Origin of the sequence: Micromonospora palythoicola (genome assembly GCF_036689795.1) — a bacterium.
In the GTDB taxonomy this organism is placed as follows: Bacteria; Actinomycetota; Actinomycetes; order Mycobacteriales; family Micromonosporaceae; genus Micromonospora; species Micromonospora palythoicola.
Genome location: NZ_JBAGKI010000030.1, coordinates 1 through 57,671, shown reverse-complemented (window position 1 = coordinate 57,671; position 57,671 = coordinate 1). Strand labels below are relative to the sequence as shown.

The window sequence follows — 57,671 nt, the reverse complement described above, 5'->3', positions numbered from 1 at the left end:
CTGCTCGGCATCCCGAGCGAAGGCAGTCGCAAGAAGTCAAGCAACGACAGTGGCCCCAAAAATGCACAAAGGCCCGCTTATAACCCGAAAAGGCGAACAGCCGTACACATGTCGAGTGAGAGCTGCCTCGCCGAGGCAAGAGCTCGCATCGATGGCGTGGCCTCCCCTGCCGGGCGGAGACCGTCAAAGCGGGGACGTTCACGTCTGCCGCCTGCCCACCTGCGGCGACTGGCTACCGACCGGGAACCACGCTGCGGCCCTGCTGCAGCTCGGTTCCGTCTTGTCGGTCATGAAGCGGTGGGCCGCCGCTAGGTTGTGACCGTGGTGGCGGTGATCGTGGTGGAGAAGTTCGGCGCGGACGGCTTCCTGGAGCGTTCGTGGGATCTGCCGCCCGGTGTCGTAGAGCCACTGCGGGCGCTCGTCACCGTGACGCGTGACGGTGGGATCGTGGACGTGTGGCCGGTGACGTCGGAGGTCGCCGTCATCGTGCAGCCCTGGATCGGCGAGCCGATCGATGTCACCTCAGGTGTCTGGTTCGTCAGCTCCGCCTAGGCGGGCGCGTAGGACGGCCAGCGCCGACCGAGGCAGTCAGATGACGGCGGCGATGACGAGGCAGGTTCGGAAGCGGGATGCCCGTGTGGTGTTGGGGATGGCCAGGGCACGCCGTTGCGTGAGCCGGCTACAGCAACTCGCCTCCGCTGACTGCTCGTCGCTGCCTGTTGTGCCAGGGCGTGGCTCCGTTCTGCTGCCGCGGTCGGACCGTAGGCTGCCACGACGTGACGACCTTCGACGCGCCCGTGGCGGCGGACTCGACCGTGATGGCCGTTTGCGAGGTGGAGGTCAAGTACCGGGTCGTTGACCTTCCCGCTCTGGAGATGGCTCTGGCCGCGCGTGGGGTGGTGCTGTCGGCGCCGGTTGTTCAGGATGATCAGGCTTATGCGCGGGTTGGGTGGGAGTACGGGCATTCCAAGATTGGTGTGCCGTTCGCGCGTCTGCGTACGCAGCGGGGGCGGCACCTGTTGACGGTGAAGACTCCGGTGGCCAACGAGCAGTCGTGTGTGGAGCACGAGACGGAGGTGGCCGACCGGGATCAGATGCACGCGGCGATCCAGCAGTTGGGTTTCTACCCGACGGTGCGCATCCGCAAGACCCGCCGCACCGCCGCGGTCGGCCGGATGTCGTTGTGCCTGGATGAGGTGGACGGCATCGGCTCGTTCCTGGAAATCGAGCGCATCGTCGCGGCCGGTGAGGCCGGCGAGGAGGTCCAGGCGGACCTGCACCGGTTCGCGGTCGCCTTGGAGGTGCCGTTGGAGCGGACCAGCGACACCTACGACTCGTTGATCCGCGCGGCGCAGACGGCCAGGGTTTAGAACAGCGTGGCCGGCGCAACCTCCGGCGACACCGTCGCCATGCTGGTGGTGTCGGTGGGCAGGTCCAGGTCGACGGTGACCGCGGCGTGGTCGGTGAGACCCTGCTCGCGCGGCTCCTGCAGGTAGCCGCCGCCTCGAATCGTGTCGCGTAGCGCGGCGCCGATGTGCAGGTAGTCGAAGCGGTATCCGTTGCCGGCCCGCCCGAACCAGCTGTGCTGTTGAACGCCGGGGGTCAGGTGGGCGTGCGCGTCGCTGAGTCCGGCGGCGGTGAGCGCGTCGAACAGGGCGTACTCGAACGGCCGCCACACTCCGGGGTAGGGCGGCTGGTGGTCGCGGGGGATGACGTTGTAGTCCCCGCCGAGCACCAGATGGGCCCGCTCGTCGGCCGTCATCCGGTCGAGGGTGTCGGTGAGGGAGGCCAGGAACGCCCGTTTACGTTCGACCTTGGCGGGGGCGCGGTCGCTGGAGGGCACGTAGACGCCGAGGACCGTGACCGCCGGATCGGTGTCGATGGTGGCGGCGACGGCCCGTCCGGGGACGCTGAGTCCGGCGGTGAGATCCGGGCGGGCGGTGACCAGAATACGGCTGATCATCGCCGCGCCCCGGTCGCCGGGCAGGGGTGGGTGGTGCACGTGGCAGCCGGCGCGACGGAACTGGTCGAGCAGGTAGGCGCTGCCGTCGCCGGCGCTGGTTTCGGTCAGCAGCAGGATCTGCTCGGGCCGGTCGGCGAGCCACCGCAGCAGCGCGTCGGCGCGCCGGCGGGAGGTGGCCTGGATGTTCAGCGTCAGGATCGACAACACAGGGGCGAGCCTGTCAGGCCGCGCGGCGGTGGGCGAGGAGCGGGTCCAGCGTGTCGAGGATCGCGGAGGCGACCTGGTCCGGGTTCCGGCCCCGGCAGTCGATGGTGGTTTGGTGCCACGACTGGCGGCGGAGGAACTGGAACGCCTGGTCGTAGAGCTGCAGCTCCCGTTCGGGCATGGCGGTGGCCTCCAGGCGGGTCAGGTGCCGGCGGGCGGTGAGGCGGGCGCCGATGGTGTGCGGGTCGTCGACCAGGTAGAAGCAGACGGCGGGTTGCAGCACGTACCGGTTGTAGCTCCAGATCTCCCGCAGGTCGACCGCGTCGACGCGCTGCAGGACCAGGGAGGACTGCACATACCGGTCGCTGATGACGATGTGGCCGGCGTCGAGCGCGGGGATGATCTCGTCCTCGACGTGCAGGGTGCGGTCGGCCGCGATCGCGAGGGCGAGGGCCCGGCCGTGGATGACATCCTCGGCCTGGCGCAGCAGCTCACCGAGTCGGGTCCGGGTGGGCTCGGATGTCAGATGCACGAGGTGGCCGCGGTGGCGCAGCCGTTCGGTCAGCAGGCCCGCGATGGTGGTTTTCCCGACGCCGTTGGGTCCCTCGATCACGATGAACATGACCGGTCACCGCCGAACGGTAGGGGTCGGCAGCAGCGGGAACCGGACCGCGTCGGGTGGGCACTGCTCGGCGTCCGGCGCGCCGATGCGCTGCCCAGCGGCGACCACCGCCGCGGGGCAGCCCTTGCCGCAGGAGCTGGTCAACGCGCACGCGCCGCAGGTCGCATCGGCGCCGACCTGGTAGCGGTCGTGGAACCGGTACGCCTCGAGGACGTCGGCGATCTCGCCGTCGAAGATGTTGCCGACGAGGAACTCGCGGTCGCTGTGCCGTGACTGCGGTGTCCGGGCGGCGAAGACCAGATAGGGACACACGGCGGTGTCACCGTTGGCGAACACGTAGATCAGGGTGCCGGCGTCGCAGCCGGACAACGGCCGCTCGTCGTTGGGGAACCGGATCGGCACCAGCTCGACCCGATCGGCCAGCGGCGCGGTCGCTGCCGTGATCGCCCGCATCGTCTGCTCCGGTGCGGCGAGCCGGCCGTGGGACTTGATTCCTCGGCCGAAGCTCGACAGCGGGTTCATGAGCACGTACTGCGCGCCCAGGTCGGCGGCGAACGCGCACAGCTGCGTGAACTCTTCCGGGCGGGTCAGCACGTTGGGTGTCGACAGGATCCCGTGCAGCAGCCCGGCGTCGGCGAACCTGCGGGTCGTGTCGACGGTGACCGCGAAGGAGTCCCGGTTTCCCCGGAACCGGCCGTGCGAGGCAGGACGGAACCCGTCGAAGCTGACATTGACCCGCACGGTGCCCAACTCGGCGAGCGCGGCGATCTGCGCGTCGCTGGTCTGGGTCGCGTTCGTGCAGATCTTCACGGGCAGGTCCATCCGCGCCGCCGCGGCGCACATCTGCACCAGGTGCGGATGCGCGAACGGTTCCCCGCCGGTCATCGTCAGCCGGGTCACCCGGGCCCGCCGCAGCCTCGGCAGGACCACCTCGACCATGTCCTCGAGCGCGATGTCGACTCCGGTGTCGGTGGAGGAGACGAAGCAGTGCGCGCAGTGCAGGTTGCACCGCTCGGTGATCTGCACCAGCGCCTTGCGTTCACCGTCGGCGACGGAGGTGCGGAAGTAGCAGGAACTGGCGTGGGTGTCGACGACCAGACGTTTCCTCATGACCCCTCCCAGCGTCCGCGGGCCGCAGACGTGGCGCCGCCTGGCGTGCCCGTGTCGGACTTTTCGTTCAGGAGACGGGTCGTCTGCTCGTGTCGACCACCCTCGACACCGAAATCCGACACGCCGACGCCCGTCACGCCCGCGGCCCGACTCACCCCCGCACCCGCGACCCGGGTCGAAAGGCGGCCCGACCGGCGTGACAGGGATCAGCCGGACGCCGGCTGAGCGTCGTCGCGACCGCCCTCGGGGGCGGTGCGGATGTCGATTCTTTGCGTCGACAGTGGTCGACAGTGCACCGTCTGGCCATAACTGATCCCACGACATCGACCGCTGCGGCATCCGCACAACCCCGGTACGGCAGGTGACCCGACATCCCGTCGAGCCGGTCGCGGGGGTCGCAGCCAGGTGAGGCGAGCCGGACGCTCGCGTCACCCGCTCGTGGGAGGCACAGGTGCGAGTCCCGTCTGACCCGTCCGCCGACCGGACGAACCCGGCCGCGGCCGGGTTCCGGCGGGGTGGGACGCGGACTCGCCCAGTCCGGTGTCCGCGCCGGCACCCCGAGCGCCCCGGGTCTCACCCGACGGCGGCAACCGTCGGCCCACTCGTGAGACCCGGGGCAGCACCCGGCCCCCTGTCACACCGTCTCGACGACGAAGGAGCCTTCTCCGTGTCATGCGTTCGGACCCGTCACCGCCCGTCACGTCGATCGACAACCCGCACCCGGTTGGTGGCGACACGAGCCCCCACACCTGCCAGCCCTCCGGTCGAGGGCGGGTGGGGTTACGCGATCCGGCGGGTGTGGCGCAACGGCAGCCACGACCTGTTCGGGTCCACCACCGACCGGCACCAGGCCGACCGGGCCCTGGCCCGCGACCACCGCTTCTGGCGTAGCGGCCCGGTGCGGCCGGCAGCGGTGTACGTGGTGGCGACCCCGGCCTGCGCCGTGATCACCCATCCGGTCGACGGCTGCCGCAACTCGTCATGCCCCGACTCTTCGCAGCGGGGTGAGGTGCGGTGACGGCGGGCGTGCAGGTGGCGCTGGAACGCAAAACGGTGACGCCGTTCGGGTTGTGGGTCTTCGGATCGCAGGCGTCAGCGCCGCTGGTCGTGCTGATCGGCGGTATCCCGGCGATCTACGCGACCACCGGGATGAGCGCGCTGCCCCTGACCTACCTGCTGGTCGCCGCGGCAGTGGGGCTGCTGGCGGTCGGGTACACGGCGATGGCGCGTCAGGTCGGGCACCCGGCGGCCTACTACGGCATCCTCGCCCGCAGTCTCGGGCCCGGCTGGGGAGTGGCCGGCGGCATGGTCGCGCTGGTGGCCTACAACGCGATCCAGATCAGCCTCTACGGGCTGCTCGGCGCGACCCTCGCCGCCCAGGCCGGCGGGGCGTGGTGGGTGTGGGCGGGCATCGCCCTGACGGCGGTCGCGGTGTTCGGGCGGTGGCCGATCCACCGGTCGACCCGGGTCCTGACCGCCGTCCTGCTGGTGTCGCTGCTGATCGTCGCCCTGTTCGTCCTGGCCGGTGTCGGTCACGCCGCGGCCGACGGCCTGTCCTGGGAGGGCTTCGACGCCTCCGGGTTGACGGTCGGGGGCATCGGCGGGGCGGTGGCGTTCTGCGTGGCCTCACTGATGGGCATCGACGCCCCCGGCTCGTTCGTCGAAGAGGCCGTCGACCGGCGGGCGGTCAGCCGCGCCACCGTCGTCGGGGCACTCGTGCTCGGCGGCGTGTACGCCGCAGCGGCATGGGCGATGGGTGTGGCGGTCGGCCCGCACACCGTGGCCGACCGGGCCGCGACGGACGCCGATCTGCCGTTGACGATCCTGGCCTGGTTCGGAACCTGGCCGGTGGCCGTGGCCGGGGTGACGCTGCTGCTCGGCGTCGCCACCGCGACGCTCAGCTTCCACAACGTGATCGCCCGGTACGTGTTCGCCATGGCCCGCGAGGGGGTGCTGCCGGCCAGGCTCGCCGGAGCCGACAACGGCAGGCGGATCAGCGCGCCACGCGGCGGCTCACTGACCCAGACCGGCATCGCCGCGGCGGTGGTCGCCGGATTCGCCGCCGCCGGCGCCGACCCGCTCACGCAGATGTTCACCTGGCTGTCCACGCTGGGAGCGATGGGCCTGCTGAGCCTGCTGCTGGCCGCGTCACTGGCCACGCTGACCGCTCCCCGTCCTGGACGCGGTGAGCGGGCCAGCGTGTGGCAGTGGCGCCTCGCCCCCACGCTCGGTCTGATCGCCGGGACGGTGCTGCTGGGCCTGATGGTCCTCAACGCGGGCAGCCTCCTCGGCGCCGCACCCGGGTCCCTGGTCCCGCTGCTGCTGCCCCTGATCATCGCCGCCGCCGCGGTGACCGGTGGGCTGTGGGCCGAGCATCTGCGGCAGTTCCGGCCGCAGGTCTACGCCGGTATCGGCCGTGGCACGCCGGCGGCGAACGCGGTGCCCGACGCCATCACCATCTCGATCTGACGAGGACCGCGATGATGACACACGCGCAACGACCTGTCGGCCACGACGGTGGCCGCGTCGACCCGCTGCATCCCGGCTGGCACCCGCAGCACGACCAGGCGCCCGTCGACCCACAACTCCCAGACGGGTACCGCCCACCGACCGGCTACGGACCTGCGTCCGGCTACGGTCCGCCGCCCGCGCCGGGCTACGCCACGCCGTCCCACTACGGATCTGCCTCCGCTTACCCGAGCGCGTCAGAGCCTGCGCCCACGCCACCGGCGTCCCCACCCCCATCTGGTGGGCCGTCCGCACCGGCCGGGCAGCCCGGCAACGAGGCCGCGGGACGGGACGAGCGGTGGTGGGCGGATCTACGGCAGCAGGTGGTGTACCGGTGCACACGTCTCAACGCCGGGCACCTGCACGCCGCCGACGAGCGGTACGGCACCCGCGAGGCCCTCGGCCCGCACGCGGTGATGCTGTTCTTCACCTCCGACGCCCCGGCGGAGCCGCAGGGTTTCCGGCTGCACACCGCCGTCCGGCTGTTCCTGTCCGCACCCGAGTCGCAGCATCTCCCGGCGCTGCTGACCGACCTGGCCGGCATCGCCCGGACCAACATCGCCTCTGCGGCGGCCGCCGGTCAGCCGTGGCATCCCCTGGGGCCGCAACGGTCGATGGTCAACGGCGGCGACATGACCCTCCCACCCGACGCGACCTACGCCGGGGTGGGGGTGAGCACGCTGGACTCCGCCGACGGCTCCTGGCATCAGCTCGCCCACGCCCTGCGCAGCCCGTCCGGCACCGCCTACAGCAGGTCGGCCTTCGACCTCAAGGGCCAGTGCTACGTGCTGCTGACCGACGACACCGCCATCAAGGTCGACCGCGACCCCCACGCCCGCCGCACCGGCGACGGCGTGCGCTCCAGCAAACCCCTCGACCCCACCTGGAACCCGCTCTGGCACAACCCGAACGCCACCCTCACCGACCAGGGCGACTCCGCGATCCGCGAGGTGTGGCGGCGTCTCGCCGCCCTGCACGACATCCTCCGGGCGCACCTGGGCGGGGAGCCGGCAGCGTGACCCTCGATCTGGCCGCCGCCGCGGACCTCACCCGCGACGACATCGACGTCAACGCCGTACTCGACCACCTCATCCACACCGCCGATGCCGCCGCGGCGACGAGCATCGGCTACCCCGGCGCGGTCGACCTCGACCACACCCCGGTCATCACCCGCCTCGCCGCCCGGCTGTGGAACAACATCGGCGACCCCGCCACCACCGGCGGGGTGGCGCACACACGGGTGCTGGAACAAGCCGTGATCACCTGGGTCGCCGACCTGCTCGGCATGCCCGTCGACGACCGGTGGGGCTACGTCACCACCGGCGGCACCGAAGGCAACCTGTCCGCCCTGCACGCCGCCTACCGCAGGTGGCCGACCGCCCGCATCTACTACTCCACCGCCGCCCACTACTCCATCCCCAAGATCGTGAACATGCTCGGCGCCTCCACCGTCGTCGTGCGGGCGCACCCGGACGGGGACATGGACTACGACGACCTCGCCGCGCAGATCCGCAAACGCCGGCGCTGGCCCGCGATCGTGGTCGCCACGGCCGGCACCACCATGACCGAAGCCGTCGACGACACCACCCGTGTTCACGCGATCCTCACCGACTACAGCATGACCGGGCACCTGCACGTCGACGCCGCCCTGTCCGGCATCCCCCTCGCCCTCGACGGACAGCTCCGCCTCGACGACGCCAGCGGCATCAGCAGCATCGCCATCAGCGGACACAAGTTCTTCGGCGTGCCCACCCCCTGCGGGGTCGTCCTCATCCGCGACAGCGCCCGCACACCGGCCCGCCAGCAGATCGCCTACACCGCCAGCGTCGACACCACCATCACCGGCTCCCGCTGCGGCCTGGCCGCCGCCCTGCTGTGGCACGCCATCGCCGCACACGGCCGCGAAGGCCACCGCTGGCGGGCCAGCCACGCCCGCAGCATCGCCGCATACGCCGTCGAGCAGATCCGCGCGACCGGCTGGACAGCCCGCCGCTGGCCCCACGCCTTCACCGTCGTCCTACCCACCCCACCCGAGCCGGTACGCGCCAAATGGCTGCTGGCCACCGACGGGCCCCTGAGCCACCTCATCTGCATGCCCGGCATCACCCGCGGCCAGATCGACGCCCTCGCCGCCGACCTGGCCGCCGCCATCCAGGCACCGATCCCCCACCCCCGCACACCACACCCCACGTTCACCACCGCGCCCTGAACCTGGCACCCGTTCACGGAGGCGACACCCCATGCCCACCGGCTACGTCTTCCACCCGCACTACCTGTGGCACGACACCGGCACCAGCGACGGCCTCCTGCCCCCAGATCCGTCCGCGGGCATCCCACCCGGCGCCCACGTCGGTAACGCCGACACCACACGCCGCATCCACGACCTGATCCACGCCAGCGGTCTGCTCCGCGACCTCGTCGCCATCGAGCCCCGCGAGGCCACCATGACCGAACTCCTGCGCGTGCACACCAGCGACCACGTACAGCACATCAAAGACCAGAGCGACCAGCGCGGGGGAGGAGACGCCGGCGACGGCTACTCCCCGGTGGGCCGGGGCAGCTACCGCATCGCCCGACTCGCCGCCGGCGGCCTGACCGAACTCGTCACCCGCGTCGCCGAAGGCGAGGTCACCAACGGCTACGCCCTGACCCGGCCGCCGGGCCACCACGCCACCGCCGACCACGCAATGGGCTTCTGCCTGTTCAACACCATCGCCGTCGCCGCCCGCCACGCCCAGGCACAACTCGGTCTGCCCCGCATCGCGATCGTCGATGTCGACGTCCACCACGGCAACGGCACGCAAGCCATCTTCTACGCCGACCCGACCGTCCTCACCATCTCCATACACCAAGCGAATTGCTTCCCACCCAACTCCGGCCACGTCCGCGAGAACGGCGCCGGCCCGGGGGCCGGGTACGCCCTCAACGTGCCGCTACCGGCCGGCACCGGCCACGCCGGCTACCTCCACGCCATGCACCAGGTCGTCCTGCCCGCCCTCGACCGCTTCGCCCCCGACCTGATCCTGCTCGCGGCCGGATTCGACGCCAACGTCTTCGACCCCCTCGCCCGACAGATGCTCACCGCCGACACCTACCGACAGATGACCCGCCTCCTCGTCGACGCCGCGGGGCGGCTCTGCGACGGCCGCCTCGTCGCCGCACACGAAGGCGGATACAACCCCTGGTACGTGCCGCACTGCGCCCTCGCCTTCCTCGAAGAACTCGCCGGCACCACCACCCACCTGCCCGACCCGTACGCCGCCGTCGTCGCCGGCTACGCCGCCGAACCCCTCCTGCCCCACCAACGCGACGCGATCGAAGCCGCCGCGCAGCTCGTCGACCGCGTCAAATCCGCCACCTGACCCACGGCCAGGCGCGGCCGGCACCTATGCCGCCGACGTCACCCACATCCAGCCTTGAAGAGGAACCGATGACGATCACGTCGCTGTCCGCCAGTCCTGGGCCCGTGCATCTGTTGCTCGACCCGGTCATCCGCACGGACCTGGATCGGATCGACATCCGATCCCACCAGTCGGTGTTGGAGATCGGGTCCAGCCCCGGTGAGATCACCGCCCGGCTGGCGCAGCTCGTCGGCCGTTTCGGGTCGGTCACCGCCGTCGACCACGACACAAGCCGCCTCACCCCGACCAGCGTCATCGACGTCCAGCAGCGCGACCTCGACCGGGACCTCCTGCCCGGCACGACGGACAGTTATGACCACATCGTCGCCCGCTGGCCGTACGGCCCCCTCCGCGACCCGGTCGACGTGCTCGAGCAGATGATCGCCCGGCTACGGCCCGACGGCTGGCTGCTCCTGGCCGACATCACTGCCACCCCACCGCGGATCCACCGGACACCCGCAGATGAGGACACGAGCCTGATCGACCGCATGCTGCACCAGATCCACCGCGCACTCACCGGCCACGACGAAACGCCAACGTGGACCAGCGACATCGAGACCCTGCTTGTGGACCACGGGATGGTGCAGCACTGCGTGCATATCACCACCGAGACCTGGACCGGTAACGGACCCGGATGCCGCCTTCTCGCCGACATGGCCGCACACCGTCGCTCCACCCTGACCGGCGTCACCTCCGCCGACATCGACCGGTTCACCGCGCTCATGAGCGACCCCCGTGTGGTCCTGGCCTCCTACGAGCGGCGAGTCATCCACGCCCGCACGGGCAACTGAACGCGGACTCTCCGAGGCGACCCGCTCTCGCGGCCCGCCGCCTCCAGAGCACTCCTCGACCGCCGTGGATTGCTTTTCTGGCCACCAACCGTTACCGCGATGCGACCGGTCCGGCGCGGCCGGGCCCTGAGGAGCGCGGGGTGGCCGACACGACACGCCATCCCGCGTGGCGCGCAACCGGAGACACCTTCGTCGGCTAACCTGCCATAAGCAACTTGCCTTAGGCGGATCGGAATTTGCGTTCTGCAAGTCTGAGGGTGACCGCGAGGGTAGACGGAGGTTCTCGATGATGGTGACCGGTGGCGATGTGACGACGGACCCGGTGTCCGACGTCGACGTGTCGTCCATGCGGCTATCGGTGGCGGTGACGCCGCCGACGACCCCGATGGCCGGCCCGCTGCGGGCGGCACTGACGGTCCGGAGTGAAGTCATGAGCCGGGCTGTGCTGGCCGCGGTGGCGTTGTCTGCGGGAGCGGCCGTGGGTGACATGGGGATGGCAGTCCTGGCAGGTGTGCTGCTGATCGCGTTGGCCTACCCGACCGGACGTGAGTCGGTGAAGGTCGTCCTGCAGCCTGTGTACGGCCGGTGGCACCTCGACGACTTCGACGGAGGCGGGAGGGAACCGAGGGCGGTCAGGCGTGAGGCGGATGTGATCCCTGTGCCCAAGCCCCGTCATGCGCGGGGCGGTGACCAAGATGGTCAGTGATGCCGGTCGAGGATCTTCCGAGCAGTGTCGGAGTCGCCGGGAACGGCCTGTCCGTACAACGCGCGGAACGAGGCCTTGTAGCCGTCCACCATGTCGGCGTCCTCGACGAGGGCCACGTCGTCGGGCTGGTTGTCGAGGTAGACCACGTCGGGATCAAGGTCGGAGTCGAACTCGTGAAAGGAAAACGGACCGACGAAGCCGGTTTCGGCGGCGGTGTTCTGCTCGAGGATGACCAGATCGAGGTCAGGTAGCAGATCCACGATCTTTCTGATCTGATTTCGCATCACGTCTGGGCGGTGGACGGGCTTGAGCGCGCGCTCATCCAACACGACACGCACCCTGCACCGCCGACCGGCCGCAAACACCCGAGCCTGCCGAGCCATACGGAGCCGCACCCTCGCCTCGGCAGCCTGACTGTCATTGCGGTAATGCGGACCGGCGGTGACCACCAACCGTGCGTAATCCTCAGTCTGCAGAAGTCCAGGGATCAGGAAAGGATGGTACTGGCTGATCTGTGTGGCATCGTCCTCATAGCCCAGAAAGTCCATGTAGGAGGCCGACACGTACTCCCGGTACTCCGCCGCCCAGTGACGTCGGCGCGCCAACCGCGCCAAGTCGATCATCTGGGCGACCTCGTCAGGGTCGCTGACGCCGTAGAGGGACAGCAGCACCCGGAGGTCGTTGACCGAGATGCTCACCGTGCCGCTCTCGATGCGTACGACCTTGGACAGCGACCATTCCATCTGGCTGCGGACGTCCTCAAGCGAGTAATTGCGACGAAGCCTCATGCTGCGCAGCGCCATACGCAGGCGTCTGCGATTAGTCGTCGGCCCCTGCCCGCCCGTCCTCACGTCCACGCCTTTCCGCCGATAATTGCAACAGGCAAAAGGAACGCGGAAACTTGCCTGTAGCAGTTTGCTTTCGCCTGTCCGGCTATGGCTAGTGGCAATAAGCTAGCAGACCATCCCATCCAGCCCCGCGCGGGCCAATGGACCATGACATTCGTAGCCGAACCCGGCACTGCCCTGCTACTTTGCTTACAAAGAGCAATCGCCTGCAAGACGCAACGTGAGGGTGGTTGCTCGACTGGCGGGCATCCTCCACGCCGACGAGCTACGAAAACGACAGATGATTTCGTCCGATTCGCACAACCACCCATAACTACGACCCCCAGCACGAGTCAGAAAATTCAGGAGGAAGAATGGAGAAGAACGAGTACTCGGTGCCCTTGTGGACACGACGCAGCTCCAAGTGCGCCAACGACCACTGCGTCACCGTCTCGCGCCATGATCGCGGTGTCGACATCTTCGACTCCACCGACCCCGGCGCCTCACTGTCATTTCCCGACAGCACATGGAGGGCCTTCCTCCTCACTTTCGCGAACCCGCGATCTTCGCGAGATTCAGAGCCGACGTGACTCACTTGATCGGCGTTCCCAAGCCCAGTTCTGTGTCAGCCCTAGGACTGTCGGTTAGTTGACACCGCTGGCAGGGCGTCTCTCTGGGGCGCCCTGCTTCATTCGGTCTCTCCTTCACGTACCAACAGCAATACGTACGCGAGCCCACCGTTGCCCGGTCGCGATGGTCCCACCAACAGGACTTCTTGCCGCTAGACACTACGAAAGGCCGGCCCTGCGATGTGGGCACGACACGGCGGAGCAGCACCGGAACGCCGACCGTGGAACTTCCACCGACGCCGCCGAGCAGCCTTCCGGCCAGCGAGCACCTCTCACGCGATACATGTCGTCCGGCCATCGTCGACGACGCCCGACTCGGAGTAGCCAATCTGCGAAGAAGAGGAGATGGCCCGCATCAAATAGATCTCCGGAGGGCATCTGACGGGAACCCAATCCAGGCAAAATGCATTTCTCACGTACAACCCCGCCCACCCTTCGCGGAAGAGGGCGACCACGACCTTGATGCGACTGCTCCGCCGCCTGAGAGCGATGTGACTCGACAAGCGCTCCAATCGTGTCCTGTCGTATGACCGCAGCCATCGGTGCAGGTGAGGACAATGTCCGCCGTGACAGAGTTCGAGTGGAGAGCGGCTCTCGCCGAGTTCGTGTGCAGCCGGGCAGCCGGGCAGCCGGTGAGGCACCTGACGAGATCACTGCCTTGGCGATTACGGAACGAATCATCGAGTCGTTCCCCGAACCCACACCTGCGCACGCCGTGCGATGGAAGCTCGCCGCCTGGCGGCGCCAACCAGTGGACCCGGCCGTCGCCGACGCTGTCGAGCGGGTCGCGCGTGTCCTCGTTCACACCGACATAAGCGCCACCATCAGTCGTCAGCAGGTGGGCTCCCACGCCGGACGTCCGCTCGATCTCTTCGTGGCAACGATGGCATGGGGATTCGGCGAGCAGGCGTACGGATGGCACCGCACGCGCCGGATCCTGGACCGGGACGGACAACAGCGCCTACCCGCGCTCGTGGACTCGCTCCGCGGGAACGCGGACCGCCCGGCGCAGACGTGGCACATGCTGATGGGCCCGCAGGGTCTACGCGGACTGGGCCCTGCCTTCGGCACAAAGCTTGCCTACTTTGCCAGCTACAACAACGAGCGCGGCGATGGTCCGTTGATCGCGGACCGGTGGACAGCGTGGGCGTTCTGGGCCTTCGCGGGAACGTGGGACATCCGATCGTCGCCGCACACCTATGCCGAGTACGTGCACCACTGCCACGCATGGGCGGCCCGGCTACACCGCCGGCCAGACGACGTGGAGCGGGCGTTTTTCCTCGCCGGCCCATACATCCGACAGGTCTGGCGCCAAGCGATGCAGTAAGCCTCCAAGCTGACAGTGCCCCGCCGCCGGGTTGAGCATGATGCCCCTTCCGGCCCTGAGCGACCTCTCCGTCAGGACCGGACCCAGCCTGGTACCTGCTGACGCGCGCCCGGCGCCGGCATCAGTGAGGCACGCAGCGACCCGGGCGATGAGTAACCCCCAGGCCGATCCCACAGATCCCTAAATCCGCTCCGGCTCGCCGGGCGGCTACCTCGAGAGCTACGAGCTCCGCCTCATCGAATACCGCCTCCGTCCACGTCACCAACGTAGCCTTCCGGCGGGTACCGCTTCGCGGCCTCCGCGAGGGGATTTACACTGTCCAGACCGGCGAGAATCCTCTTCCCGTCGTGCTTTTACCGACAGCTGCCGCTACCTGATATCGATGTTCGATCACGGCCTGACGCACCTTGTCGATGTCATCGGCATTCCCAGCCGGCTGCTGCCACCGGCGCTTCACCTCAACGAGCAGCCGGTTGTTCTCGCTACCCCGCAGACCTCGTCGGTGGACGACAAGGTCCGGCTGCATACGCGTTTTCCTGGCCGTGTCCCGAACCTTCATGGCCCCATCGGTGCCTTGTCGGCCGTACTCGGCGTCCACGTGCCACATCGGATCCGCGTGCGACACAAGGTGATGGGCGAGGCGAGCGGTGAGCACTCGCTCGCCGACTCGGTGACGAAGCAGGGCCCAGTCGTGCACGTACAAGTCGCCGAGAGCCCGCCTCAGCCACATAAGGGTTACTTGCTCCGCGTCGAGGAGTTCGTCGGATCCCATCGGCTATGCCTCGTCGATTCCCTGGTACGAGTACACCTGGACGTCATCCCAGCGGTCGCTTTGGGCGTACAGATGCCCCACCACCGGCGCTGCGGACTCGGATGAACCGACGTACATGCCAGCGTGCGGCATCCGCACCACCGCCGGGAGGATGCCCGCTGCGGTCGTCTCCACCAGCATCAATCGTCCGTCGACCGGTCCGCCGAGGAACCAGGCTTCCACCGCCGCCACACCAAGATGATGCCCGTCGGCATCCGCGCCGGCCATCGTCCGCCCGGGCCGCCGTCGCCGAGATCAGCGGGCGGCCGGTCGGGTCGACGTAACTCGCCCGACCTCGCATCGGGCCGACGGGCTTCCAACCACCTCCCGTGCGCATCGGCTCCGAGCCGGCACCCCTCGCTGCGGCAGCGGTCACGTAGATGTCACCCCGATGATGAGCCATTCATGCGTGAAGTCGGCGTTTCTGCGGATCTTGGTGAGTGTGCGTTCAGCCGCTCGGCGAGAATGTCGAATGAGGCGGCACGCTCGTAGGCGTCGCCGTTGCGTAGCTGCTCTCCGAGGAGATCTTCCAATCGTTGGGCGGTGGCGTTCTGCTCGGCGATGAGGTCCCGTACGACGGCGGCGAGATTTTCATTGACCATCTTTGCCGCGCCGCCGGCAACAGGGTTGTCGACCATCTTCTCGAGGATTTCTAGCCATTGCCGGCTCAGGCGATCGACGTACTGCGCGCGTTTAGTGTCCACGTCGTACTCGCAGTCGAGTTTGATCAACTGCTCCCAGTAAGGCTTGACTGCCTTCTTTACCCCGTCTTCGAGTTCCACCCAGACGTACGGCTGGCAGGTCACCCGCACTCCGTTTCGCTCGTACCGCCATGCCCCGCTGTTGGCGAGGTCTCTCTGCAGTTCTACCTCAAGTTCTCTCGCTCGGTGCGCGACGATGTTGCGGGCTCGGGCGGTGGCGAGACGTGTCAGCGCGCGGATGGCGTACGGCATGAAGTATTGTGCGGATCCGCTGAGGGCCTCCCGTGGTATCCCTTCAGAGGACCAGACGAACGTTGCATGGACGTGGAAGGTGAACACGTAGCCGCGCGCGGGCACGATGATCGGTGTCTGAGCGTCTCGCCGCTCGGTCAGTCGGCCCGGTGGTGGTGGCGGTGGTGGTGTGGGGATGGGCTCCGGCCCGCGTAGCGCCGCGGCGAGGCGGTGCCAGAGCGTCAGCAGCCACGATCCGAACCGGCGCCAGGCACCGGGAGAGTCTGTCGTGTTGACGGTATCTGTCATGTCGTCACTTCCTCATCGCAGCGTCGAGCCACTCCGGTAGCCCGTTCTCGAACTGCGCCATCCGGACGAGGTGGAATGTCATCCGCCGACGCAGGGGTGGTAGGGCGGCCAGGTCGGTAACCAACGCGGCGGTCGCCTTACGCACGGTCTCGTCGGCGTCAGCCTTGGTCAGCCAATGTTCGAATGTGATCCACGCTCTTCGGGACAGGCTGGCTGTCAGCAGGGCCACCTGCCAGAGGCGTACGAGATCGCCGCTGTCGACCTCATGCGCTGCGGCTCTCACCAAGAGCTCAGGGACGCCGGTTGGGGAGTTGTCGACCGGTATCGTGGCCAGACTCAGCAGCGCGCCGCCGGCATGCAGCTGTAGCTGTGGGTCCTCCGACCACTGTGAGAGATCGAAGATGATTTGGGCCGCCCTGTGTGGGGCGTAGAGCTGGTACACGCCCTCGGCAACGGTGTACATGTGTTGCTGCATCGGGTCTTGGGCGATGCGGCGTAGGTCGGACAGGCTCCAACTGAGGTCCGGTTGTTGCAGCCCACTGGCGTACACCCGAGCGGCTGCATCTCTCTGAAAGTTCCGATGTCCGCCAGCCCACTCCCGAATCTGCCGACGGACAAGATGGCCCACCTGACCACCCATGTCTGCCGCGACCATGGCCCAGGCCGCAGCCTGCCGGAGCCGAGGTCTAGGAGAAGCTGCCCAGTCGTCTATGAGGTCGGCGCAGACGCGCGCGAAATCGTGGTGCGCTAGCAGACCGGCCGCCTCGGCGGCGGCTTGCTGCATCGGCTCCTCATCTTCCGATACCAGGCTGTTCAGCCACTTGAGCAGGGCTGGCCGGGTGCTGTCGAACTCATGCCATGCCTCATCGATGATGACGCCGCGCATAGCGCCGTCGTGCAGCCAGGCCGATCGTGACGACCCGCCCCGTAACCGCGTGGCTTCGCGGCCCTCCTGCCAGTCCACCTTGAGCGGTCCGAGCAACTCCGACACCGGGTACTGCAGTGCCAGCCGACCCCAGTCGAGCCGCTTAGCCTGCCCGTCGATTTCCTCGAGCAGGATGGCGGCCGCTTCGAAAACGTAATGTAGTGGCTGCCGGGCGAAGACGGCGTACGCGATCCGGAAGGTCCGCTCGTGCTGATCGGCTCGGCGGGGTCGCCGGCTCGCTGTGGCACCGCCGGCGTCCGAGTCCAGAATCTCCGCAGCGCGAGCCCTGCGCCGCGGCTGCGAGCTCTGGATGATCTCGGCCAGCGTGCCCTCGTCGGCCGGATGACCTTGTCCGACGGCCTCGGCGATCGGCACCACCTCGCGAGGTCCGTAGGAACTCTCGAGGGCTTGGACGAGACCGCTGTGGCGGAGATACCCGCGGATGAGCTCGGCGCTCTCCTCGGCAGTCAACGTCAGCCTGTCGCGTAGGTGATGGCCAAGATGAGCGCGGAACACAGCCAGTGACTCGGGGCGTTGGTGCTGCACCTCGGCGCTGTGCCGAACACCCGCACGCGAGTCGTCATGCCTGATCAGCAGCAGGCTAGCCGACCGTCGTCGAAAGAGATCTGCCAGCAGGCGCATCACGTGGCTGTGCCTGTTTCCAGGCAGCCGAAGCACGTACCCGTGATCCTCCTCGATGCTGTCGTCCGCTCGACTCAGCACTTCCGGCGCGACATCTCCCGGAAGCAGGATCTCGTGCACCCGATCCGGGCCGTGGCGACGAGCCAGCGCCACGCAGGCAGTGCTGAAACGCCCGGTGTGCGGCCTGCCTGCCAGACATGCCGTAGACCGGTGGTCGAGCTTGTCCCCGAGTTCTCCGTCTGCGGCCGTCTCGGCGTAGACCGCGAGCAGGTCGGGTACTCCCACCAGGTTCCTGATGACGGGTTTTGCCATCGGTTCACCGGCGTTGTTCACGACGTGAATCGTGTTGTTGTCGCCGAGAGCGTTTACTCCGTGGGCATTGATCCGCGAGTAGGCGGCTGAGAGCTGCGTGCCGTACAGCTCCTCACCTACCTGCGGGTCCATCCGCAAGGAGCCCGGGGTGATGTGCTCCTGCGGATCGATGCCCGGCTCTGGTGCGGCTTCATCCTCTTGACCGACCGGCTGTTCTACTCGCAGTTTCAACTGCGTCGCGTCGTCGAGTCCACCCTCCCCGGAGGATGTACTGGGCGGCGAGGAATCTTCATCCGGACTCGCGTCGGTCATCGAGGCGACCCCCACGCGTCGAGGTCCTCCGGGCGACCTGACACGGAGATCGAATTACCGTTGCCGAACGCACCAATTCCCCTCGATCGGATGTCCTGGAACACCTGCCCGCTCCCAGTCGGCTGGGGGCGAGGCCCGGGCCCCTTACGATCGATCCTTTCCGGATCGCTGCCGTCGTCCGGATGATCTCGGATTAAGCCCGGAGGGGCAGGAATCGCATCAGGTGCGGGAATGCTCTCGCCCGGAACATAGATCCAGGCGACAGCTTCGAAGTTCTTCTCAGGCAGCCGCGCCGTCACCTGACGGAAGTGCTCAGGCCGAAGATCCTGGTACTGACGGACGATGTCGTGGTAGAGCCGATCCGACACGATCAACACGACCGCGGCGCCCGGAAACTGCCGTAACGCGGCCTTAAGTTGGGGCGAGTCAACCAGTCGGCAGACTGTCACGACGGCCTCGCTCGGGTAACCGTTCGCCCCGTCGAGATGAACCGGACCTTCGTGCACACCCACGCGAAGACGGATACGTGCCTCACTACTGAGTCCACGGTTGTGCTCACGCAACAGCCGATCGAGGACCGGCGTCAGACGCGTGACGACCGCCCGCTCGCTGGTCCCCGGCGGGAGGATGGCCAGTTCACCGTCACCGCCTTGTTGAATCACCCAGGCGGTGCGATCAAAGCCCAACTCCTCGCATGCCGTCGTCATGACCTCCTGGAAGGCCAGCTGCGCTCGGTGCTGCAAGACGTTGTCCCGACCGCTGTAGGACTCCATGTCCACGGCGACCAGGACACGCCGGTCCGGGTCCGTTACGTAAGCCATGCTTCCGATTCCTCACTAGGGCGATGAGTCGTTCGAGGCTTATCTCTACCGGCCGGCCGTTTCGGAGACTCCATACAAATACAGGAACTGCCTCCACAGTCGAGTCAACGACAACCAGTACTTCTACCCCTCACCTCACCCCGGTCGAGAGTTGACTCAAACCATGAGACGAAGCCGGACGATGAGCAGCATCGACGACGACACGCTGCGTGATCTCCATGTCGGCCTTGCCACGGCGACCTCACTGCAAGCCTCGATCAGGCACGCAGACGCGAAGGCGTTGGGGCTGCTGACGGCCGAGGGTGCTGTGGCCGCAACCGTTGCAGAACAGGTCCTGCCTACGACGCTGCACAGCATCCCGATCGTTGTCAGCTTCGCGGTGCTCCTCACGGCCGCCATGGTGATAGCCATGACAGTGGCTACCTGTCAGCTCGCGCTGTCGCTTCGGCCCCGCTTGACAGGTGCTGGCGGTGCGAACCGATTCGGGTTTCCGGATCTCGTCGAGTTTGGCAAGCGGCCATCGATCGCCACGGCACGACGGCACAGAGACGAGGCGTGGGACCTCGTAGTGACACTCGCTCGCATCGCGATGATGAAGCATCTGCGGATCCGGCGGTGCATGCCCTGGTTCCTGATGTCGCTGGGCTTCGCCGGTGGCTTGGCGGTCCTTGAAGCTGTAGCGGGTGCAGCTACCTGATCACTACTGCGAAGTGTAGCGATCTTGAAGCCGAACGTGAAGGATGATCTCTAGATAGGGGAAGTGAGGTGCACATGGAGGAGGCGCACTGGCCACCCGCGACACTGCTTGGCCGACTCCAGCCATCGACCCGGCAGCTGCTGTTGTCGGTAGGAGTTCAGCGCTCGGTGAAAGAGGCCCAAGTGCTCCTCCGTGAGGGTGCACTGGAGTCCCACGTGATCCTGCTCGACGACGCGCTCGTCAAGGTCACAGTTTCGCTGTCGGACGGCCGAGACGCCCTACTGGCGATCCGCGTTTCCGGCGACATCGTTGGAGAGATCTCCGCACTAAATGGCACCCCCAGGACGGCGACGGTCACTGCCTGCCGTCCGTCGACCATCCGCATCGTTCACCGGAACGCATTCCGATCCTTCCTCCGCGATAACCCTGAAGCCGCTCTGGAGGTTGCTGGGATCGTGGCAGACCGCCTTCGTTGGGCAAACCGGCGCCGAATCGACTTCACCTCCTATCCAGTGCGAGTGCGTCTAGCGCGAGTGTTGTGGGAACTGGCAGTCGCTTACGGGCAACGAGACCCTCGTGGCGTGATTATCGACATTCGCCTAACCCAAAACGAGCTCGCAACCCTTTGTGGTGCTGCGGAGATCAGCCTTCAAAAGGCACTGGGAGGACTCCGCGCGGACGGTATCGTCGCCACAGGCTACCGCGAGATTATCGTAAGAGATGGCGAAGCGCTGCGCTCAGTCGCCGGTCTTGAATAGCTAACTGTACAGCTCGATCTGCGCCGCCGACGCACCGCGACCGACAAGACCGAATTCCTCACCGGTAGCGGCTTGATCAGGCTGACCGCGAACGAGATCGGCCGCCTGAACAACGCCTGCATCATCCGCCCGATCAGCCACCCCACTCATTGTTCGAGCTGGTCAGGCTGACGATGCCGACATCAAGCCCGAGCCCGACGCTCCCATCACACGCCGACTCAACCTCGAACTACTACAGTTTGCCGGCGATCCGGTCCCGGCGGCCGTGCTCGTCGGCGGCGCCGCCACCGGCACCGCAATCGCGCTGTTCCGCCGGATCGTCGGTCCGCGGTAGAACCGGCTATTACGTCCCGATGGACAGTGGTGCGGCGGCTATCGATCCGGCCCGATATCCGCCGCTGGCGCTGCGTCGGCCAGTCCGATCCGCAACGCCGGTCGCCAAATCGCCGTGCCCGCCGGCCAACCGGAACTAAAGCCCAGGCGATCCGGCCGGTACGCCGGACTGGACACGTTATCGAGGTCCAGGCTCGTCAGGCTGAATAGGAGGGAGTAGGTGTATGCGTCTGAAGGCCTCGCTGCCTAAACCCTGATCGCGGAATCAGCTTTGGGCTGGCTTCTCCTTGATGGGCCGGCCGACCCACGCCAGATGACGTTGGGCCACCAGGGCGCCTTCGCGACAGCGGCCTCTGAGAATACCTACCCGTGTTCTTCCCTCTACGACTTGTAATCCCGCCGCTGGGTGTCCCAGAAGGGACTGATCTATTAGTATCGGCCAGCGCTTCCAGGTGCCATGAGTTTCCCAGCAGAGGGAGACGCCGATGTGGACCCCATGCTGGCGGGCCCTGATCCAGTGGCCGGGGTTCTGTGCGTACTCGTCGATGCAGTCGCCATCAGAGCGTCCTGTCGGCATCTCGATGAATTTCGCCGTTGGGATGGCCTCAACGTTCCAAGTTATCCGCAATAGGTCAACATCGCCGTAGTCCTCGAGGAATGCACCATAACCTGAATGGTCGTACAGCCATTGCTCTAGCACATCGTCTGGCCACTGAAGTCGGAGAACGCGGGCGTGCTCTCGGAAGGCTCCGAACCCGGAACCCCTTTCGCGGCAACGCTCTGCTATCGGAGTGAAGTCGGCTAGGCGCATGGCTCTCTCATTATGGATGGCGGAAGCTCGTCCTTCAATCCGCCGGCCCGACGATCCGATGCGCGCTAGAACGAGGGCAACTAGGACCAGGTCGGGTCGGCGAATCTGCTGCTGATCGAGCGGTCGGCGGCTGAGCCTGCCACTACGTAGCGACTCTAGCTTCAGGGGCCATCTGCGTAAACGCAACCACATGGGCCTGTCGCGGCCGAGCCGTACGGCAAGCCGCACCGCTGTGGGAACGATGGCGCGATGTGACAAACGGCCCCGTCCTCCAGCGGAGGCGGAGCCGTTTGCACGTGTTGTCAGTCCTCTAGCGGGCCGGGCGACGCGAATGCGACGCAGGATGCCGGCTTGCCGGTGACGAGCAGGTCAACCTCAGCAATGGCCTTGCCCGAGGGCGGGATCAGCTCAGGGTAGGTGAAGGACCCTCCGATGATCTTCTTTGCGGTGTCGTAGCAGACGACGTCTACTTTGGGGCTTTTGAGCGGCTCAGTCTGGGGGTTGGTCACCTCGACCTTGGCGCTGAATCCGTCGCCGTACTCCGACTTTACGACGGTGACACGGCCAGTCTTGATCTCTGGGAAAGGTTCGGGGGAAAAGGCCCCGTTGTCCTCGATGAGCAGCGTCACCTCGACCTTGGCCGCCTTTTTGCCCTTGGGTAGCTCCGCCTGCGTCTGAACCGGAAAGTTCTGTCCGACGCGCGAGAAGTGCTCGACCTGCGATTCGCTCACGAGCAAGTCGTCGTTGGCGTCCTTGACGTTGAACTGGACCGTTACGGTCTGCCCGACCTTGTCGGAGGTGTTCTCAACGATGGCAATGAGCGACACGTAGGTGTCGCTCTGACCGAAGCCGGTCTCGAGCAGCGAGCCGCCAGGCTTCTCCTCGGTCTCGGTTGCGGTGCCGCTACCAACCTCCGTCGAGGTGGCCTGTTCAACCTTGTCACCCTCGCCGCAGGCAGCGAGAGCGAGAGCGAGTGCAGAGCATGCCACGAGAGCGCTGATGCGCGTGGTAAACAAACTTATCCCCGTTCAGAGATTTCAAGGTTCGAAGACGATAGCGCAGCCAACTGGCAAGATGGCCACCCATCCGGGTCACGGTGCCGCAGAAACAGGTTCAGCTAGGACACCATTCGTCGAGCCAGGCCCACCGATCGGAGCCGGGCGCCTGAGGAGCCCCGCGGTGATCGGCGGGCTCGCCGAAGCAGGCGACGGACGCGGCTTGGCTTCAGGTCTATGCTCCGGACCATGGGTCAGGAACGGCGACGGATTACGGTGACCGCCGAAGTGATCGTCGAGGTCACCGATGAGGCGGCCCTCGAACGGGCAGTCCTCGAGCAGGTATCCGCCGCCCAGTTCCATGTGGAGCCGGGCCAGAGCCTCGTGGACGTCCGCGCCGAAGCACGCCAAGACGTCACGGGCGATCCCGCCGGCGCGATCGCCTGGATCGCCAACCCTGAAGACACGATTCCCGACACCCCAGGGGTCATGGTTGTCGCGTCGAGTCACACCGTGAGCGAGGCAGGTGGCGAGCCGGCGGTCGACAGGCCGGACTTCGCTGAACTCTTCCGGCTATGCGTGTGCGGCGGGGACGATTGCAACGCCTGTTCAGGCTTCCAACTGACGCCGAGGACGGCGGCGGTGCTATGGACGGTCACCCAGGTGCTCGCCGACGACGCCTACGGCGACGTCACCGAACACGGCGACGCCCCGATCGTCGACGAGAACGAATGGTCGCTCTTCGCCGACTACCCCCGCATCACCTGGCGGCAGGACGCCGTCTGGCGTCGGCAGGCCGCACGGGCCTTCGACGACCTCACCGCAGACCTCGAAGCTGGCAACTGGCCCCAGCCGACCTGCCCCGGAGAAGAAATGGCCTTCCACCTGATGATGCGCGCCGCCCGTGCCGCGCAGGAGGACGGCTGGGGTTTCGAGGCCGACGAGTTGGCCCAGCTGCCGGAACATCCGAACGACTACGACTGGGACATGACAAGCGAGGTGCTGCTGCAGGACACCGACATCCTCCGCCTGTTCGACCTGCACCTCGACGGGGTGGAGGACCCCGACAGCGACTACAACCGGTTCATGGGAATGGGCGACTACCGGCCCGGAGCGTGGTTCCGGCCCTTCCAAAACGCATCGCCACGAGACGGCCGTCGGCCCTTCCGCCGCTGAGGATCGCTCGTTCTGACGTGAGACGGCAGCCCCCGTATCGTTTAGAGCGGAGTCGCCTAGTTACCGGCTGGCCCGCCGACTCTGTCGGCTTGCTGGCGCTTGCCCGCTCCGCCAAGCGAGCATCGCGGCTAGTTCGCGCAGGATCACTGGTCGGTCGGCTGGACAGGTGCCGCGCAGAGAGACCAAGGCGATCACCAAGAAGGCTCCGACGGGCGCGACGACCGCGGCAAGCAGGAGGAGCGCGGGAACGAGAGCAGGCACGACTATCCCCAATTCGGGTTAGTCCGTGGTGCTCATCTCACGGGGGCGGCGAAGCACGCTCGAGCTGATGAGCGCGACTATAGCAAGCGCTGGGCATGCCGTTCGGAAGGCCGGGTGGTAGGGGTGCGACGTGGATAGGGCGCACTCGATCAATCGTGGGCCCATGGAGGCCTGCGTGAGCGCGTAGATGTCCAGGTAATACTGGCTTCTGCAGCCGAGGCTCAACCCGCAGGAACGGCTGAGGCGAATTGTCTTTGACGGGCTCTCTTGCATTCCGGGATCATGTTCTGGTGACTGCGGTAAGCGATCCGGCGAACGAGGAAGACGTCGAAGAGTTGACCGGCTCGGCGGACGGCGGTGAGTTGAACACTGCCGACGGCGATGCTTCACCCTCAGACGCGGATGCTCCCGACAGTGAGCCAGTGCTTCGCCCGCCCACCGAGGACGATCTGGCCCACCTCGTTGATCTTGCCTTCGCCACGGCGACGGCTTGGACAAGGCTGCCGGACCGGTTTTACACGCTCGCCCGTGGAACCGGCATCGACCCTGACTCGGCCCCGACGCAACCCGTCCTTCGTGCGCTGGGATTCTTCCTTACCGAGGAAACCAAGGCCGGGCGCCGATTGGTGGAACTGCGGTGGAAGACCGGTTTCCACACGGAAGCGTTGCCACCACCCCGTCTCCGCTCTGTAGCTGACGCCGAAGCGGAGGCGTGGGAGAGGCTTGCTGGCAAGGTCACGCATCCGGCTGCTCGGGCCAGGCTTTTGGACATGTTGGTGTTGCGCGGTGGGACGGGCACACCTGACCGCGCCGCTGCGGCGGTTGCTGCGTACCTGGACCATGCGATGGCACCGTCGACCGTGATCCGACGGTCTGGCGATGACGACGTTGAGGCGAGGTGGCTCGACCGCGGGTTGACGCTCTCCTTGGGCCGCGCCCTGTCGCTTACGCGTATCGCGGCTGCTGCCGCCACCGGACCGGCGATCACCAAGCGGGCGGTGGCCGTGGCGCTGAACTTTGCAGGTGCCCGAGTACGCTCGAAGCGACCACAGGTCGGTTCAGCCCTGTCGACACTGGCACTTCTTGCAGCAAACCGTGGCCTTCTTGATCCGGCGGAGACCGCGCAACTGTTGTCCCTGATTGAGGAAGAGGCTGCCCACCACGCCGATCTTGACCATGTCGTGGATCAGCTCATGGATCTGCTCATCCTCGTTGACCCCTCCCGTCGCGAGGCTGCACACAGGCTGCGGGTGAAGACGCGGCTCGACCTTGCCGTGGGGCGGGAACCCATGGTGGCCATGGGGTTCCTAGAGGAGGCGGCGCGACTCGCGCGGACCTTCCACCTGGACGACCTGCGGGATGAAGCCGTGCGAGAGATGCAACGCGTGGCAAGGTTCGACCATGGCCTGCGAAGCATTTCTACCCAGATAACCATCCCGGGTCCGATCATTGACGCCGAAGTTCGGCGTGCCAGCGACGGTGCCGACTGGCGCGAGTCCATGTCGAACTGGCTCGCGACGCCGGCGCCATCTGGCGATCTAGCCTCCAACGAGCGAACATCCCGCCACATCGCTTCGCTTAGCGTCGTTCGCCGGTTGGCCTCCGTTGTGCTGATCGGTGCCGACAACATGCCCCGATGGCGTCCAGAAACCGAGGAGGACAGGGACGCCTACGAATTGTCGCGCACAGAGATGATGCGCATGACGCTGTCCGGCGAACTGCTCTCGGCCGCGCTAGACCGCATCGTCGGACTGCATGGCGTGCCGCCCGTCACCGAACTCGCCATGTTTCTGGCCGGGAACGGAACAGGCAACGTCGCCTTGGCGACCGCTCTGGCCCGCAGCTTTCATCGCTACTGGTCAGGGGACTACGAGGGCAGCCTGCACACAGCGTCCGTCCGGGTCGAGGCCGGGGCGCGCGCATTGGTGTTGCTGCTCGACGAGCCGGCGTACACCGTGGCCCGGACCAATGCCCAAGGCAAGTACGTCGGGCTTGACCAGCTGCTCGATATCTTGGCTCGCCGCGACTTCGACCCAGACTGGGACCGGTTCATCCGAACGCTTCTCCTCGGGCCGACGGGCCAGAACCTGCGCCATGACGTCGCCCACGGCTTCATTCTCAACGAGCCCAGCCCGTCCACGGCGGCCCTTGCGCTGCGGGCATGTTCGCTGTTCGTCCACCTGCTGTGGCAGCCGTCGACGTTGCTCGACATCCGCAGCGACCCGACGATGCCGAGACCTGCGTGGACGATCATGGACGCTGTCCGCAGCACAATCGGCACGGCGGTCCGGTCGCCGCGACTTGTCCCGGCACTATTGCGGTCCGAAGCCGCCGCCGTCCGAGCCGCACTTCAACGAGGGCGGCGATAGGCGGGCCGCGGTGCAGGAGGCGCAGCGACGCCCAAGAATGTTCGGTTAACCCGGGGAACTTGACCGCAGATGCCACACTGAACCGCGATGGATCCGTTGGCGAACTTCGGCCGCAACGACCGGTGCTGGTGCGGTGAACCGCGCAAATACAAGGCCTGCCACGGACGGCACCACCCACCGTCCACACCAGGTCAGCTGATCGGCCACCCTGACGACGAAGACCGCGTCTGGCTGTCACCGACCATCGTCATGGCCCGCAACGCCCTGCGCCAACCGAGCACTGGCGTCCCCTTCGTCCTGCCGATCGGTCGACCCCAGACCCGCCCGATCGACGTCGATCCGGCCGTCCAGGCCCTCCTCGACGTGCCCAGGCTCAGCACACAACCGTTGCCGGTCCTCGGCAAACACCGCTTCGAGGTCTTCGACCACACCGAACACGACCGCGCCGCCCTCACCGACGGTGCCGCCGGTATCGCCGTCGCCGTTGCTCGAGCCCTGACCGACCTCAACCTTCAGCCCGACCACCGGCCGACCATCCTGTGGAACGACGAGGTCGACGCCGGCCGCCTCCTCGGCCAGACGCTCCTGTTCGCCGATCATGTCTGCGTCCCCGACCGCGTCTTCGCCGCCCTCATCGCCGGCCGAGACGACGACGCGATCCACGACGCCATCGCCGAACAGCGCCGCCTTCGCCCGCTCATCGAAGCCGGCGTCATCGTCCCCGTCCCCGAAGCACTCGGCATCGCCGCGCGGGTCGACGCCGCCAACGCGATGACCCAACGCGACCTGCAACGCCGCGACCTCACCGACTGGATTCGCAGCCAACTCATCGTCGAAGGTCCGACTGCCCGCGAGACCATGTTCATCACCGCGATCGACGACCTCGGCGCACCGCAGATGTGGCTCTACTCCCGGCGTACGGTCTTCGACGAAGACCGCGACGGCAGAAGCACCTTTACATCCCGCATCCTCGGTACGTACGACCCCGCCCACGACTACGAACCGTGGAAGCAACAGAACCTCGATAAGGCCGTCGGCTGGCACCTACGGCGCGCCAACGAACGACTCATCACCGGCGAGGTCTTCACCGCCGACTACCTCACCACCTCACCGTTCCAGGCTCGGCTCCTCGCCCGGAAAGGCGCACTACCCGACCAGCCGATCCACGCCGCCGTCTGGGCCGACATCCCCATCCTGCCCACCGCCGACCCCGCCACCCTCGCACGCGCTGCCGCCGAAGAAGAAGCCGTCGAAGACCTCCGCCAGAAGGTCCGAAACGCCCTCCGCGGCGCCCGCGACCTCGGCACCGGCGCCGACGCCCTCACTGCCCTCGGTGAAGACCTCGCCCACGCCAGCCGGCAACTCCAACGCACCGTCCGCACCGAACGCCGCTGGAAAGTCATTACCCCCGCCATCACAGGACTCGGAGCCATCGCGCTCGGCGCCGCCGGCGGCCTCCCCGCCATCGCCTCCGGCGCGCTCGGCGCCGCCGGCGGCCTCGTCCCATACTTCGCCGACAGAGCGGGCCGCCGACGCAACGCCGCCTACCTGTTCTACCTGGCCAACCGAACCCGCCGCCCTAAGCGGTGATAGCCACGCACCAATCGGCGTCCGCGCCCCACGCGATACAGAGATTTTGCACATACCGGCGACAACACCGACTGAATCAAGTCGAACGTGATCTCCGGCGCTCAGGTCTGAAGAAGCTCGACGGCGCGTCCCGATCAAGCAACTCGGCTCACCAATGCTGGCGGCCAGCGAACGCGGGGCCGTCCGACCTGGCCGAAAGCACGGGAGCGTGACGAGCAATCACCGCTCTGCTCATCGTCGCCGGCGTGTTCATCCTCTTCATTCCCGCTGGTGACGAGGGTCGAGTACTCGTGCCGATCAGCAAAGGCCATGGACTATCCGCCGTAGACGGGGTCGGCGCGGCACTGCTGGCGGTGGGCGGCACCTGGCTGGAAGTGCTCGTGGTACGGCGCCTGCCGTACCTCGCCCTGCCCCCGCGGGCCTTGTTCGGACTCGGCCTGCTGGCCGGCCTCGGCATGGGGCTCCTGATCGCCTCGGTCTTTCGGGATTCTTCTGGTGGTGGGCTGTCGGCGCCACCGCACTTGGCGTTGCCGTCCTGGTCCTCGTGCCCCTCACGGCGGTCCGTTGAGATCGCTGACCGTCCGCTTCCGCTTTTAGCCGATGAGGGGGCGGCTCGGCCGAGCTAGGGCCACGACCTCAAGGAGCGGCTCGGTCCGCAGGCGAGGGTCGAGCTCGGCGGGTCACGGTTTGATCGCGTTTGTCAGGGCCGGTTGTGTACGAACCACGCGTCACCGGCGGGCAAGGCGACGGCGACCTCCCACCGGCTCAGGTCGAGGTTCGGGGCGAGCGCCTTGAGCTGACCGGCCGCGGTCCACGCCTCGTCACCCGGCGCCGGGCGACGACCCACCTGGAACTGCAGCATGGTGCCCCAGGACGCGACCAGGCGGGCGTCCCACCGGTGACGCCACTGCGCCAACACCTCGGCGAGCGTCCACTGGTCCTCCCGGGTGAGCGCACCGAAGAAGTCCACCCAGTACCCCGAGCTGCGGACGTCGCTGGTGGGCAGCAACATGAGCAGGGTGCTGTTAGGCGTGTACCAGTAGTCGGTCTGGGTCACGAAGCGCACGCTGCCAAGCACGCGGGCGTACAGGTCGGCGTCGGCGAGCAGCCGATCGTACAGCGCCCGCTCCAGCGCCGGGCGCGGAGTCGGCAGCGCCACATCCGACACCAGGGCCGTCAGGTCCACGTCGACGCCGGCCATGCCACGCGCGTAGTACTCGACCTCGCCCTCGTCGACCTCGTCGTCCTCCCTGTAGTGGCGGTAGACCTGCCAGGGTTCGGAAGACTCGGCCGCCTCGGCGAACGCGCGCAGCTCCGACTCCGACGGACCCGCCTCGGGCTCGGGCCGGATCCTCAGCCTGTCGTCGAAGTCGTCCGTGACCATGACGGGCCGGCGTCCGGTGACCGGCACCAGTGCGTCGGCAGCCTGCCAGAACTCGTGCAGGCGATTGGGGTCGATGTCGCCGACGAGGACAGTGCCCGACGGGCCGTGCCCGATCGGCAGGCCGGCCAGTGGCGTTTCGACGAACGCCGCTTTGATCTGGTCGAGGTCCTTTCGCACGGTGAAAGTGTCTCCGATCATCGACGCGACGCGACGCGACGCGGCGTGGAGGTGGGTCCGGGTGCACCTCAGGATCCGGCGAGCAACGCATGCAGCATCGCCCGGGTCTGGTCGAGAGGTTCCTCGCCGTGACCGGATAACTGTCACCGCCCTGATGCCACCCGCAGACCCACCTTGTGCGTCACCCGCGCCTTCGCGTGGTCAGGCCCGTTCGCCCGCGGGGTGCTATTAGCCAGTCAGGTTCGCGTCTACGAACTGACGGACGGGAAGGCTGTATCCCTCCCAGCCGTCGTAGCGGAATCCGACTTGCCGGGCCGTACCGTCGATCTGGCGAAGCGCCTCCGCAAGCTGCCGGTCATCGCCGGGGTACACCTGTTGGCGTAGCGCTTGGTCGGCGATCAGCCGCTCGGCGATCGGCCGCGTTCGAGAACCGTAGAACTTGGCGAAGTGGGGGTAGTAGACCCCGCCCGGCCCATCGTTGTTCGTTGCCGCCAGCGCTACGACGCATGCCAGGAAGTCGAACTGGTTCAGGCTGGTCAAGATCCGCTCATCGTCCGCTTCGAGATCCGGCCGCAACTCCGCCAAGCGCCGGATGGTGTCCCGAGCGCAACTGATCATGGAGACCTCGGTATCGACACCACCGCTCGATGGGACGATCCCGGCCCGATTCGCCATGGTCGTGGCGTGCCGAAGCCAACTCGCGTACATATGGTGCATGCCGACCGGCTTTCGGGATGCCAGATCCCGCACAGCGGCCCAGGCTTCGCGCCGGACGGCCAAGGCGCCGAGCGCCTCGACCCGTTCGATGATTTTCAGCCAGAGTGCCGCCGCTCGCTGCGGCGGCTCGTTAATGATCTCTGCTTTACCTTCGAAGGCCATGTCGTAGATGGCGACCAACGAATCCGTGGTTCGGTGCAACCACGCCTGTCGGTCCAGGTTTAGGAACGTTGCGGCCAGTCGGGTCACTTGGTCTAGCAGATCGTCCACCGCCTGCTCATCGCCGGCCCGATAGAGGGACCTGGCCTCTGGTGCAACCTTGTGGAGCAGCCGGCGCAGCGGGATGTCGTCCCCGGCCCGCAGCAGCTCGACGGTCGCCTCGACCAGCACTTCAGATTCGAGGGCCAGATTGAACTCGACCGCAGGCCCGCTGCTCACCCGCTGACCAGCCATGCCGGCCCTCAGTTCATCGGCGAGCCGCCGGTACTCGCTCGCGTGATCATCCAACCACCGCTCTCGCGCCCGCCGCACACGCTGCTCAATGACCAACTCCAAGCCCTGCTGATTGAGGCGCTTGCTCTCCGTCCCAGAGCGGAAGAACACCTCACCTTCCCGGAAGACCACCTTGGACTCAGACTTCCCTGGCGGTTGATACTGCCCGTCGGCGCGGAAGAACGCGCACCCAGCCGGGTTCGCGGCCACATGCACCAGGACCACCTTTCCGCCGGGCAGGTCATGGTCCTGACAGCAGATCTGCAAGCTGTCCGGCAGGTACTTCAGCAGCTTCGGGCGCAACCGTGCCTCGTCGAACAAGCTGGCCTGCGCGTCGGTCACCGCGCCGGTGGGCCGTCCACGCTTGTCTACCCCGATGACAAGGAAACCGCCGCGCACCGACATCGCGCCGACGTCCTTGGCCAGCTCGACAAGGTCGCGCGTCAACGAGGGGTCGCATTCGGACTTGAAGTCCAGCGTCGGATACTCCGTGCCCCACGCCAGCAGCTCGCGCAGTTTCTCGGTGTTGACCACAGGTTCGACGACAACCGGATCTTGAGATACCGATGAATCCACTCAGAGAGGCTAGCCGCGGCCGGCGGAGGCCAGCGAGCCAGTTCCCTGCTGCCGTCGTAGCGCTGGCGTGAACGGCGGACCGGCATATGGCGTCAGCTCCACCCACACCTGTATGCCGCCGTGGTGGTCGCGCACGCCCCACCCTGCCGACAGAGCCTCGATGATGGTCAGCCCGCGTCCCCCACTGCCGTCCGGGGTGTGTTGGCGGGGCACGACGGCTGAGCCGTCGGCCACGGACAGCAGGACCCGCCCGTCGTGGGCTTCGGCGGCGAGGGACGGACAGGCGCCGCCGTGGCGCACCGCGTTTGCGGCCAATCCGCTGACGATCAGCGCCGCTTGCTCCAGCCAGAGCTCGTCGCGGAATCCCAAGCCGACCAGCACAGCGATAACCGTTCAGCGCGCCGTAGCGGGCGCATGAATGCCAAGGGGGAGGTCAAGCTGGGCGGTCAACTGGCTCACGGCCGACAGGTCCTGATTCAGCGGCGCCGCGGCTGCACGGACACGCACCGGCGACCACATCGGGGCTTCGGCTGCTCACGTTGCGGACGCGGTCAGGAGTCGTCGGCTCGGGGTCACTGGGCCAGCATGGTCACGAAGGTGGCGAAGCCCCCGACCAGCACGTCCCGGTTTGCGGGTGATCTGGAACAGCTTCTCCAGGGCCCGGTACTCGTAGGCCAACAACGTCTCGGCGTTGGCTCCAGATCCCCAACCCGTTGGTTCGGGCAGCGGCCGCGGCGTGGATCAGCAGGGCCAGGTCCTCGGCGCCGGGGATGGACGGGTAGATGACGAACGGCGCGGCCCAGCCCGCGGTGCCGAGGTCGAGGTTGAACGTGGGCCGCTGCTGCTTAGGGATCTCCCGCCGTTCCATTTCCAGGCGGCAAGCGCGGGAGAGTGGGTCGGTCGCCCCAGGTCCACAGCCGAGCATGGCGGGTCACGACACGCCGAAGGAGCTGCGTCTGTCTGCAAATCGTAGTTGCAGACAAAATTCGGCTGTACGGTGCGTCGCGTGACTTCGATGGTGCTTGGCCATGATCCGGTCGCTAACTGGGATGAGGAGATCGTCCACCTTGTTGCCAGCGGCTTGGCCCGTCTGGCGGAGAGGGTACGAGCCGACGGGGCGGTACGAGTCCCGTATCCGGCTGCGCTGCAGCGTGCAGTGAATCGGCTAACGGTGCTGTGCCAGGTTCGTGGACTGGAGCCGCCGACGGGCGTGGCTGAGTTGCTGCGGCTGGCACACCAGCCGTTCTCGGAGTGGCCATTGCGACTGCCGGACGACCTGGTGGGCGAGGGCGACGTGTTGTTATCCAGCGGCGTGCCGACTCGCTTGTGCGAGGAGTGGGCGCTGGATGTCGACGATGTCGAGGCTGAGCTGGCCGAGCGTCGGGTGGTGCTGGAGGTCTTGCACTGGTGCCGTGAGATGCGGGACCAGCGGGCGTACGTCGGGTTCCGCCAGTTGTTGATCGACAAACCGGTGCTGGACGGGGATGAGTTCCTCGATGTCCGCAGCGAGCCGGACCTGGCTCCGTTGGCGCAGTTCATTCAGCAGGCATACGAGAGGCCCGGCGCGCACCTGGCGGCGGGCGGCGTCTTCCAGATGTGCGGGCGATGCCGGAACCTGAGCGTGCCGACGCCGCACGGCTGGCGGTGCGTCGAGGACGACTGCGCCCGGCTCCGCTACCGCGCCGGCCGCGAGCTGCCTGTCGGCTCGGAGGTGTGGACGGTCGGCCGCGGGTTGAAGGCGTTCGTGACCGGGCCGGGCCGGGCGGAGTCCCGGCTGCTGCACTGGCTCGCCCAGAAGGGGTACCAGCCCGAGGCATACCCCGAGTTCGACGTCTGCGACATCCGGATCCCGGTGCCCGGCAGGCCGGGACGCTGGTGGGCGGTGGACGTTAAGTCGTGGCGCAACCCGGCACTGCTGGCCAGGCGGTTGCGGCGCCGCCCTCCGCAGGTACCGGATTGGGCTGACAGATTCTTCGTCGTGGTGGACCGGGAGCGCACCCGTGGCCGTCACGGATACGTGCAGTTGGTGAGCAGCCTGGCTCCTGGGCTGGCGGAGGGCGGGGTCGTGGTGCGGACGGAGAAAACGTTCCTGCGGGAGGACCTGCCGGCGTTGCGGGGTGAGGGCAGGTGAGGGCGCGGACGAGTTGGCGCACCGATCTCGTAGCCGACCTGCGGTCGGCGCTCGGCGGCGACGACGAGGAGAGGTTGGCCGAGGCGATCACCGAGGTCGAGTTGGCACTGGTGCTCTTGAAGCGAATTGCGCCGCGTGCGACGGCCGACGCGGGGTGGAGCCTGCTCAACGGGTATCCGGTGGCCCAGGCGTGCGGCATCCAGCCCAGCGACGAGCACCTGCGGTCGGTGGCGATCGCGCGTTTCCGGCTGACGGGCGTCAAGAGTCCGTACGACTTCGCGCGGGTCCTCGCTCTGTACGCCAAGGTGCCACCGGACCTGCGAGGCTTCGCGATCGCCGCGGACGGATCGTTCCGGCCCCGCGAGGTCACCAAGGTCACCCGCCGGTGGACCGACTACGCCGCAGCCCTGGCACAGGCGCCCGAGCACGAGCGTGCTCGAGTCGCCCCCGCCGGCCACGGGGAGTACGTGCTCGTCGCCGACCGGCACCGCGGCAGCGTGCGGATTCCCCGCTGGCTGCCGCTGGCCGATCCGGCGCAGGGCCATGACCTGACGCTGCGCGAAGGTCGCGGGAGCGTTACCGTCACCCGCGCTCAACTCCTCGCCGCAGCACGGCAGATGGACGAGGCCGAAGCGCGGACGGCACCGGGCCAGCACGACGACGACTGGGAGACCCGCATCGGCAGGGTCATCTTCGAGATCCGGCAGGCCGACGACAGCTTCGCCGAACGCGACCGGTTCACCGTCGACGGCCTGCTGCACATGGCAGGCATGCTCAGCGTCGGAAAGACCACCCTCGTCGCGGTCCTGGCCTGGCACCTGACGGTTACCAAGAAGCTGCGGGTCACTGTCGTGCTGGGCGATGTGACGGCGGTGCTGCGCATGGTCGACCTGTTCAACCGGCTGACCGGAGCCGTGCACGCGGCCCCGGTGCTCGGCGAGTCGAACCGGCGCGCCCACGTCGAGCGAATCCACCGCCTTGACGCCAGGACCGGCGCCCTCCCGCTGTACCCGGAGCACTCCGGCTACCGGTGGGTCAGCACGGCATGCGCGCTGGACGGGCTGCGGACCGACAGCGCCCTGCCGTGGCCGATCGAACAAGCCCCATGCCGCAGCCTTCGCCGTCCTCCCGACGAACACGACGGCGAAGGCAAGCGCGAGGGTGTGCGCGGCTGCCCGCTGTGGGGCGGCTGCCAGCGCCACGACGCCTCCCGTGCCCTCGTCACGGCCAGGCTGTGGATAGCGACGACGGCAAGCCTCATCCAGACGCGCGTTCCCCGGGAGCTAAACCCGGAAGGCATGCGCTACCTCGAGGCGGCATGGCGGACGACAGATCTGGTCGTCGTCGACGAGGCCGACCAGGTGCAGGCGCAGCTGGACTCGATGTTCAGTCCCTCCCAGACGCTCATCGGTGCGAATGAGTCGTGGCTGACGGACCTGTGGGTGCAGGTCGACCGGGAACTCGGGCGAAGCCAGCTCGCGCAGCTGCAGGACAGCGCCGTGCTGGCGTGGATCGCCAGCCTCAACCTCGTGCGCATCGCCACGAACCTGCTGTACAACCTGCTCACCGGCAGATCAGGCCGCTACCTGCGCGCCTGGATGGGCGAGGACTACTTCACCGGCTGGACGCTGGCCAGCAAACTCGCCGAGGAATGGGGCCCGATCCTGCTCGAGCACGACGAGAACCACCAACCGTCGCTGCTCGGCTCGGCGCAGCCCGAGGCACTGCGGGAGGCATTCGACCGCTTCCTCGACGACCCGCTCGGCCGACGACCCCGCACCACGGAGACACCGGCATCCTCGGCACTGGTGGAACTCGTGAAGACGCTGCACCTGCCCGACGAATCCGCCCGGCACGCGGCGCTGCGCGACTGGGTCAGGCGGGTGCCGATGAAGCAGGCCACCGAGAACGACACGCCCAACAAGCGCAAGAGCAAGCGCAGCAACGGCATGCCCGAGGACACCGAGGCGCGAAACGCCCTGCGGCTGGAACTGCTCGTGGTCACCACCGTGCTGGCCGACCAGTTGGACGCGGTCATCGAACGCTGGCGCACCGTGGAGGGCCGGCTGGACCTGCGTGGCGTCAGCCCGCTGATGTTCCACCGGCCGCCGCAGGACTTCACACCCGTCATTCCCGACTCGCCGATGGGCAACGTGCTCGGTTTCCGGTACCGGACCGAGGACGGGTCACGTCCGCGGTCCGAGGACGGCGACGAACCGGGCGGGCAGTTGTCCTTCTTCCGGTACGCCGGGGTGGGCCGCTTCGCCCTGCTCGGACTGCACACCCTCTTCCACGCCGACGGAGTCCGCGGGCCCAACGTCCTGCTGCTGTCGGGAACCAGCTGGGCCAAGAACTCGCCCCGCTACCACATCGACCACCCCGTCAACGTGGTCCTGCGCGCACCAACCAAAGAAGTCGAAGCCATCAAGCGAAGCCGGTTCTACACCCTCCCCCTCTACCCCCCGGACAAGCCCGACCAGCCCTACATCGTCTCAGGGATCTCCGACCGGGAGGCACGCCGCCGCAGCCTGCAGGGCATGGCCCGAGCCCTGGTCGCCCCGCGGCTGGGCGCCAGCCGCCTTGAGTCGGCCTTCGAACGCATCGCCGACCCGACCCGGCGACGGGCGCTGATCCTCGTAGGCAACTACGACGAGGCGAGAACCGTGGCCGACATGATCGCCCACACCAACGAGACGTTCAGGGACCGGGTGCGCTACCTCGTCCCGGACGACCGCAACTTCGGCGCCGACTGGCTCGCCCCCGCGGGCGCCACCGCGCTGCCCCGCGGCGAGGTGGAAACCCTCTTCGCGACCGGCGCCAGCGTGCTCGTCGCACCCCTGCTGGCGATGGAACGCGGCCACAACATCCTCACTGACGACCACCGCGCCGCCATCGGCGCCGCCTTCTTCTTCGTCCGGCCGCACCCGCGCCCCGACGATCTGGACTACGTCACCCAAACCATGAACGCCTGGGCCATCAGCGAAATCCGCAGCGGCCTTCGCGCTGTTCCGGCAGCTCAGCGCACCGACCTGGCCCGCTGCGCCCGCGCTTTCCGCCACCAGGCGCAGGGACTGTGGCGCACCTGGCTGCGGCGGCCCCTGGCTTACGGCGCGCTCACCGGCGGCGACAAGGACGCGATGACCTGGAGCCAGCTGGTCGGAATCTGGCAGGTGATCGGCCGGCTCGTCCGCGGCGGATGCCCGGCCGAGGTGTATTTCTGCGACGCCAAGTTCGCCCCCCGCCTCATGGGCCTGCGCAGCGACCAGGACGACACCGACATCAGCCTCATCGCCGGCATGCGCTCCGTCCTGGCCCCCTACTTCGACAACCCGTCCCCCGACCCCGACGCCCACCTGGTGAAACTGCTCTACGAGCCGCTTCACCAGGCTCTGTCCGCACTGGAAGGCGCACCGCTGTGACCTACAACCGGCTCCGGTCAACCGGCTTCCACCTCAACCTCGATGCCATCCAGCCGTTCCCTTATCACGCCCTGCGCTACCCGGCGGCCTGGCGCAAACCGCTGCTCGACCTATTCCGTTCCAGCAAGCAGCGCAACCCGGACAGGTACCGGCAAGTGCCGATCCGGGCGCTGAACGACGCGATCGCACTGCTCGCACCCGACATGATCCGGCCGGCGGTGACCAACACCGACTGGAACGGCGAGGACTGGCTGTACGCGACCTCGCCCATCCCCACGGATGGCATCGCCCGCATCCTTCGCGCGTGGATCCACACCCTCGGGCGACAGACAGGCCAGACGGCCGAAGACCACCGACTGCTCCGCGAAGCCCTTGCCGCCGTACAGCCCGGCGCTCCAGGCTGGAAGGATTTCACCTGGGAGCCGCGGACGATCAACTTCGCCGAGGAAGCCGCCAAGTCCGGGCTCAACGGGACCGCCCAGCCGCACAACGCGCTGTTCACCCTGCTTCCCCACGTCCTCGTCGGGGAACTGACAGCGCCAGACACGGCATGGCCGCACGGGCAGGGCGAACCGATCGAATTCCGGCGGTCTGTGTGCGACCGCGGCGCCGAGGCCGTGTCGTGGCCGCCGACCAGCGAGGAGTTGCCCTTCTCCTACAAGGCGACGCTCCAGGTCCAGACCGTCCCCGGGCGGCCCGACCCCGTCGTCTACGCCAACTTCGGCGTCCGCCGGTGGGTCTACACGCAGCCGAAGCTGCCGTCCACCAGCAACACCAGCGTGTACCTCGTCCGGTCCCACCCGCTACTGGACAAGACCGGCCGCTCCCGCGCCTTCCGCTGCATCGGCATCCGCTGGCGCCCCCACCGGGGAACCGACTGGTCCGACCGTCTGCACGCCGTACTCGACCACCTCGCCTTGCGGCCCGAACTACCCGACCCCGCCGACCTGGCCGGCAACCCCCGCGCACACCTGAACAAATCCACCCGCGACGACGGCATCGCCATCGTCTTCCGCAACGAACTCGGCAAACACGCCGTGGAGCCCGGCCTGTCAGTACGAGAACGACGCGAACTGTTCGACTGGACCAGCGGCGTCCTCCAGCAATGGGTCCGCCCTGACGAGCCGTTTACCCGTGTCTTCGGGCTCCGCGCGTTCGCGACCTCCCCCAAGATCGTCAAGAACGCCCACGAACGGGCTGCGGCCCAGCAGAAGAAGCAGATCCGCGCCGCCGCCAAGGAATCCGGAACCGACCCCACAACCGCGCTCGACGCGCTGCCCGGCAAGTTCGCACCCCTCGTACGAGCCGGGCTGGCAAAGCTGGTCGACCGCACCCGAGCCGAGCCCACCGTCACGATCGAAGTCCACCACTGGCAGGACTCGACGCTGCCCCAACTCGTAGAGGCCGCGATCACCCGCGACCTCGGACCGGCCACCACCACTGCCAGCGGCCCCTCTTGGCAGGTCGGCGCCGGGACCCTGCGAATGACCGCGCACGCCGTCCGAGGCGATCACGCGGACAAGATCGACATCCCCAGGCAGGCCACGGCGCACACCATCACCTCCGCGTTACTAGCCAGGGCGACCGACATCCAAGGCACTCTGCCCCCCGCAGCCAGCCCGATAGTCGCCAGCATCATCGAGGTCAACCACCGCGACTACTTCAAGCAGCGCCCAATCGGGGACGTCAAGCCCGCCTTTCGCCTGGCACACTCCAACACCGGCCGCGTTACCCAGTTCGCCTACCCACCAACCGGAGAGAAGGCGGACCGAGAGCGCATCACCAGGGTGTGGCACGACCTGCTGCGCCAGCTGGGCGTCCAACTCGTCCCGCCGCAGGTCAAGATCCGGAACATGCCGCTACCCGATCGCATCTACTACCTGGCGATCTGGGTCGTACGCACCAACAAGACCCGCCGCCGCTCCGTCGGACGCCGCGTACCCGTCATGGTCTATCTCGACTCCACCGGCGAGCAGCGCCCCCAGTTGATCTCACCCTACTTCGACGACTGGATGGACTACCACGAAGGCCTCACCCGCCTTGCACGCGACGGGCGGTTCGACGTCGAAGCCCGCACACCCGAAAACGACTACTTCGTTCGCAACTTCATCGCCGACCGCCTCCGCGACGTGACCGCTCTGCGCCGGGACACCTTGCTGCTGACCGACACCGGCAACCTCCGGCCAGACTGGCCCTTCATCGGCAACGGGAAGCTGGTCTTCGACCACCTCGACGACCAGGCCGTCGCTGGCACGGGACTGCGGCACGTCCGCGTCCGCGACGCCTGCGACAACCTCGAGGTGCCAGATGTATGGGGTGTTGGGACAGAGGAGAAGAACGACTGGGGCTTGTCCGGCGGCCTGTGGCGCATGCACGGCGATCGCGTGTTCGCTAGCACGGCGGACAAGCCGGCTCAGGCCGGGCAGACCTTGCACGGCCTTTCCAAGGCAGACAGCTACACCTTCACCCCGCGTCCCAGGGACGGTGAGGAAGCGAAGGAGGTCACCATCCCGCCGGCACCTGCGGCAGAGGTCTGGAATGCGCGCATGGTCGAGATGACGGTCGCTGCCATCCAGCCGGGCGACGACCCGCGGGCGTGGGTGGGCATCGCACACCAACTCCGCTGGGCCAACCTCCAGTACGACGACGGCACCACCCTGCCCATGCCTCTGCACCTTGCCCAACTGGCCGAGGAATATGTCCTGGGAACCCAAACCCGAGGCTCTGAGGCGCCGGAGGACTCCGGCGGACCAGAGGACTAGGAGTCCCCGGGACGCCTCCAGTGGGAACACATGACCAGGTGGACAGGGCCTTCGCCCTGCCCACACGACGCGCTTGGCCGCCGCTAGCAATACAGAGCCGCCGAGCCGCCCGCAAGGCGCGACATGCGCAGCACGCTCACCCGCCGCAGTAGGAGCGACGGCATCAGGAATCTCGCAGGCATCGATTTCAGGCCGGCCGCACGTACGCTGCCAGTACAGGAGCTGAGAAGTTCTGATGAATGCAACCCCCTACCACTTTCCCCCGGAGGTATTCGCCGTCCTGAAGGACGTCATTCCACTCCTGTGCCGCAGCAAGCTGGACGTACTGGACTTCTTTCGCGGTGCCGGCGTCGCAGAACGTGACCTTGAGGACCTGCGCAAGCGCATCGCAGGAGACCGCAACTCCATCAACAAGTACGAGATCGTTCGGCAGGTGCTGACGCGCGTCAACGAACACGGCGACAGCGGCCTCGCCGCACGTCGACAGATCATCCGCCGAGTGGTGGAATTCGAGGACCTCTACACCTGCTGGCCCGACGACCAGCTCAAGGCCAAGGGCCTGGTGGCTGAACTCCGCAGCCTGGTAGAGGTCAAGGACACCTTCGTCAGGATTCGCCAAGAGCGCGACGCCGAGCGCGAGCAGCGCCTCGCCGCGGCACGAGCGGAAGCAGCACGCGTAGCGCAACGCCGCGCCGCAGGGCAAGACCTCCAGCGCAGGCTCGCTCAACTGTTCGGCATGTCCGACAGCCACCGCCGCGGCCTGGCCCTCGAAGCCATCCTCAACGAGACCTTCGCGCTCGACGGCATTCTCGTGCGCGACTCGTTTGTGCTGCGCGCCGCCGACGGCACTGCCGTCGAACAAATCGACGGCGTGGTGGAACTAGACGGCGTGCAGTACCTCGTCGAGATGAAGTGGCACGCCGACAAGCTCGGCATGGACCCGGTATCCCGCCACCTCGTGCGGATCTACGGCCGCGCCGGCGTCGGCGGCATCCTCATCTCGGCCTCCGGGTTCACCGAGCCCGCGATCGAAGAGTGCGGACGCGCATTGGCGCAGCGCGTGATCGTCCTCGCGGTCCTACGCGAACTCGTCTTGCTGCTCGAGCGCGACGGCAACGTGGCACAGTGGCTCCGCACCAAGATCCGCGCTGCAATAATCGATCGCAAGCCGTTCGTGGAGGTGTAGCTGCGGCCCTTGCTCCGCAGCTACACCTCGGCGATCTTCGTCGAGCAACACGGCACCAACGAGCATTGGCGGGATGGCACCGGTTGGAGAACCGCGATCCGGATCGGCAAGATGGGTCCGGGAGCTGTAGCGGCCATCGCGCTGCGGCGTGAGTGGCGATCCGTGGCTGCTCGGTGGCTGCTCGGACGTCGGGAAACTGGCACGGACGGACCGGGACGCAACCGGATTTCACGGCTATCACGAGCCCTCTTAATTGGTTGACGGCCGTGGATTTCGACCGCACGCAGTGCCTGGACCAGCCAGAACCTAGCCGGACGTGGCCGGACTAGGGGAGTTGTGGCCGGACCGGGTTTGGGATAGAGTGTTATCAGGAGGAGTCTGAGCCCCGGGATCTGACTACGGATCAGAAGGTTAGGGGTTCGAGTCCCTTCGGGCGCGCAAGATCATAAGGGGTCCGGGCTGCGGGAACGCGGTTCGGGCCCTTTCTGCTGTCCGGCCTGTTCGGACGGTGGGTGTCACGTGGGTGCCACTCGGGTGTCATCACGTTCCGTGACGATGGACTCCGTCGGGGGTTGGTTACCTGCGGCTTCTTTGCCTTGGCGGGTGCCCTGCGGGCCGGAGTATGTGCCGCCGGTCGCGGCTGGGGTCGGTTGCGGCGGCCGTTCTTGCGGATCTTCGCGCGGGTGCGGTGGGCGGCGGCGAGGACGAGGTGGGCGGTGGCGTCGGCGCAGCGGCGTTGGGCGTGGGGGAGGACGCTGGTGTAGGTGTCGGCGGTGACGACGATGCTGGAGTGTCCGAGCATGTCCTGCAGGGTCTTGAGGTCGGCGCCGGCTTCGTGGGCGAGGGACGCGGCGCCGTGGCGCAGGTCGTGCAGCCGCACCGGCGGGATGCCAGCGCGTTTGACCAAAAGCCGAAACCGGCCGCTGGCGTAGCCGGGGTGCAGGGGACTGCCGTCCTTGCGGACGAACACGTACCCGGAGTCGACCCATGTCTTCCCGGCCGCTTGGCGGCGGGATTGCTGGTCTCGTTGGCGTTGTCGGTGGTCGCGCAGCACTTGGATAGTGCGTTTGTCGAGGGCGACTGGGCGGCGTCCGGCGGCGGTTTTGGGGTCGCCTTCGATGACCTGGTAGCCGGCGGTGGTGCGGTTGCGTTCGACGTAGAGGACGCCGCGGTCGAGGTCGATCTCGGTCCACCGCAGTCCGCACATCTCGCCGCGGCGTAGGCCGCGGAGGGCGGTTAGCCACCAGAACGCGAACAGTGGGTCGTCGGTGACGGTGTCGAGGAACGCGCCGAGCTGCGGGGCGGTCCACACCGCGACGGTGGGGTGCTCGCCGGTGGTGTGCCAGGCGTGGACGCGGTCGTCGGTCCAGACTTGGGCGTGGGGTTTGCGGTAGCCGGCGACGGTGATGTGCCGGGCGGGGTTGCCGTCGATCAGGCCGTGTTTGACGGCGAGGTTGAGCGCGGCGCGCAGGGTGGTGCGCAGGTGCTGCATCGCCGACGCGGACTGGGGCAGTCCTTTGGTGTTGGTGGTCTGGGCGATCTGGTCGAAGACGGTGCGCAGCAGTCGGGCGTCGAGGTCGGCGAGCCGGTACGGGCCGAGGTGGGGGATCAGGACGCGTTCGACGTCGCGGGTGTAGTGCAGGCGGGTGGTCGGCCGGATCCGGGTGTGCTGCTCCAGCCAGTGCCGCAGCCACCGCTGCACGGTCCAGCCGCCGGCGGTGCGCTGCGCCTGGGTCGCGGCCAGCCACTCATCCCGCGCCCGGCGGGCCGCCGCCTGCGACGGGAAGCCGCCTCGGCGGACGCGTTCGGATCGGCCGAGGACGTTGCGGGCCGAGCAGTGGAAGTGCCAGGTGCCGTGAGTACGATCGCCCAGATTCGGGCAGTGCTGTTCCAGCCGCCGGCCGCTGTCGTTGCGGCATCCGCACCGTTTGAAGATCACACCTGACGTCCCCATGACGGCACCCTTCTCGTAGAGGTCATCCTCTCCATCGACGTCGGTCGGCCTGCTGGTACGGGGCTGTCCGCCGATACTCACTAGCTGTGCCTTCCGACCATCGGTGCGTGCTGTCTGGGGGTGAGCCGTCGCTCGGGCGGCAGGGCGGCGGATCTAGCCTTCTCTGGCGGTGCTGCCCTCTGTCGCTCCGTAGCGTTGCGTAGCAGCGGTCATCAGTGAGGACCGGGGCGTCCTACTCCTCGCTGGCCATGACATCGGCAGCACGCGTCCAGACGGCCACCCGACCCTCCGGGTCCACCCCAGCGAACGACGTGAACCGATTTCCGGTCGCGCTGCGGGTCCGACTGGCGAGGCCGGCAGCGGTGCTCCCCGGACTGCCCTCGCACCGACCGAGACCGCTTCCCACAAACCCTACTTTTCAGGTGGGTGTTTCGGGACAGTGAACGCTTCCGGAAGACCGTTGACCGGCTGCAGGATCCGCCGTCAACATGAGTGCATGTCGCGGCGGGATGAGCTTCTCCTCACCGCTCGCGTGCACGTCGACCTGGTCCGGCACGCGAGCGCGCTCTGTTGAGCTGACCTCGACCTAACCACCGCAGCCGGCCGGCCGCCGTAACTGACCGGCGACACCGTAGCCGCTGCTTCCACCACCGCACCGGAAACACGTCCGGTGCCGGTGCCACACACTCACGGCTTGTCCGCTCACCGCGGAGCGGCCTGCCCACACACCTGCCCGGGTGCCTCGCCACCCACCGTGGACAGACCCAGGAGATCCGCCATGTCCTCATCCCGTCGTGCCGTCCTGCGTACGCTCACCGCCGCCGCGAGTGCGCTCGCCCTCGCCGCCGTCACCGGCTGCGGTGGGGGCGCCGAGGCCAGTTCCGACCAGGCCAGAAAGCTGCGCTACCAGGGTTCCGTCGGGCAGGTCACGCTGCCCGAGCTCGCCGCCGACCTCGGCTATCCCGGCGATGTCGAACTCGACTGGATCGGCAACGTCACCGGCGGCCCCGCTGACATCCAGGCGACCGCGACCGGCCAGAGCGACTTCGGTGGGGCGTTCAACGGCGCGATCGTCAAGCTTGCCGCCGCGAACGCTCCGATCACCGCGGTGGTCAGCTACTACGGCTCCGACGCCCAGACCTTCCAGGGCTACTACGTGCTCGACGACAGTCCGGTCCGCGGCCCGCGCGACCTGATCGGCCGGAAGGTCGGCATGAACACCCTCGGCGCGCACGCCGAGGCGGTACTCAAGACGTGGCTCGCGCGCGGCGGGCTCACCCCGGCCGAGATCAGACAGGTCGAGTTGGTCGCGCTGCCACCGGTCAGCACCGAGCAGTCGCTTCGGCAGAAGCAGATCGACGTGGCCGTGCTCGGCGGCGTGATCCGGGACAAGGCCGTCGCCAGCGGCGGCATCCGCACCATCTTCACCGACTACGAGTTGCTCGGCGCGTTCAGCGGCGGCACGTACGTCTTCCGTGACGACTTCATCCGGAAGAACCCGGACACCGTCCGGGCGTTCGTCGCGGGAGTTGCCAAGGCCATCGAATGGGCGCGCAACCAGCCCCGGGAGACGGTGGTCGGCCGGATGGAGTCGATCATCGCCAAGCGGGGCCGCAACGAGGACACGTCGCTGGTGAGGTATTGGAAGAGCAGCGGCGTCGCCGGCACCGGCGGCGTGATCAGCGACCAGGAGTTCGGCACCTGGATCGACTGGCTCGCCGCCGAGGGCGAGCTCAAGGGCGACAAGCCGAAGCCCGGCGACATCTACACCAACCAGTTCAACCCGTTCGCCACCGGGGGTGGTGCCGGGTGAGCACCGACAAGGTCCTCTTTGATCGGGTGTCGAAGATCTTCCCGGTCCGCGTCACGCGGCGTTCGCAGGCCGGCGCGGTCACCGCGCTGGACCGGGTGACCCTGGGTGTACGCGACGGCGAGTTCCTGGTCGTCGTCGGCCCCAGCGGCTGCGGCAAGTCCACTCTGCTCGACCTGCTCGGCGGGCTGTCGAAGCCCAGCGGTGGGCAGGTGCTCGTCGACGGTGAGCCGGTCGTCGGGCCCGGTCTGGACCGGGGAATCGTCTTTCAGCAGTACGCGCTGCTGCCCTGGCGCACCGCCGCCGGTAACGTCGCGTTCGGGCTGGAGGCGAAGGGCGTGCCCCGTGCCGAGCGCGCCGACCTGGTCGCGTACCACCTGGAGCTGGTGGGGCTCTCCGGCTTCGCCGACCGGCACCCGCACGAGCTGTCCGGCGGGATGAAGCAGCGGGTGGCGATCGCCCGCAGCCTCGCGTACGACCCGGACATCCTGCTCATGGACGAGCCGTTCGCCGCGTTGGATGCGCAGACCCGCGACTCGCTGCAGGACGAGTTGGTGCGGATCTGGCAGGCCACCGGCAAGACCATCGTGTTCATCACCCACGGTATCGACGAGGCCGTCCACCTCGGCCAACGGGTCGCGGTGATGACCTCCCGGCCCGGCCGGATCAAGCAGGTCATCGACATCGACCTGGGCGACCGGGCGGTGGAGGACGTCCGCTCCACCGACGCGTTCCGCCATCACCGGCACCAGATCTGGACGCTGCTGCGCGACGAGGTGCGCGCCGCCCAGTCCGCCGAGCGACCACCCGCTGCCGCTCCCGCGCCCGGTCGTCCCCGCCGGTGGGCTCGGCCCGGCGGCTCGGCAGCCGGCCGCATCGCCGGCACCGGATCCGACGGTGGTCGTACCCCTGCCGTGCGCGACGCCGACGCGGACCGCGCGGCGCCGGCGGCGGCCCGTCACGAGGAGGCCCGCGTTGGTTGACATCGCCGAACGACCCCGACTGGCGGCCACCGCCGCCACGACACCCATGGCGGCCACCGACGCCGCGCCCCGGCTGCCCCGGCGGCTGTTCGGCCTCGGCGGGCGGGTGCTGCACCGCACCGCCGCGCTGCTCACGCTGGCCCTGGTCTGGGAGGCCGCGCCCCGGCTGGGCGTGGTCGACCGGGTCTTCCTGCCGCCGCTGTCGGAGGTGCTGGTCGGGTGGACGGCGCTGCTGCGCAGCGGACAACTCGCCGAGCACGTGGGCGCCAGCCTCACCCGATCGCTGACCGGGTTGGGCCTGGCCGTGCTCACCGCGATCCCGCTCGGGCTGCTGATCGGCTGGTACCGGCCCCTCGCCGAGTTGCTCAGCCCGCTGCTGGAGGTGTTCCGCAACACCGCCGCCCTGGCCCTGCTGCCCGTCTTCGTCCTCATCCTCGGCCTCGGCGAGACCTCCAAGATCGCCCTGGTGCTGTACGCCTGCTCCTGGCCCATCCTGCTCAACACCATCGCCGGGGTGAAGGGCGTCGACCCGCTGCTGATCCGCTCGGCCCGCTCGATGGGCCTGAACCACCTGCGGCTGTTCCAGAAGGTGATCCTGCCGGCCGCGGTGCCGACGATCTTCACCGGCGTGCGGCTGGCCGGGGCGTACTCGATCCTCGTGCTCGTCGCGGCCGAGATGGTCGGCGCGAAGGCCGGCCTCGGCTACCTCATCAACTACGCGCAGTACAACTTTGCGATCCCCGACATGTACGCCGGGATCATCACGATCTCCGCGATCGGCCTGGTGGTCAACCAGCTCCTCGTCGCCGTCGAACGCCGCTTCTCCACCTGGCGCGTCGACGTCTCCGCCTCCTGAAAGGACCTGCCGTGTCCCGTACCCTGCACCTGAACGCGTTCCTGATGGGCGTCGGCCACCACGAGGCCGCCTGGCGGCACCCGCGCACCGACCCGCACCGGGTCGCCGACGTGCGGCACTTCGTCGAGCTGGCCCGCACCGCCGAGCGCGGCACCCTCGACTCGGTGTTCCTCGCCGACGGCCTCGCCGTCGGGCCGGCCGTGCGGCACAACATCCAGGCAGTCTTCGAACCGTTGACCCTGCTCGCCGCGCTGGCCACGGCCACCGAGCACATCGGTCTGATCGCCACCGCGTCCACCACCTACAACGAACCGTTCAACCTGGCCCGCAAGTTCGCCTCGCTGGACCACCTCAGCGGCGGCCGGGCGGGATGGAACATCGTCACCTCGGCCCAGGCCCGCGAGGCCCGCAACTTCAGCCTCGACGACCATCCCGCGCACGCCGAGCGGTACCGCCGGGCCGCCGAGTTCGTCGACGTGGCGATCAAGCTCTGGGACAGCTGGGAGGACGACGCCCTGGTCCTGGACACCGCCGCCGGGATCTTCGCCGACTCCGACCGGGTGCACGAGATCAACCACACCGGCGAGCGGTTCCGGGTGCACGGCCCACTGAACACCCCGCGCCCACCGCAGGGCCGGCCGCTGCTGGTGCAGGCCGGCTCGTCGGCCGACGGCACCGCCTTCGCCGCCCGGTACGCCGAGGCCGTCTTCACCGCCCAGCAGACCCTCGCCGACGGGCAGCGGTTCTACGCCGCCCTCAAGCAGGCCACCGCCGCCGCCGGCCGCGACCCGGAACTGGTGAAGGTGCTGCCCGGCATCGCCCCGGTGCTCGGTGGCACCGAGGCCGAGGCACGGGCGCTCGCCGACGAACTGGAGGCGCTGATCGTCCCGGAGCACGCTCTGGCCCAGCTCTCCGGCATGACCGGCCTCGACCTCACCGGCCTGCCGCTGGACGGCCCCCTGCCCGAGCTGCCCGACGTCACCGCCGTGCAGTCACACCAGAGCCGCTACCAGCTCGTCGTCGACCTGGCACGCCGGGAGCGGCTCACCATCCGGCAGCTCATCGGCCGGCTCGGCGGCGGCCGGGGTCACCGGGTGGTGGCCGGCACCCCCGAGCAGGTCGCCGACCAGATCGAGCTGTGGTTCACCTCCGGCGCGGCCGACGGCTTCAACGTCATGCCGCCGCTGCTGCCCTCGGGGCTGGCGGACTTCGTCGACCATGTGGTGCCGCTGCTGCGGGCCCGGGGGCTGTTCCGGCACGAGTACACCGGCCGCACGCTGCGCGAGCACTACGGGCTGCCCCGCCCGGTCAGCTCGTACGCCGCGCCGGCCCTGGTGCCGGCGTGACCACCGTCGACCGACTCCGGACGTACGCGCCCACCGACCTGCGGCCGGTGGACCGGGATCTGTTCCGGGCGGTGCTGCGCCGGCAGGCCGCCACGGTGACCGTGGTCACCGCCGTGGTGCCGGGCACCAAGGGCCCGGCGTGCCTGGGCGGCGTCGGTGAGCCGGTTCGCGCCGGCTTCACCGCCACCTCGTTCACGTCGGTGTCGCTGGACCCCCCGCTGGTCTCGTTCTGCCTCGGCCACGCCTCGTCGAGCTGGCCGGTGCTGGCCCGTGCCGACCATGTCGCCGTGCACCTGCTCGGCGCCGGTCAACGCGACGCGGCCCGGGTCTTCGCCACCAGCGGCATCGACCGGTTCGCCGCGTACCCGGACTGGTCGCCCGGTCCGTTCGGGGTGCCGCTGCTGGATGGGGTGCTGGCCCTGATGCTCTGCCGCGTCGTGCACCGCGTGCCGGCCGGCGACCACACCGTCGTGATCGCCGAACCCCTCGCGCTCGGCCCGGGCGCGGACGGGGACCCGCTGGTCTACCACCGCGGCGCGTACACGACGGCCGAGCCGACGGTGCCCGCGTGAGCGTCGTCGCCGCCGACCTGCTCGCGCTCGACCGGGCCGCCCAGGACCTGCTGTTCCGGGCGGCCCGCACCGCGAACACGTTCACCAACGAGCCGGTCACCGACGCTCAGGTCGCCGCGATCCACGACCTCGTCCGGTACGGGCCGACCGCGCTCAACGGCCAACCTCTGCGGGTGTTGCTGCTGCGCTCTCCGCAGGCACGCGCCCGGCTGTTGCCGCACGTGTCCAGCGGCAACCGCGCCAAGACCCAGGGCGCTCCGCTGACCGCGGTGCTCGCCGCCGACATCGACTTCCACGAGCGGCTACCGGAGCTGTTCCCGCACCGGCCGCAGGCGAAGGACTGGCTGACCGACCGGAACCAGCGGGCGGCGCAGGCCCGGTTCAACGCCGCCCTGCAGATCGGCTACCTCCTCGTCGGCGTCCGCGCGGCGGGGCTGGCCGCCGGCCCGATGGCCGGCTTCGACGCCGCAGCAGTCGGGCAGGAGTTCTTCCCGGACGGCCGTCACGAGGTGCTGCTGCTGCTCAACATCGGCCGGCCCGGCCCGGACGCGTGGCGTGACCGGCTGCCGCGCCTGCCTACTGATCAGGTGGTTTGGGCGCTCTAGGCGCCACCTCGCGGACCGTCGCTGTCCGGGGAACACCTGCTGACCGGATCTGCTGGTGGTCAGGTGGGCGCCGTGGTGCCGCCGCCGGTCAGCGTGGCGATGGTGTCGTCGGCGGGGCAGCGGTGGCGGGCGACGTAGCGTTCGATGAAATCGGCGACCGCGCCGCGTACCGCTGGCGGGGCACCGGTGCGGGCCAGGGCCGCGTACGCGATGTGGAAGCAGTCCAGCGCCGCGGCGGCGAGGTGGGGGTCTCGCAGGCCGTGCCGGGCGGCGCGGGCCCACGGCCCGCGCTGGTAGGGCTCATGAAGGGCGTGCAGCCGCTCGGTGGCGGTCAGCGCCTCGTCGCCGGCCTGGGCGTCGGCGAAGAGTCCGGCGGTCACGGCGAGCGGCACGGGCCAGCCGTCGGCCGGCTGTCCGTCGATCATCGCGAGTTCCAGCTGGCCACGTGGGCGTACCGGGGGCAGCAGCGTATCCAGGTGTCGGTTGAGGTCGTCGAGAGTTGGCCGACGCGGATGGCCGGCACGGAGCCACTGCCGGAAGGTCAGCTCGACCGGAACCGTGCCGGGACCGGCGAGAGGGGCCACCGGGGCGTCCAGCGCGTAGCGGGACCAGGACTCGCGGGGATCGCCGCCGGGCGGTGGCGCGGCGCGGCGGGGGTCAAGTCGTAGCAGCATGGCCTGCCGGATGGAGCGCCACCCGCCGCCTGCGGTCGTCGGCGAGTTGGCGAACGCGGCCAGCAATACCGGACCGACGGCGTGGGCGAGGGCCCAACGGCGGCGAAACCCGAGCGGGCCGGACCCGGCGTGGCCGACGTCGAGGCGTACCCGCAGCGCCGCAGCGGCCGTCGTCGCGCCGCGTGGGTCGACCGCGCGGGGCAGGGGAGCCAGGCCGCCGCTGGCGAGTCCCGCGCGTATCGCGGCCAGGTCTTCGGCGGTACGGCGAACACACTCGCCCAGGTCGCGGTATGGCGGGCTGATCACTGTGATTGCACCGGAAGGGGCGACCTCGTGCCGCCCGTGCCGAGGTGCGCCGTGCGCGGCGAGCGCCGACTCCACCCGTGGCGCCGGCACGGCGCGCCCTGGGTCGGTCGGGTCACGCAGCAGCCACTCGACGCGCAGTCCGACGAGCCGGGGGGCGCCGGTGTGGAAGGCGTGCCGGGCCAGGTACGCCTCGGCGTCCTGCTCGGTCAGCGGCGGTCCGGCGGTGGCGTGCATGCGACGGCCTCCTGGGTGGGGCGCACCAGCCTCAAGCCACTTGTCCGGTGGGGAGTCGCCCACACGGCGGGGCGTTGCCCGGTGAGTGGCGGGACGGGTCTTGACGAGACCACCTTAGTCCACTATTCCTATATCTCAAGTAGGAAACATCGGAGAGCGGGGAGTGGGTCCTGTACGTCTCGGCGCGCACCGACTACGCCTTGCGGGCGATGCTCGTGCTGGCGTCGCGGCACCCGGAGTTGGTGAAGGGTGCCGCGCTGGCGTCGAGCCAGGACATTCCGCATCCGTTCCTGAGCGGCATCCTGCTCGACCTGCGGCGGGCCGACCTGGTGGACAGCCTCCGCGGCACCGACGGCGGCTACCGGCTGACCCGTTCGCCTGAGGAGATCAGGGTCGGCGACGTGCTGCGGGCCACCGTCGGGGCGATCACCGCGGTCCGTGGGTTGCCCGTCGCCGCAACGTCGTACCAGGGCGTCGCCAGCGGGCTCAGCGAGGTGTGGCGGTCGGTCCACCGGGCCGTCGAGGAGGTCGTCGACCGGGCCAGCCTCGCCGACCTGCTGCGTGGAGGGTTTGCGGACGACGCAGAACAGCAGATGTCACCTGCCACGACGCACCGCGCTCCCGCGCGGCGAAGGAGGATGGAAACCCCGTGAGAAACAGATATCGGCTCACCACCGCGCTCGTTCTCGTCGCCGGTCTGGCGCTTTCGGCGTGCGGAAGTGGGCAGGCGGCCGGAGACCGCACGACACTCAACGTCGTCGGGTTCGCGGTACCCGAGGCGGCGAACAAGGCGATCGCGGCCGAGTGGACCAAGACCGACGCGGGCGAAGGCGTGGGATTCAAGACATCCTACGGCGCTTCGGGTGACCAGAGCCGTGCGGTGGTGGCCGGCTTGAAGGCCGACTACGTCCACTTCTCGGTGGCCAGCGACGTGACCCGGCTGGTCGATGAGGGGCTGGTCGACGAGAGTTGGGACGACGGCCCGAACAAGGGCATCGTGTCCTCGTCGGTGGTCGTGCTGGCGGTGCGAAAGGGGAACCCGAAGAACATCCAGGGCTGGGACGACCTGGTCAAGCCGGGGATCGGGATCGTCACGCCGAACCCGGCCTCCTCGGGCTCCGCCCGCTGGAACGCCCTCGCCGCCTGGGGGCACATCACCGCCAACGGCGGAACCGAAGCCCAGGCCGAGGAGTACGTCAGCAAGCTCTTCGCGAACGTGGTGGCGTTGCCCAACAGCGGCCGGGACGCCACCACCGCGTTCCTCGGTGGCACCGGCGACGTCCTGCTCGCCTACGAGAACGAGACGATCCTGGCCCGTCAGAACGGCGAGGACCTCGACTGGGTGCTGCCGGCGACCACCATTCGGATCGAAAACCCCGGCGCGGTGCTCAAGGACGCGGACCCGAAGGCGAAGGAGTGGCTGGACTTCGTTCTGGGCACGCAGGGCCAGCGCCAGTTCGCGCTGAAGGGGTTCCGCCCGATCATCGACGGCGTCGACACCAGCGGCGTCGAGGGCGCCCTGGACCCGAACAACCCGTTCCCGGCCCCGCAGAACCTGCTGACAGTGGAGAAGGATTTCGAGAGCTGGTCCGCGCTGTCGAAGAAGTTCTTTGACGAGAACGACGGCATCGTGTCGAAGATCATCGCGGCCTCCGGGAAGGCCCAGTGACCTCGGCCGTACTCGCTCCGGACGGGCCGGCGGTCACTCGCCGGCCCGCCCGGGGCGGCCTGCCGCTGACTCCTGTCTCCGGCCTGGGCCTGGGCGTGGCGATGCTCTGGTTCAGCCTGCTCGTGCTCATACCGCTGGCCGCCGTGGTGGTGACCGCGTCCCAGGGTGGCTGGGCTGGCCTGTGGCAGACGGTGACCAACGAGCAGACCGCCGCCGCGATCCGCCTCACCGTGGGCACCGCGGCACTCGTCACCCTGGTCAACATCGTCATGGGCACCCTGATCGCCTGGGTGCTGGTGCGGGACCGGTTCGCCGGCAAGCGGGTGCTGGAGATTCTCATCGACGTTCCGTTCGCGCTGCCGACGATCGTCGCCGGGCTGGTACTCCTGTCGCTGTACGGGCCGGACAGCCCCCTGGGGGTCAACGTCGCCAACACCCGCGCCGCGGTGTTCCTCGCCTTCCTGTTCGTCACCCTGCCGTTCATCGTGCGTACCGTGCAGCCGGTCCTGGCCGAACTCGACCCGGAGGCCGAGGAGGCGGCGGCATCACTGGGCGCCAGCCGACTCACCACGTTCCGGCGAATCATCCTTCCGGGTCTCACCCCGGCCATCGCTGCCGGCGCGGCGCTGTCGTTTGCCCGGGGGGTCAGCGAGTACGGCTCGCTGGTCCTGCTCTCCGGCAACCTGCCGATGCGCACCGAGGTGGCCTCCGTACGCATCCTCAGCAGCATCGAGAACGACAACCCCGACAGCGCGGCGGCGGTCGCGGTCGTGCTACTAGCGATCTCGTTCGCCGTCATCGTCGTGCTCGACCTCATCCAACGCAGGATGGTGCGCCGTGGCTGACCACTCCACCACGACCCGCACGCGAACCGGCAGTCCAAAACCCGGCCGCTACCTGCTGCGGCTCGTGGTCACGACCTACCTGTTCCTCCTCGTGGCCTGGCCCCTGTACCTCGTCGGCCGCAACGCCTTCGCCGACGGATTCGTGGACCTCACCGCGATCCTCACCGACCCCGACGTGACCCACGCGCTGCGGCTCACCGTCGTCATCGCGGTGGTCGCGGTCGTGATCAACACGGTGTTCGGCGTCGGCATCTCGATCCTGCTCGTGCGCTACCAGTTTCCCGGAAAGCGGCTGCTCAACGCCATGCTCGACATGCCGCTGTCGGTCTCACCCATCGTCGTCGGGCTCGCCCTGGTACTTGTCTACGGCGGCCGGGAAGGCTGGTTCGGTCCGACACTCGAATCAACCGGACTGCAGATCATCTTCGCGGTGCCCGGCATGGTGCTGGCCACCGTCTTCGTGGCGCTGCCCCTGGTCATCCGGGAAGTCGTGCCGGTGCTGGAAGAACTCGGCGACGACCAGGAGCAGGCAGCCCGCAGCCTGGGCGCCAACGCGCTGCAGACGTTCCGCCGGATCACCCTGCCCTCGATCAAATGGGGCGTGATCTACGGGGTCGTGTTGAGCCTCGCCCGGTCGCTGGGCGAGTTCGGGGCGGTCAAGGTCGTCTCCGGCAATGTGCTCGGCCAGACCCGCACCGCCACGCTCGTGGTCGAGGAGAAGTACCTGAACTTCGACAAGGGCGGAGCCTACGCCACCGCCTTCCTCCTCGCTCTCGTCGCCGTGGCCAGCATCATCGTCGTATCCGCCCTCAGGCCGAAGGAAGACCGTTGAGTATCGAAATCGCCAACGTCGGCAAGCGTTTCGGAGGGTTCGTCGCGCTCGACAACGTGTCGGTGAGCATCCCTGCCGGCCAGCTCACGGCCCTGCTCGGCCCCTCCGGCGGAGGAAAGTCCACGCTGCTGCGCATCATCGCCGGACTGGAACGCGCCGACACCGGACGAGTCGAGATCGACGGCGTGGACGCGACAAGCCTCCCACCCCAGAAACGCAACGTCGGCTTCGTGTTCCAGCACTACGCGGCCTTCAAGCACCTGTCCGTACGCCGCAACGTGGCCTTCGGTCTGGAGATCCGCAAGCGCCCCAAGGCTGAGATCCGCACGCGCGTCGACGAACTGCTCGCCTTGGTCCACCTGGAACAGTTCGCCGACCGGCTACCGTCACAACTGTCCGGCGGCCAACGCCAACGCATGGCCCTGGCCCGCGCGCTCGCCGTCGAACCGACCGTGCTGCTGCTCGACGAACCCTTCGGCGCCCTCGACGCCAAGGTCCGCAAGGAACTCCGTGACTGGCTGCGCCGCCTGCACGACGAGGTACACGTCACCACCGTCTTCGTCACCCACGACCAGGAAGAGGCACTCGAAGTCTCCGACGAGATCGTCGTCATCAACGAGGGCCGGGTGGAACAGATCGGGCCGCCGGACGAGCTGTACGACCGCCCGGCCAACGACTTCGTCATGCGCTTCCTCGGCCCCGTCACCCAACTCGGCGACCACCTCGTCCGGCCACACGACCTGCAGATCCACACCGGCGACGGGCAGCCGGCAGCGGCGCCCGGACGAGTCACCCGAATCACCCGCGTCGGCTTCGAGATCCGCGTCGAGGTCACCACCGCCACCGGCCAGGTCGTCACCGTGACCCTCACCCGCAACGAGTTCCTCGCCCTCGGCCTCCACGACAACGCTCTGGTTCACCTGACGGTCGCGCCGAACAGTCCCACCACCATCGCCACAAGCCCCGATCACCGCTCGTCGGTGTCGCCGAGCCTTGCGGCCTCCCACTGACAGACCCCGGCCGGGGGACAGTCTCTCTTCTCGGGAAAGCCGGCCTCGGCAGGCCGCCCGGTCTGCCGAGGCCAGTGGACGTTATTCGGCGGTGCCCTGGGCCGCTGCCGGATCGGACCGGCCCGGCGAACCGGCTTCCACCGGAAGGCCGCCGGCCTGCCACGCGGCGAAGCCACCTACCACGTCGGTCGCCCGCTGCAGGCCCAGGTCATGCAGCGCCGCGGCGGCCAGCGACGAGGTGTAGCCCTCCTGGCAGACCACCACCACGGCAAGGTCGTACCCGTCGGCGAAGCCGAGCCGGGCGTCACTGCGCGGGTCCAGACGCCACTCGAGTACGTTGCGTTCGATCACCACGGCGCCAGGGATCTCCCCGTGCGTGGACCGCTGCGCGGCGGGCCGGATGTCGACAATCACGGCGCCGGCCCGCTGCGCCGCGTGAGCGTCGATGGGGGACAGCCGGCGCAGCCGACTACGGGCCGCTGCGAGGATCTCGTCGATTCCTCGGGATCCGGCCGGCGGGAGAATGTCGCGCTTCACCAGTCCACCCCGGCCCGGTCCAAGGCGGTCACGACGAGCCGGTTGTTCGTGAGGTGGTAGCGGGTCATCTCCCGCAGCGCGGGACGGTAGACGTGCAGGCTCACCGCTGGTTGGGCCTCCATGTTGATGACCTGGTGGATGTGGCGGGCGCCGAAGGCCCGACCCTGGTCGGCACCGATCCGGCCCTGACGCAGCCCCCACGCCCCGCCATCTCGGTCGAGCACCGGGGTGCGTTCGGTCAACGTTCCCGCAACCACCAGGAACGCCCCTGCCGAGCCGCCATGATCGTGCAGATCGGTGTCCTGCCCTGGCAACCAGCTCAACAGCCACACCTCAGTCTCCGACCCCGCGGCGAGGCGCTGGTACCAGCGCCGACGCCGGTCGAACCGCACCTGCGGCCAGTCGGCGCGACGAGCGGCGTACCAGCGGGCAACGGCCAGCGGGTCGCCACTCGTACCGAGCGAGACGAACCCCCCGCGAGACACAGCCGTGCTCATGCCGCCCTCCGCCGCAGGTGACCCGAGAGCGGACCGGTGGGCGCGACGGAAACCTTCGCGCCATCAAAACCGTGGTACAGGGCGCGCACCAACACGACGGGCGCATCGGCCGCGAGCCGGTAACCCACACCATGCACCGTGGTGATCAACGGCGGTTGGACACCGAGCTTGTGTCGCAGCCGCCGAATGTGGACATCGACGGTGCGAGGCCCCGTGAATGGCTGGTTCCACACTACGTCCAGGATTTGAGTGCGGGTGAACACCCGGCCGGGATGCTCGGCGAAGAACAGCAACAGGTCGTACTCCCGCCGGCACAGCTCGACCGGAACGCCACCTCGGGCAACGGTTCGGGCATCAGGATCGATACGAACCACATCCGGACCATCCGGGACGTCGGGACGGACATGGCCGAACCAGTCCGGCCGGCCGGTAGCGCTCACCGCCGACAGTCGTTCCACCAACTGCCGCAACAGGTCCTTTTCGTCAGGGGCAGCAGCATCAAGCCGGAGGTGGACCGTGATCGTCAGATGGAGCTCGCGCTCGGGTAGATTCGCCCGCTGACTCGGCAGGCGCAGAACATCAGGCACAACTGTCATCGTGGACTCCAGCATGGGCGTAAGAAGCGGGCGATGATCAACCGTTTATAGCTCTGCTCCGATGCGCGCCACCCGGAGAGGCCTCGCCTAGCGACAGAGAGCGCTGTGGGTGCGCTGGAAGTCGACATGCCGCCGAACGACAAGCATCCCAGCAGCTGCGGCGCCGGCCGGGCCAGTCATGCGAGCGGTCATGCCAGGAGAATAACATACTGATCCGATAGGAGAAGAGTGGAAATTCGCTGACATCGAAGCGGCTCACAGGGCTTCATCGAGCAGGTCATGCCGCGTTCCACCTCCCTCCGCAGGTTCCGAGCGCTGGCGAGCCCCGGCGGCCAGGTCCACCGGGGTGATCCGCTGACCTCTCTACCCGCCAGGGCGACGCCGTGGTCGTCACGGTTCCGGCTCGTAGCGGTCATCGTCCTGCTACGGCTGGTCGCTAAGGGTTACCGGTTGTGATGGTGCTCCGTCGGTGCTCGGATGTTCAGCGCTTGGCCAGCACGTTCCGACCAGGACCAGCAAAGAACGCAACGCATGGTGAGTTACTTCGCGGCAGGCTCTCGGTCCATACGTGCTGCAACACCATGACCAGCAGATACTCAAACCGTGCGTCTCAGCACGCATCAGCATTCAGCGGCACGCCTGAAGCTGCTGGTACGCAGCATAGGAAGCATCTGACGGGTTCGGACTACGGATCAGAAGGTTAGGGGTTCGAGTCCCTTCGGGCGCGCCACGCGATCAAGGCCGTGACCATCGGAAACGTTGGTTGCGGCCTTGACTCTTTCCCGGCATGTGCCGCGATCTTCCAGCATGTGGGAGCTTGGTGCTCCGTTGGTGCTCCAAAGTTCGCGTGCCGTCTGAGTGTCGGTTTGTGCTCGTGCGTGCCGACCAGTGCGTTCGCGTGTCGCCTGGTCTGGATCATGGTGGAGGTGTCCGTCGGCGGATCGTCGGGTTCCGTCCACTGTGGCCATCGGTGTGGATCTTCTTGGCGCCTGTCGCTGCGGGTGTGGTCGGTGGACGTTGACCTGGGTTCACGGCTTGGCGGGTCGGGGGCTGCACCATGGGGTGGGGGAAGTGGCCAGTGGTGGCGGTGGTGTGGTGTGGGTATCTGATTTCCGCCCGGTTGTCCTGTCCCGGGCGCCGGGTCGTGGAGGGCACTTGACCCGGTGCGGTTGAAGACCGTGCGGGTTGGGTTTGGGCCGGCACGAGCCGGGCTCCCGGCTCGTCGCCGGGGTGGCCAGCGGGTCTGGACCAGGTTGGTGCCGGCTACGCGATGAACCGCGGCGGCCGGTGTGGCAGCCGCCGGTGACCGGCGTCAGCGGGTTGTCGGTCTAGTGGCTGTTTCCATGAACCGTTCAGGTG

At 68.2% G+C, this 57,671-nt stretch carries 50 protein-coding genes; 32 read left to right on the top strand and 18 right to left on the bottom strand.

Annotation, left to right across the window (positions count from 1 at the left end; translation table 11 throughout):
* Positions 1 to 321 precede the first annotated feature (321 nt).
* Both V5O40_RS15725 and V5O40_RS15720 read left to right on the top strand, forming a co-directional pair.
* The gene (locus V5O40_RS15725; protein WP_332906129.1) at positions 322 to 552 is read left to right on the top strand and encodes a hypothetical protein; all 231 of its coding nucleotides are present in this window, start codon (positions 322 to 324) and stop codon (positions 550 to 552) included.
* Positions 553 to 776: 224 nt separating this feature from the next.
* Entirely contained in the window at positions 777 to 1,370 is a 594-nt protein-coding gene (locus tag V5O40_RS15720) for a class IV adenylate cyclase (RefSeq protein ID WP_332906128.1), read from the top strand.
* Here the strand turns inward: V5O40_RS15720 and V5O40_RS15715 are convergent.
* Genes V5O40_RS15715 through V5O40_RS15705 form a run of 3 tightly spaced genes read right to left on the bottom strand, consistent with a single transcriptional unit; the run spans position 1,367 to position 3,899 of the window.
* Complete coding sequence (locus V5O40_RS15715) at positions 1,367 to 2,170, bottom strand: exodeoxyribonuclease III (RefSeq protein ID WP_332906127.1); 804 nt, start codon at positions 2,168 to 2,170, stop codon at positions 1,367 to 1,369. The two genes, V5O40_RS15720 and V5O40_RS15715, sit on opposite strands and share 4 nt — an antisense overlap.
* Before the next feature lie 13 nt (positions 2,171 to 2,183).
* Complete coding sequence (tmk, locus tag V5O40_RS15710) at positions 2,184 to 2,789, bottom strand: dTMP kinase (protein ID WP_332906126.1); 606 nt, start codon at positions 2,787 to 2,789, stop codon at positions 2,184 to 2,186.
* Between the two features lie 6 nt (positions 2,790 to 2,795).
* Complete coding sequence (locus V5O40_RS15705) at positions 2,796 to 3,899, bottom strand: radical SAM protein (RefSeq protein ID WP_332906125.1); 1,104 nt, start codon at positions 3,897 to 3,899, stop codon at positions 2,796 to 2,798.
* Between the two features lie 727 nt (positions 3,900 to 4,626).
* Between V5O40_RS15705 and V5O40_RS15700 the strand changes: the two genes are divergently transcribed.
* From V5O40_RS15700 to V5O40_RS15670, 7 genes are all read left to right on the top strand, one after another.
* Entirely contained in the window at positions 4,627 to 4,917 is a 291-nt protein-coding gene (locus tag V5O40_RS15700; protein WP_332906124.1) for a hypothetical protein, read from the top strand.
* A complete protein-coding gene (locus tag V5O40_RS15695) occupies positions 4,914 to 6,368 on the top strand; it encodes an APC family permease (RefSeq protein WP_332906123.1) in 1,455 nt (484 codons plus the stop codon). The genes V5O40_RS15700 and V5O40_RS15695 overlap by 4 nt, the downstream gene beginning before the upstream one ends.
* Before the next feature lie 365 nt (positions 6,369 to 6,733).
* Complete coding sequence (locus tag V5O40_RS15690; protein ID WP_332906122.1) at positions 6,734 to 7,426, top strand: hypothetical protein; 693 nt, start codon at positions 6,734 to 6,736, stop codon at positions 7,424 to 7,426.
* Positions 7,423 to 8,616 carry a histidine decarboxylase gene (locus tag V5O40_RS15685; RefSeq protein ID WP_332906121.1) on the top strand — a complete coding sequence of 398 codons (1,194 nt, stop codon included), beginning with the start codon at positions 7,423 to 7,425 and terminating at the stop codon, positions 8,614 to 8,616. The genes V5O40_RS15690 and V5O40_RS15685 overlap by 4 nt, the downstream gene beginning before the upstream one ends.
* Positions 8,617 to 8,647: 31 nt before the next feature.
* Positions 8,648 to 9,769, top strand: coding sequence for a class II histone deacetylase (locus V5O40_RS15680; protein WP_332906120.1), 1,122 nt, complete (start codon positions 8,648 to 8,650; stop codon positions 9,767 to 9,769).
* 68 nt (positions 9,770 to 9,837) lie between these two features.
* The gene (locus tag V5O40_RS15675) at positions 9,838 to 10,599 is read left to right on the top strand and encodes a class I SAM-dependent methyltransferase (protein WP_332906119.1); all 762 of its coding nucleotides are present in this window, start codon (positions 9,838 to 9,840) and stop codon (positions 10,597 to 10,599) included.
* A 286-nt stretch (positions 10,600 to 10,885) separates the two neighbouring features.
* Positions 10,886 to 11,305, top strand: a complete 420-nt coding sequence (locus tag V5O40_RS15670; protein ID WP_332906118.1) for a hypothetical protein — start codon at positions 10,886 to 10,888, stop codon at positions 11,303 to 11,305.
* On the opposite strand, the gene V5O40_RS15665 is transcribed toward V5O40_RS15670, so the two are convergent.
* A complete protein-coding gene (locus V5O40_RS15665; protein ID WP_332906117.1) occupies positions 11,299 to 12,108 on the bottom strand; it encodes a helix-turn-helix domain-containing protein in 810 nt (269 codons plus the stop codon). The genes V5O40_RS15670 and V5O40_RS15665 overlap by 7 nt on opposite strands.
* Positions 12,109 to 12,506: 398 nt before the next feature.
* Between V5O40_RS15665 and V5O40_RS15660 the strand changes: the two genes are divergently transcribed.
* A complete protein-coding gene (locus tag V5O40_RS15660) occupies positions 12,507 to 12,722 on the top strand; it encodes a DUF397 domain-containing protein (protein WP_332906116.1) in 216 nt (71 codons plus the stop codon).
* A gap of 565 nt (positions 12,723 to 13,287) precedes the next feature.
* Positions 13,288 to 14,088 carry an 8-oxoguanine DNA glycosylase OGG fold protein gene (locus V5O40_RS15655; RefSeq protein WP_332906115.1) on the top strand — a complete coding sequence of 267 codons (801 nt, stop codon included), beginning with the start codon at positions 13,288 to 13,290 and terminating at the stop codon, positions 14,086 to 14,088.
* Positions 14,089 to 14,398: 310 nt separating this feature from the next.
* On the opposite strand, the gene V5O40_RS15650 is transcribed toward V5O40_RS15655, so the two are convergent.
* From V5O40_RS15650 to V5O40_RS15630, 5 genes are all read right to left on the bottom strand, one after another.
* Positions 14,399 to 14,686, bottom strand: coding sequence for a hypothetical protein (locus tag V5O40_RS15650; protein ID WP_332906114.1), 288 nt, complete (start codon positions 14,684 to 14,686; stop codon positions 14,399 to 14,401).
* 177 nt (positions 14,687 to 14,863) lie between these two features.
* Positions 14,864 to 15,091 carry a hypothetical protein gene (locus tag V5O40_RS15645; protein ID WP_332906113.1) on the bottom strand — a complete coding sequence of 76 codons (228 nt, stop codon included), beginning with the start codon at positions 15,089 to 15,091 and terminating at the stop codon, positions 14,864 to 14,866.
* Between the two features lie 191 nt (positions 15,092 to 15,282).
* The gene (locus V5O40_RS15640) at positions 15,283 to 16,140 is read right to left on the bottom strand and encodes a hypothetical protein (protein WP_332906112.1); all 858 of its coding nucleotides are present in this window, start codon (positions 16,138 to 16,140) and stop codon (positions 15,283 to 15,285) included.
* A gap of 4 nt (positions 16,141 to 16,144) precedes the next feature.
* On the bottom strand, positions 16,145 to 18,331 hold the full coding sequence (locus V5O40_RS15635; RefSeq protein ID WP_332906111.1) for a hypothetical protein: 2,187 nt from the start codon (positions 18,329 to 18,331) through the stop codon (positions 16,145 to 16,147).
* Positions 18,328 to 19,152 carry a hypothetical protein gene (locus V5O40_RS15630; RefSeq protein WP_332906110.1) on the bottom strand — a complete coding sequence of 275 codons (825 nt, stop codon included), beginning with the start codon at positions 19,150 to 19,152 and terminating at the stop codon, positions 18,328 to 18,330. Before V5O40_RS15630 ends, V5O40_RS15635 begins: the two co-directional genes overlap by 4 nt.
* 181 nt (positions 19,153 to 19,333) lie before the next feature.
* On the opposite strand from V5O40_RS15630, the gene V5O40_RS15625 reads away from it, so the two are divergent.
* Positions 19,334 to 19,849, top strand: a complete 516-nt coding sequence (locus tag V5O40_RS15625) for a hypothetical protein (protein ID WP_332906109.1) — start codon at positions 19,334 to 19,336, stop codon at positions 19,847 to 19,849.
* Between the two features lie 74 nt (positions 19,850 to 19,923).
* On the top strand, positions 19,924 to 20,607 hold the full coding sequence (locus V5O40_RS15620; RefSeq protein ID WP_332906108.1) for a Crp/Fnr family transcriptional regulator: 684 nt from the start codon (positions 19,924 to 19,926) through the stop codon (positions 20,605 to 20,607).
* A gap of 1,446 nt (positions 20,608 to 22,053) precedes the next feature.
* Here V5O40_RS15620 and V5O40_RS15615 read toward each other — a convergent pair.
* Complete coding sequence (locus V5O40_RS15615) at positions 22,054 to 22,740, bottom strand: hypothetical protein (RefSeq protein WP_332906107.1); 687 nt, start codon at positions 22,738 to 22,740, stop codon at positions 22,054 to 22,056.
* 255 nt (positions 22,741 to 22,995) lie between these two features.
* On the opposite strand from V5O40_RS15615, the gene V5O40_RS15610 reads away from it, so the two are divergent.
* The 4 genes from V5O40_RS15610 to V5O40_RS15595 all read left to right on the top strand — a co-directional run bounded on the left by V5O40_RS15610 (position 22,996) and on the right by V5O40_RS15595 (position 28,768).
* Positions 22,996 to 23,922, top strand: coding sequence for a hypothetical protein (locus tag V5O40_RS15610; protein WP_332906106.1), 927 nt, complete (start codon positions 22,996 to 22,998; stop codon positions 23,920 to 23,922).
* A 551-nt stretch (positions 23,923 to 24,473) separates the two neighbouring features.
* Positions 24,474 to 26,552 (top strand): DUF4209 domain-containing protein, encoded by a 2,079-nt coding sequence (locus V5O40_RS15605; protein WP_332906105.1) that lies wholly within the window; start codon positions 24,474 to 24,476, stop codon positions 26,550 to 26,552.
* A gap of 96 nt (positions 26,553 to 26,648) precedes the next feature.
* Positions 26,649 to 28,142 (top strand): SEC-C domain-containing protein, encoded by a 1,494-nt coding sequence (locus V5O40_RS15600; protein WP_332906104.1) that lies wholly within the window; start codon positions 26,649 to 26,651, stop codon positions 28,140 to 28,142.
* A gap of 245 nt (positions 28,143 to 28,387) precedes the next feature.
* A complete protein-coding gene (locus tag V5O40_RS15595; RefSeq protein WP_332906103.1) occupies positions 28,388 to 28,768 on the top strand; it encodes a hypothetical protein in 381 nt (126 codons plus the stop codon).
* A gap of 74 nt (positions 28,769 to 28,842) precedes the next feature.
* Here the strand turns inward: V5O40_RS15595 and V5O40_RS15590 are convergent, their stop codons facing one another.
* From V5O40_RS15590 to V5O40_RS15580, 3 genes are all read right to left on the bottom strand, one after another.
* Positions 28,843 to 29,703 (bottom strand): DUF4253 domain-containing protein, encoded by an 861-nt coding sequence (locus tag V5O40_RS15590; protein ID WP_332906102.1) that lies wholly within the window; start codon positions 29,701 to 29,703, stop codon positions 28,843 to 28,845.
* 228 nt (positions 29,704 to 29,931) lie between these two features.
* Positions 29,932 to 31,488: an AlbA family DNA-binding domain-containing protein gene (locus V5O40_RS15585; protein WP_332906101.1), complete on the bottom strand. Its 1,557-nt coding sequence runs from the start codon at positions 31,486 to 31,488 to the stop codon at positions 29,932 to 29,934.
* 9 nt (positions 31,489 to 31,497) lie between these two features.
* Positions 31,498 to 31,869, bottom strand: a complete 372-nt coding sequence (locus V5O40_RS15580; RefSeq protein WP_332906100.1) for an ATP-binding protein — start codon at positions 31,867 to 31,869, stop codon at positions 31,498 to 31,500.
* A 634-nt stretch (positions 31,870 to 32,503) separates the two neighbouring features.
* Here V5O40_RS15580 and V5O40_RS15575 point away from each other — a divergent pair.
* The 4 genes from V5O40_RS15575 (at position 32,504) to V5O40_RS15560 (ending at position 40,986) form a co-directional block, all read left to right on the top strand.
* Positions 32,504 to 33,619 (top strand): pPIWI_RE_Y domain-containing protein, encoded by a 1,116-nt coding sequence (locus V5O40_RS15575; protein WP_332906140.1) that lies wholly within the window; start codon positions 32,504 to 32,506, stop codon positions 33,617 to 33,619.
* Positions 33,616 to 37,038, top strand: a complete 3,423-nt coding sequence (locus V5O40_RS15570; RefSeq protein ID WP_332906099.1) for a pPIWI_RE_Z domain-containing protein — start codon at positions 33,616 to 33,618, stop codon at positions 37,036 to 37,038. Before V5O40_RS15575 ends, V5O40_RS15570 begins: the two co-directional genes overlap by 4 nt.
* On the top strand, positions 37,035 to 39,800 hold the full coding sequence (locus tag V5O40_RS15565; RefSeq protein WP_332906097.1) for a pPIWI_RE module domain-containing protein: 2,766 nt from the start codon (positions 37,035 to 37,037) through the stop codon (positions 39,798 to 39,800). Before V5O40_RS15570 ends, V5O40_RS15565 begins: the two co-directional genes overlap by 4 nt.
* Before the next feature lie 235 nt (positions 39,801 to 40,035).
* Complete coding sequence (locus V5O40_RS15560; protein WP_332906096.1) at positions 40,036 to 40,986, top strand: restriction endonuclease; 951 nt, start codon at positions 40,036 to 40,038, stop codon at positions 40,984 to 40,986.
* A 403-nt stretch (positions 40,987 to 41,389) separates the two neighbouring features.
* Here V5O40_RS15560 and V5O40_RS15555 read toward each other — a convergent pair whose 3' ends face one another.
* A complete protein-coding gene (locus tag V5O40_RS15555; RefSeq protein WP_408631887.1) occupies positions 41,390 to 42,859 on the bottom strand; it encodes a tyrosine-type recombinase/integrase in 1,470 nt (489 codons plus the stop codon).
* 859 nt (positions 42,860 to 43,718) lie between these two features.
* Between V5O40_RS15555 and V5O40_RS15550 the strand changes: the two genes are divergently transcribed.
* From V5O40_RS15550 to V5O40_RS15525, 6 genes are read left to right on the top strand one after another with little or no spacing between them, the layout of a single operon-like run.
* A complete protein-coding gene (locus tag V5O40_RS15550; protein WP_332906094.1) occupies positions 43,719 to 44,753 on the top strand; it encodes an ABC transporter substrate-binding protein in 1,035 nt (344 codons plus the stop codon).
* Positions 44,750 to 45,733, top strand: a complete 984-nt coding sequence (locus tag V5O40_RS15545) for an ABC transporter ATP-binding protein (RefSeq protein WP_332906092.1) — start codon at positions 44,750 to 44,752, stop codon at positions 45,731 to 45,733. Before V5O40_RS15550 ends, V5O40_RS15545 begins: the two co-directional genes overlap by 4 nt.
* Positions 45,726 to 46,589: an ABC transporter permease gene (locus V5O40_RS15540; RefSeq protein ID WP_332906091.1), complete on the top strand. Its 864-nt coding sequence runs from the start codon at positions 45,726 to 45,728 to the stop codon at positions 46,587 to 46,589. Before V5O40_RS15545 ends, V5O40_RS15540 begins: the two co-directional genes overlap by 8 nt.
* Positions 46,590 to 46,600: 11 nt before the next feature.
* Positions 46,601 to 47,935 carry an LLM class flavin-dependent oxidoreductase gene (locus V5O40_RS15535; protein ID WP_332906090.1) on the top strand — a complete coding sequence of 445 codons (1,335 nt, stop codon included), beginning with the start codon at positions 46,601 to 46,603 and terminating at the stop codon, positions 47,933 to 47,935.
* Positions 47,932 to 48,507: a flavin reductase family protein gene (locus tag V5O40_RS15530; protein WP_332906089.1), complete on the top strand. Its 576-nt coding sequence runs from the start codon at positions 47,932 to 47,934 to the stop codon at positions 48,505 to 48,507. The genes V5O40_RS15535 and V5O40_RS15530 overlap by 4 nt, the downstream gene beginning before the upstream one ends.
* Entirely contained in the window at positions 48,504 to 49,112 is a 609-nt protein-coding gene (locus tag V5O40_RS15525; RefSeq protein ID WP_332906088.1) for a malonic semialdehyde reductase, read from the top strand. The genes V5O40_RS15530 and V5O40_RS15525 overlap by 4 nt, the downstream gene beginning before the upstream one ends.
* A gap of 59 nt (positions 49,113 to 49,171) precedes the next feature.
* Here V5O40_RS15525 and V5O40_RS15520 read toward each other — a convergent pair whose 3' ends face one another.
* Complete coding sequence (locus tag V5O40_RS15520; protein WP_332906087.1) at positions 49,172 to 50,326, bottom strand: glutamate-cysteine ligase family protein; 1,155 nt, start codon at positions 50,324 to 50,326, stop codon at positions 49,172 to 49,174.
* A gap of 170 nt (positions 50,327 to 50,496) precedes the next feature.
* On the opposite strand from V5O40_RS15520, the gene V5O40_RS15515 reads away from it, so the two are divergent.
* The 5 genes from V5O40_RS15515 to V5O40_RS15495 are packed head-to-tail and all read left to right on the top strand — an operon-like array spanning position 50,497 to position 54,682.
* Positions 50,497 to 50,979 carry an RrF2 family transcriptional regulator gene (locus tag V5O40_RS15515; RefSeq protein ID WP_332906139.1) on the top strand — a complete coding sequence of 161 codons (483 nt, stop codon included), beginning with the start codon at positions 50,497 to 50,499 and terminating at the stop codon, positions 50,977 to 50,979.
* Positions 50,976 to 51,995 carry a sulfate ABC transporter substrate-binding protein gene (locus V5O40_RS15510; protein ID WP_332906086.1) on the top strand — a complete coding sequence of 340 codons (1,020 nt, stop codon included), beginning with the start codon at positions 50,976 to 50,978 and terminating at the stop codon, positions 51,993 to 51,995. Before V5O40_RS15515 ends, V5O40_RS15510 begins: the two co-directional genes overlap by 4 nt.
* On the top strand, positions 51,992 to 52,840 hold the full coding sequence (gene cysT, locus V5O40_RS15505; RefSeq protein ID WP_332906085.1) for a sulfate ABC transporter permease subunit CysT: 849 nt from the start codon (positions 51,992 to 51,994) through the stop codon (positions 52,838 to 52,840). The genes V5O40_RS15510 and cysT overlap by 4 nt, the downstream gene beginning before the upstream one ends.
* Positions 52,833 to 53,672, top strand: a complete 840-nt coding sequence (locus V5O40_RS15500; RefSeq protein ID WP_210934883.1) for a sulfate ABC transporter permease — start codon at positions 52,833 to 52,835, stop codon at positions 53,670 to 53,672. Before cysT ends, V5O40_RS15500 begins: the two co-directional genes overlap by 8 nt.
* Positions 53,669 to 54,682: a sulfate/molybdate ABC transporter ATP-binding protein gene (locus V5O40_RS15495; RefSeq protein WP_332906084.1), complete on the top strand. Its 1,014-nt coding sequence runs from the start codon at positions 53,669 to 53,671 to the stop codon at positions 54,680 to 54,682. Before V5O40_RS15500 ends, V5O40_RS15495 begins: the two co-directional genes overlap by 4 nt.
* Before the next feature lie 81 nt (positions 54,683 to 54,763).
* On the opposite strand, the gene V5O40_RS15490 is transcribed toward V5O40_RS15495, so the two are convergent.
* Genes V5O40_RS15490 through V5O40_RS15480 form a run of 3 tightly spaced genes read right to left on the bottom strand, consistent with a single transcriptional unit; the run spans position 54,764 to position 56,303 of the window.
* Positions 54,764 to 55,219, bottom strand: a complete 456-nt coding sequence (locus V5O40_RS15490) for a rhodanese-like domain-containing protein (RefSeq protein WP_408631886.1) — start codon at positions 55,217 to 55,219, stop codon at positions 54,764 to 54,766.
* Positions 55,216 to 55,716 (bottom strand): cysteine dioxygenase, encoded by a 501-nt coding sequence (locus V5O40_RS15485; RefSeq protein WP_332906083.1) that lies wholly within the window; start codon positions 55,714 to 55,716, stop codon positions 55,216 to 55,218. Before V5O40_RS15485 ends, V5O40_RS15490 begins: the two co-directional genes overlap by 4 nt.
* Positions 55,713 to 56,303 (bottom strand): winged helix-turn-helix domain-containing protein, encoded by a 591-nt coding sequence (locus tag V5O40_RS15480; RefSeq protein WP_332906082.1) that lies wholly within the window; start codon positions 56,301 to 56,303, stop codon positions 55,713 to 55,715. The genes V5O40_RS15485 and V5O40_RS15480 overlap by 4 nt, the downstream gene beginning before the upstream one ends.
* Positions 56,304 to 57,671: the final 1,368 nt, after the last annotated feature.

Bases quoted from the DNA above. Each gene is read 5' to 3' on its own strand.
- tmk (WP_332906126.1), bottom strand. From the start codon at position 2,789: ATGTTCATCGTGATCGAGGGACCCAACGGCGTCGGGAAAACCACCATC.
- V5O40_RS15705 (WP_332906125.1), bottom strand. From the start codon at position 3,899: ATGAGGAAACGTCTGGTCGTCGACACCCACGCCAGTTCCTGCTACTTC.
- V5O40_RS15680 (WP_332906120.1), top strand. From the start codon at position 8,648: ATGCCCACCGGCTACGTCTTCCACCCGCACTACCTGTGGCACGACACC.
- V5O40_RS15675 (WP_332906119.1), top strand. From the start codon at position 9,838: ATGACGATCACGTCGCTGTCCGCCAGTCCTGGGCCCGTGCATCTGTTG.
- V5O40_RS15670 (WP_332906118.1), top strand. From the start codon at position 10,886: ATGATGGTGACCGGTGGCGATGTGACGACGGACCCGGTGTCCGACGTC.
- V5O40_RS15665 (WP_332906117.1), bottom strand. From the start codon at position 12,108: ATGGCGCTGCGCAGCATGAGGCTTCGTCGCAATTACTCGCTTGAGGAC.
- V5O40_RS15660 (WP_332906116.1), top strand. From the start codon at position 12,507: ATGGAGAAGAACGAGTACTCGGTGCCCTTGTGGACACGACGCAGCTCC.
- V5O40_RS15655 (WP_332906115.1), top strand. From the start codon at position 13,288: ATGACCGCAGCCATCGGTGCAGGTGAGGACAATGTCCGCCGTGACAGA.
- V5O40_RS15640 (WP_332906112.1), bottom strand. From the start codon at position 16,140: ATGACAGATACCGTCAACACGACAGACTCTCCCGGTGCCTGGCGCCGG.
- V5O40_RS15635 (WP_332906111.1), bottom strand. From the start codon at position 18,331: ATGACCGACGCGAGTCCGGATGAAGATTCCTCGCCGCCCAGTACATCC.
- V5O40_RS15630 (WP_332906110.1), bottom strand. From the start codon at position 19,152: ATGGCTTACGTAACGGACCCGGACCGGCGTGTCCTGGTCGCCGTGGAC.
- V5O40_RS15625 (WP_332906109.1), top strand. From the start codon at position 19,334: ATGAGCAGCATCGACGACGACACGCTGCGTGATCTCCATGTCGGCCTT.
- V5O40_RS15620 (WP_332906108.1), top strand. From the start codon at position 19,924: ATGGAGGAGGCGCACTGGCCACCCGCGACACTGCTTGGCCGACTCCAG.
- V5O40_RS15610 (WP_332906106.1), top strand. From the start codon at position 22,996: ATGGGTCAGGAACGGCGACGGATTACGGTGACCGCCGAAGTGATCGTC.
- V5O40_RS15575 (WP_332906140.1), top strand. From the start codon at position 32,504: ATGGTGCTTGGCCATGATCCGGTCGCTAACTGGGATGAGGAGATCGTC.
- V5O40_RS15560 (WP_332906096.1), top strand. From the start codon at position 40,036: ATGAATGCAACCCCCTACCACTTTCCCCCGGAGGTATTCGCCGTCCTG.
- V5O40_RS15550 (WP_332906094.1), top strand. From the start codon at position 43,719: ATGTCCTCATCCCGTCGTGCCGTCCTGCGTACGCTCACCGCCGCCGCG.
- V5O40_RS15520 (WP_332906087.1), bottom strand. From the start codon at position 50,326: ATGCACGCCACCGCCGGACCGCCGCTGACCGAGCAGGACGCCGAGGCG.
- V5O40_RS15485 (WP_332906083.1), bottom strand. From the start codon at position 55,716: ATGAGCACGGCTGTGTCTCGCGGGGGGTTCGTCTCGCTCGGTACGAGT.